Raw genomic sequence first — 56,692 nt, forward strand, 5'->3', positions numbered from 1 at the left:
GAAGCCGTAGGCCAGAAGGGCGACGTGCTGCTGGGCATTTCCACTTCCGGTAATTCCGGTAACGTGATCAAAGCCATCGAAGCCGCACGTGCTAAAGGCATGAAAGTTATCACCCTGACCGGTAAAGATGGCGGGAAAATGGACGGTTCAGCCGATGTGGAAATCCGCGTTCCGCACTTTGGTTTCGCTGACCGCGTGCAGGAAATCCACATCAAAGTCATTCATATTTTGATTCTTCTGATCGAAAAAGAGATGGCAAAGGCATAAGCCTTTTGCCGTAAAGGAGGCTGGTGATGTGCGAATTGCTCGGGATGAGCGCTAACGTTCCTACTGATATTTGTTTCAGTTTCAGTGGATTAGTGCAGCGTGGTGGCGGGACCGGCCCGCATAAAGACGGCTGGGGCATCACCTTTTATGAAGGGAATGGCTGTCGTACTTTTAAAGATCCGACGCCAAGCTTTAATTCGCCCATTGCCCGCCTTGTTCAGGAATATCCGATCAAATCCTGCGCGGTGATTTCTCATATCCGTCAGGCAAACCGTGGTGAAGTCGCGCTGGAAAATACTCATCCGTTTACCCGCGAACTGTGGGGACGCAACTGGACTTATGCGCACAACGGTCAGCTTCGTGGTTATCGTCAGCTCGATACCGGTACGCTGCGTCCGGTGGGCCAGACCGACAGCGAATACGCCTTCTGCTGGTTACTGCACAAACTCACCCAACGCTATCCGCGCCGCCCTGCAAGCTGGCCGCCGGTGTTTCGCTATATTGCGTCGCTGGCTGATGAATTACGGCAGAAAGGGGTGTTTAACATGTTGCTGTCGGATGGCAATTTCGTGATGGCCTATTGCTCGACGAATTTGCACTGGATCACGCGGCGTGCGCCTTTCGGCAAGGCAACGTTGTTGGATCAGGATGTGGAAATTGATTTTCAGCAGCAGACGACACCGGATGATGTCGTCACCGTGATTGCCACGCAACCGCTGACGGCGAACGAAACCTGGAACAAAATTGCTCCAGGTGAATTCGCATTATTTCATCGGGGCGAACGCCAGCTGTGAAGGCAGCGGGGTGTTGGACAACGGTTGTAGCACTTCATATCTACCGTCAGTGACCACGACATTTGGTGGCTGATGGTGTTTCTCAAAGTACGCATATCCCGGCTGTAACTGGTTCCAGAAACTGTAATAGCTGGAGTTTTTATGCGCCTTCATGTTGGCATCGGTCATCCTGAACGGGTAAATGCTAATTTTTAAATTGCGTTGCCCGAACTGGAATGCCGCCTGTACGTAGGTGAATATTTCGTCCATATAGCCGTCGGTCATGGCGTAGCAACCAATAGACTTACAGTTACCGTGGATCATCAGATACTTACCTGAATAACCCTGCGAGATATCATAAGCATTGGGGAAACCGATGTTGATGGCGCGATAAAAGCGGCTGTCGGGTTTCAGGTGGTGAATATCCACGTTGTAGAAACCTTCCGGGCTTTTGAAATCGCCTTCGCGACGTTTATTTCCCAAACCGCCGGAAAAATCGCAGATGCCATAACTGCCGATCAGACGAAATTCGCCGTCGAGCTGAGCATACAATTCGAGTTTACGTTCCTGTTTGAAGATCTGGATATAAACAGGTGCACCCAATAATTGTTTTTTTAGTGCCGCGTTGACCGGGACAGCATCGCTGGCCACGGCGTAATTTGCTGTAAATAAAGGCAAACTGAGGAGCATCGCAAGAAACAGCGCGATTCTGATCATTCTAAGTCCTGCTCGGTAATAATTTTGATTATTTTGTCTACAGCTCAACTGCCTGTAAGACCGCCACTGATTTTCTTCTTATGTACTGTCTGTCGGAAACGCTGTCATATTAATACTGATTAAATTTTTAGCAATCACCAAATAATGAATAATGACTTTAGGAATAGGAAAATTATTACGTTGCCATTAATGGTGATTAATTAAGTCAAACTAACCCTCATTTTCTATGTTGGACATCCCTGCATTCAACTGTATACTTATACAGTTATTGAGGGGGAGGGTTATGCGTAAAATCATTCATGTGGATATGGACTGCTTTTTCGCTGCGGTCGAAATGCGCGATGATCCTTCCCTGCGCGACATTCCTATTGCCATTGGCGGCAGTCGTGACCGCCGTGGTGTTATCAGCACCGCTAATTATCCTGCCCGCAAATTCGGCGTGCACAGCGCGATGCCCACCGGCATGGCACTGAAACTTTGCCCGCACCTGAAAGTGATCCCCGGCCGAATGGAGGCCTATAAAGAAGCGTCAAACCATATCCGTGAAATCTTTGCGCGTTATACGCCATTGATCGAACCGCTGTCACTCGATGAAGCTTATCTGGATGTTTCCCACGCGACGCAATGCAACGGCTCTGCAACGCTTATCGCTGCTGAAATCCGTCAGGCCATTTTCGATGAGATCAATCTGACGGCATCTGCGGGTATCGCGCCGATCAAATTTCTGGCAAAAATCGCCTCGGATCTGAACAAGCCCAACGGTCAGTTTGTGATCACGCCGGAAAAAGTCGGGGCGTTTTTACAGGATCTTCCGCTGAGTAAAATCCCCGGCGTCGGTAAAGTCACCGCTCAGCGTTTGCAGGAGCAGGGGCTGATCACCTGCGGCGATGTGCAGCGTTATGATCTGGCAAAACTGCTTAAACGCTTTGGCAAATTTGGCCGTGTGCTGTGGGAACGCTGTCAGGGTATCGATGAACGTGAAATTTCCCCCGAGCGGTTACGTAAATCGGTCGGCGTTGAACGCACACTGGCAGAAGATATCCACAGTTGGGAAGAATGCGTGTCGCTGATCGAACGTTTGTATCCTGAACTGCAAACACGTTTAAGCCGTGTCAGCCCGGATCTGCGCATCGCGAGGCAGGGCGTAAAACTCAAATTCCATGATTTCCAGCAGACCACGCAGGAACACGTCTGGCCGGTGCTGAATAAAGAAGATCTGCTGAAGGTCGCGCATGAAGCCTGGGAACAGAGGCGTGGCGGAAGGGGAGTCAGGCTGGTGGGATTGCATGTGACGTTGCAGGATCCGCAGATCGAGCGGCAGCTTCTGCTTCCCTGGGAATAATCCCCGTCATCCTTCAAACTGTCTCTGCGTTGGCTGCCTTCGCAAACCCCGGTCACATACTTGTGTATGCTACCGGGGATTTACTCAGTTGCCGCCTTGATACAGCCCGAATGATTTAGGGGACCGATCGAGTATTAACCGCGTTCAGGAATCGCTTTCAGCAGGGCCGTCAGCAGTTTCCAGTACAGCTCGACGCTGGCGATTTCCACCTGCTCATCCGGCGAGTGTGGCCCGGTGATGGTTGGCCCGATGGAAACCATGTCCATGTCCGGGTACGGTTTTTTGAACAGACCGCATTCCAGACCGGCGTGGATCACCATGATGTTCGGAGTTTTATTGAACAGCGTCTGGTAAGTTTCACGCACCAGCGTCATCACTGGTGACTTCGGCTCAGGTTTCCAGCCAGGATAGCTGCCTTTTGCCAGACTTTTCGCGCCAGCCAGTTCACTCAGTGAATTGAGCATGCTGACCACATATTCTTTACCGCTGTCGATAAGCGAGCGGATCAGGCTGTTGATCGCCACTTCGTCATCTTTCATGGTGACAACACCGACGTTCAGCGAGGTTTCTACCACGCCTTTCACGTCATCACTCATGCGGATCACGCCGTTTGGCGTCGCGTTCAGCAGGGCAAGGAATTTACCCTGAGTTTCTGCGGTCAGCGCCTTCGCGTTGCTTTCAGCCGCTTCCACCACAAAGGCAATTTTCTTCTCTACCGCTGACAGTTCGAACTGAATCGTTGCCAGGAATTCTTGTGCTGCCGCTTTCAGCGCGTCTGCTTTATCAGCAGCAACAGCAAGAGTCACAATTGCTTCACGCGGGATAGCGTTACGCAGTGTGCCGCCTGTGAAGTCGAGCAGGCGCAGACCAAGAGTATCAGCGTTGTCTGCCAGGAAACGTGCCAGCAGTTTGCTGGCGTTGCCCAGACCTAAGTGGATTTCCGCGCCGGAGTGGCCACCTTTCAGGCCTTTCAGGGTCAGTTTCAGCGTGCTGAAACCGGCCGGAACCGCTTCACGGCTCAGCGGCAGTGTGGCGGTAAAATCAATCCCGCCAGCGCAACCCATGTAGATTTCGCCTTCGGTTTCAGAATCGGTGTTGATCAGAATTTCAGACTGTAACCAGTTCGGTTGCAGGCCGAATGCGCCTGCCATGCCGGTTTCTTCGGTCATGGTCAGCAACACTTCCAGCGGGCCGTGTTCTACGCTGTCATCAGCCAGAACCGCCAGCGCGGACGCCATACCGATACCGTTATCAGAACCCAGCGTGGTGCCGCGGGCTTTTACCCAACCGTCTTCGATGAAGGGCTGGATCGGATCTTTAGTGAAATCATGAACAGTATCGTTGTTTTTCTGCGGCACCATATCGAGGTGAGCCTGCAGTGCAACGGCTTTGCGGTTTTCCATGCCTTTGGTGGCGGGTTTGCGCAGCAAAATGTTGCCAACTTCATCACGCTCAGCGTGGATACCTTTTTCCTGTGCCCATTCAACGATGTGTTTTGCCAGCGCTTCTTCATGATAGGAAGGGTGCGGAATTGAACAAATTTTGGCAAAAATATCCCACAACGGTTGTGGCGAAAGCTGAGACAGTTCAGACACTATAAGTCTCCTGTGACAGTCAGCTCATTCAGGCTCCGTTTGCAGGGGAACTGACTGAGATGCTGTAGGTTTAAGGTTAAGTAATCCCCGCCAGACTGTGTGGCGAGTGGCCTGACAGAATATCACTTAATCTTAACCTGTGCGCGGGGACGGGGAGAAATTCCGGGATTTTTGGGCGGCTGAAGCCAGATAATCGCTGGTTTTTGTGAACCGGACTCACTATAATCTCGCGCAACCTTTTTTCCCCCCATTATTTTTTTAGAAGCCGTTAATTCACTGGCTGGGACACCTTTATGAGCGAAAAATACGTTGTAACCTGGGACATGCTGCAAATCCACGCGCGCACTATGGCTAAACGCCTGCTGCCGGCAGAACAATGGAAAGGCATTATTGCAGTCAGCCGTGGTGGCCTGGTTCCGGCAGCGTTGCTGGCTCGCGAGCTGTGCATCCGTCATGTGGATACCGTATGTATCTCCAGCTACGACCATGATAATCAGCGCGAAATGCAGGTGCTGAAACGCGCAGAAGGCGACGGTGAAGGCTTTATCGTGATCGACGATCTGGTGGATACCGGCGGCACCGCGAAAGCCATCCGCGAAATGTACCCGAAAGCGCATTTCATCACGATCTTCGCGAAACCGGCTGGCGCACCGCTGGTTGATGACTATGTGATCGACATCCCGCAGAACACCTGGATCGAACAGCCGTGGGATATGGGTGTGGTATTCGTGCCACCTCTGGTAGGAAAATAATCCTCCACTGTTAATATTCCTCTAATTTAACGCCTGGCTTATTGCCGGGCGTTTTGCTTTTGTTGCCTTGAAATCCTTTCCGCTTGACCTCACCCCTCACTTGTCGCAACGTGGGCGGGTTATAATCCCGTCCAGAAATGATCGCCTGCGGGCGACCTGCTGCTTGCTAACGGAGGATCTTGCATCATGGCTCCAGCCAATCTTACGGAAAAACTGTTTAAACCTTCCTTCAAATACCCGGAAACATCGACGCTGGTTCATCGCGTTCATCACCATAATACGCACCCGCCGATGCATTCTGCGCTGGAAGGCGACACGGTTCATTGCTGGTACCGCACGATTAACCGTCTGATGTGGATGTGGCGCGGGGTTGATCCGCTGGAAGTGGAAGAAGTGCTGTCGCGCATTGCTGTCTCCCAGGCGGAGCACAGCGATCCGTTGCTGCTCGATACCGTGATTGGTTACCGCAATGGCAACTGGATCTACGAATGGTCAAATCAGGCGATGTACTGGCAGCAAAAAGCCGCCGAAGAGAAAGATGCGGATGTGGCGAGCGAATACTGGCTGAAAGCCGCCAACCTTTACAGCATCGCCGGTTATCCGCATCTGAAAGGCGATACGCTGGCGGAACAGGCGCAAGCGCTGGCCAATAAAGCCTTTGAAAAATCCTCGGAACATTCGCCTTACGAACTGAAAGAGCTGGAATTTAAGATCCCCGGCGGTGCCCCTATCACCGGTTTCCTGCACCTGCCAGCCGAAGGGAAAGCACCGTTCCCGACGGTGCTGGTGTGTGGCGGTCTCGACACCTTACAGAGTGACCATCAGCGCCTGTTCCGTTCATATCTCGCGCCGATGGGCATCGCGATGCTGACCATCGACATGCCGTCGATCGGTTTTTCATCGAAGTGGAAACTGACGCAGGACACCAGCTTCCTGCATCAGCAGGTGCTGATGCAGCTTTCGGATGTGCCCTGGGTCGATGCCAGCCGCGTCAGTTTGCTCGGTTACCGTTTTGGTGCGAACGTCGCGGTGCGTCTGGCGTATCTCGAACCGCGCCGCGTGCGGGCAGTGGCCACGCTGGGGGCGCTGGTGCATACGCTGCTGAGCGACCCGAAATGTCAGGAGCAGGTACCGAACATGTATATAGATGTGCTGGCGAGCCGCATCGGCATGTCGAGCGCGTCCGACTCGGCGCTGAAAACCGAACTTAATCGTTATTCTCTGAAAACGCAGGGGTTGCTTGGACGCAGAACGCCGACGCCCATCCTGGCCGCATACTGGGAGAACGATATATTCAGTCCGAAGAGCGAAGCTAAGCTGATTGCGGATTCTTCCGCTGACGGCAAGCTTTTGACCATCCGCAGCGAGCCGCTTTACGCGCATTTTGACAGCGCTTTACATGAGATTTGTGGGTGGTTGCAAAAGCATATGCGTTAACTTAATAGTTGCTAATTCCTAACGTTTTGCTAAAAAGGATCGTCTTTCAATGGAGGTTGTACTATGACGTTACCAAGCGGTCATCCTAAAAGCAGGCTAATGAAACGTTTCGGTACACTGGGACCGTACATCAGAGAAGGGAAATGCGAGAACGACCGCTTTTTCTTTGACTGTTTAGCTGTCTGTGTGAACGTGAAGCCTGCGCCGGAAAAGCGTGAATTCTGGGGCTGGTGGATTGAATTGCAGGCTGAAGCCGAACGTTTTACCTATGTTTATCATTTCGGATTGTTTGATAAAGACGGCATCTGGAAAGTGCAAAACATTAAAGATGCTGAAGTGCGAGAGAAGCTTGAGACGACATTGAAAGGGTTCCACAAAAACCTGAATGCCATGATCGAAGAGATGTCCCTCAAACTGGAACCTGCTGATGATTTCAGCGAAGAACCTGTGAAGCTCTCCGCCTGACTTTCTGTACTACCCATTCCCATCATGAATGCTGCTATTATAGCGTTATGCCGTTTGGCATAACGCTTCTCTGCTGTTACAAAGACAAAGAAGCCCTTCTTTTTCACACTAATGGAACGATTATGAGTGGTAGTCAGACACTGGTTGTAAAACTGGGCACCAGCGTGCTCACTGGCGGCTCGCGCCGCCTCAACCGTGCTCACATTGTTGAGCTTGTCCGCCAGTGCGCGCAGCAACATGCGGCAGGGCACCGGATTGTGATTGTCACGTCGGGCGCGATTGCTGCCGGGCGTGAACATCTTGGCTACCCCGAACTCCCCGCCACCATTGCTTCCAAACAACTGCTGGCTGCCGTCGGGCAAAGTCGTTTGATCCAGCTGTGGGAGCAATTGTTCTCGATTTATGGCATCCACATTGGTCAGATGCTGCTGACGCGTGCCGACATGGAAGACCGCGAGCGGTTCCTGAATGCCCGCGACACCATGCACGCGCTGCTCGATAACCATATCGTCCCGGTCATTAATGAAAACGATGCGGTCGCCACCGCTGAAATTAAAGTCGGCGATAACGACAATCTTTCCGCACTGGCCGCTATTCTGGCGGGTGCCGATAAATTGCTGTTGCTGACCGATCAGCGTGGTCTGTTTACCGCAGATCCGCGGACCAATCCTGAAGCTGAATTGATCCGCGAAGTCATGACCATTGATGATGAACTGCGCGGTGTGGCGGGCGACAGCGTCTCTGGTCTCGGTACCGGTGGCATGGCCACCAAACTGCAGGCGGCAGATGTCGCGTGCCGGGCGGGCGTCGATACCATTATTGCTGCGGGCAACCTGCCGGGCGTGATTGGCGATGTGATTAACGGCGTTTCCGTCGGCACACGTTTTCACGCGATGGAGACGCCGCTGGAAAACCGTAAGCGCTGGATCTTTGGTGCACCGCCAGCCGGTGAAATCACCATCGACGACGGCGCGGTTTCTGCCATGATGGAGCGCGGCAGTTCGCTGCTGCCAAAAGGGATCCGCGAAGTGAAAGGCGATTTCTCGCGTGGCGAAGTGATCCGCATCCGCAACCTGAACGGACGCGACCTCGCGCACGGTGTCAGCCGCTATAACAGCGATGCGATGCGCATGATTGCCGGTCATCACTCTCAGCAGATCAGTGAAATTCTCGGTTACGAATACGGCCCGGTTGCCGTTCACCGTGACGACATGATTGTCAGTTAAGGAGCCACAGATGCTTAACGAGATGGGCAAGGCCGCGAAAGCCGCGTCCTGGCAGCTTTCCACCCTCAGCACCGCGCAGAAAAATCGTGCGCTGATGCTGATGGCCGACATGCTTGAGGCCAACAGCCAGAGCATTATTCTTGCTAACGAACTCGACATGGCTGCTGCCCGCGAAAGCGGCATGAGCGAGGCATTACTGGACCGCCTGCTGCTGACCCCCGCGCGTCTTTCGGCGATTGCCAGCGACGTGCGTGATGTCTGCCGTCTGAGCGATCCGGTCGGGCAGGTGATTGATGGTTCACAGCAGGACAGCGGTTTGCGTCTCGAACGCCGCCGTGTACCGCTCGGCGTGATCGGCGTGATTTATGAAGCGCGCCCGAACGTCACTATCGATGTCGCCAGCCTGTGCCTGAAAACCGGCAATGCCGTTATCCTGCGCGGCGGTAAAGAAACGCACCACACCAATCAGGCGACGGTTAACGTCATTCAGATGGCGCTGGAGGAATGCGGACTGCCTAAAGCCGCCGTTCAGGCCATCGACAGCCCCGATCGTGCACTGGTGGCGGAACTGCTGCGTCTGGATAAATACGTCGATATGCTGATCCCACGCGGTGGCGCGGCGCTGCATAAACTTTGCCGCGAACAATCCACCATTCCGGTGATCACCGGCGGTATCGGCGTTTGCCATACGTTTGTGGATGAAAGCGTCGATTTCGACAAAGCGCTGACCGTGCTGGAAAGCGCGAAAGTACAGCGCCCGAGCGCCTGTAACAGCCTGGAAACCGTGCTGGTGCATCAGGCGATTGCCGCCCGCTTCCTGCCGGAACTGAGCGACAAAATGCACCGCGCAGGCGTTACGTTACACGCCAGCGAATCTGCGATGCCGTATCTGCAAAACGGCCCGGCGAAAGTGCTGGCGGTGACCGAAGAAGATTATTCGGATGAATGGCTGTCGCTGGATCTGAACGTGACGGTAGTGGCCGATCTGGACGCCGCCGTGGCGCATATCCGCACCTACGGCACCGAGCATTCCGATGCGATCCTTACCCGTTCCATCAGCAGCGCGGACAGGTTCGTGCGTGAAGTGGATTCCTCTGCGGTTTACGTCAACGCCAGCACCCGTTTCACCGACGGCGGACAATTCGGTTTAGGCGCAGAAGTGGCAGTCAGCACACAAAAACTGCACGCCCGCGGCCCGATGGGATTAGAAGCCCTGACGACCTACAAATGGATTGGTTACGGCGACGATTTAGTCCGTCCGTAACTGACCGGCACCGGTGGATTCAGCATGATGAAACCGGTGCGATCGCTTATCCCTGCTGAACACCATCATTCCTGAAACAACGCCCTGACCCATTCGATAAAATACCGCACCTTTGACGGCAAATGCCGGTTCTCCGGCCAGGCAATATGCACCGGCACCTGTTCATCCGCCCATTCAGGAAACAGCGGCACCAGCGCGCCGTTATCCAGCGCTTCCTGTGCCAGAAAGCGATACGTCGTCAGCACGCCAAGCCCCGCAATGGCACCGGTCAGCGCTGCGGTGGAATCGTTAACCGAGAACTGCCAGCGCCCGCGAACAGTGACACACTGCTGATCCTTAAACACCTGATGTTCAAATACCCGTCCGGTTTGTGGCGAGGCGATCTGCACCAGCGTATGGTCGAGGATAAGATCCTGCGGATGTTCAGGCATGCCGTGTTTTTGCAGATACGCCGGTGCGGCACAGGTGATCATCGGTAAAACCCCAAGCGACCGGGCGATCAGCGCATCGTTGTGCAGCTCACCGATACGGATCACACAATCGATGTTTTGCGCAATCAGATCGGCGGTGCGGTTACCGACGCTCACCTCAACCTGAACGTCGGGATAATGCATCAGGAAGCCGGGCAGGGCGGGGATCACCCGCCGATAAGCAATCGCATTCGGCATCTCGACGCGGATTTTGCCACGCGGAGCCTGCGTTGCCGCCTGCACATTGCTGTCGAGAATCTCCATCTGATCAAGCAGCCGTATTGCTCCGTGATAATAGGCTTCGCCCTGTTCCGTCATGCTTAAACGGCGCGACGTCCTGTGTAGCAGCTTCACGCCCAGTTCGCTTTCCAGCGCCTGCACCTGCCGCGTTACCGTGGATTTCGGTAAATCCATCAGTTCTGCCGCACGGCTGAATGACCCCGAATCCACCACCTGCACGAACGTGCGCATATTCTCCAGCTTATCCATTCCGGCCCTTTCATTTTTTATCGTTGCAATATCAGCAATCTTGCATTCGGGATTGCCACCTTGTTCGCCCGTGCTGAAACAGGGAGGATGACCCCACACCAGAAGGTTGTCACCAGATAAGGTCATAAAATGAGTGTGCCAGAAACTTACCCGATCGGCAGCGCCAGAATCACTAAGATCCCCGAGATGACATTGCAAGATCCCGGATCGTCGCTTTTTCCGCAATGGAATGCTGATGCTATTCAGGATGCCGCGAAAACATTACCGGCAGATTTTTTTGGCGCAGATGCCTCAGAACTGATGCTCAGCACCCACAGCTGGCTGGTGCAGACCGGCACGCAGACGGTGCTGATTGATACCGCATCCGGCAACGATAAATTGCGTCCACTGAACCTGTTGTTCAATCAGCTGAAGACGGGCTGGCTGGATAACCTGCGGGCGACGGGCGTCGAACCGGAAGATGTTGATGTGGTACTGCTGTCACATCTGCACGTTGATCATGTCGGCTGGAATACGCGGCTGGAGAATGGCCGCTGGGTGCCGACTTTCCCGAACGCGCGTTATCTGTTTTCTGAAGCCGAATACCAGTTTTACGCCGATCCGAACAACGTCCGGGATCCGAGCGACGGCATCTTTGCCGACAGCGTTGAGCCGGTCGTGGCGGCCGGTCTCGATCAGCGGATACATGCTGATGACGCCACGGCCATTCCGGGGTTCGCTATCATCCGCACGCCAGGCCACAGCCATGATCATTTCTCTTTCGCCTTTACCTCTGAAGGTGAAACGGCCTTTTTCTGGGGCGATGTGATGCACCATCCGCTTCAGCTCGCGCGTCCTGACTGGGATTCGGTGTTCTGCGAAGAACCGGCACAGGCGACAGCCTCACGCCATAAGGCAATTGAGTTTGCCCTGAGCCATCAGGCCACCGTTTTCACCACCCATTTCGCCGGTTCCTCTGCGGGCAAAATCCGTCAGGATGCCCGTGGCCTGAGCTGGCAGCCACTCTGAGAAGGAAAACCCGATGAGCAATTCCGATATTTTCAGCGAAAGCTTTTTGATCCCGTCTGATACCGACGGCATCCGGTTGCATCTTTTGCACAAGCACCGCAAAGGGGAGCAAAAATTCAGCGAAGCCAGCACCATCGTCATGATGCACGGCGCGACTTATTCCTCCGGCAGCCTGTTTGACACGCCGCTGGAAAGCGCCTCTTTTGCCGATGCACTCGCCCGCGCCGGTTTTGATGTGTACGCCGTCGATGTACGCGGTTATGGCGGCTCGACCCGTCCGGTGGAAATGCTTCAGGCCGCCACCCTCAACGCACCTGCGGTGAGAACAGATGTCGCCGTGCGCGATTTCAGCAGCGCCGTCAATTTTGTGCTCAGAACGAACGGGCTTTCACAGGTTAACGTGATCGGGATGTCGTGGGGCGGCAGCGTCACCGGTACGTACACCACGCAGAACGGCCACAAAGTCAGGCGCTTAGGGCTGATTGCCCCGCAATGGGTGAGCGACAAACCGCTGCCGCTCGACCCCGGTGGCGAACTGAACGCGTGGCGCATCGTCAATGCCGGTGCGGCGCGTGAACGCTGGATTAGCGGAGCGCCACAGTGCAAGCGGGGAGGACTGATCCCGGAAGGGGGATTTGAGGCATGGCTGGAGAAAACTGTCAGCGACGAGCCGGATGACGCACTTCGGGCACAGCAATCAATCCGTGCCAGCAACGGTCCGATTCAGGATATCCGCGATTACTGGGCGGCGGGAAAACCGTTTTACGATCCGGCCGATATCGGCGTGCCGCTGATGTTAATCCATGGCGAATGGGATATTGATGTGCCCGTCGAACTGGCACAGGCATGGTTCCTGCGCGCCACCGGCTCACCGGATAAACGCTGGCTGGAAATCGGTGAAGCCACGCACATGATGGTGCTGGAGAAAAACCGCTATCAGGTTTACAACGCCCTGATCAGTTTCTTCCGCGAACCGCTGGCGAAAGCTTAAGCAGTCAGTTCATCAAAGTGCGTGTGCTGATGAGAAAAGCAGCATACGCACCGCCGGGGGCTTGACGGACGTCGGAGATTTGAATAGTTTATGCCCCGTAGTTCCCCGGTAACACTTCAAAATGCCGACTTAGCTCAGTAGGTAGAGCAACTGACTTGTAATCAGTAGGTCACCAGTTCGATTCCGGTAGTCGGCACCATTTATCTTCTCGCACTCCCTGATTTTCAATCTTTTAACTTCTCCCTTTAGTTCCGTTTCTGCGCCTGCTCCCCGTTCGCCCAAACGTTTTTGCTGCATCAGAACCGGCGTTATATCCATATTGTGCGCAGGGTGATTAAGAACTCACCAAACATCCCGATCGGCGCTTGACGGACGTCAGCGGTTTGCATAATTTGTTACCCCTAGCCCCGGCACCTTTCAAAAAAGCCGATATAGCTCAGTTGGTAGAGCAGCGCATTCGTAATGCGAAGGTCGTAGGTTCGACTCCTATTATCGGCACCATTTGGCGTTTCAACTTATCCATTTAAAAGACTCAGGGAAGCACGCTTGTGTGCAGCGCTTTCTCAATACGTGTCAGGCATTCTTGCTGGGTTGGATGTGCCGGTGGCATATTTTTATGCAGAGGAAGATGAGCTGGCTGCGCTGATTATTGAATTTCATGAAAGTAAAAAACAATCGTAGTCTGTTCAATTGCAGGATACCCAAAAATGAGCCAGAAACTTTTAACCTTCGCCAGATCATTTATTAATGGCGAGATCTCAACCGAAGATTTTGCTGACCCTTATCAGATGTTATGGAAAGCTGACGGGTATCTGCGTCATCCGCATCCAGCGTCGCATCAATATGCCTCATAATATATTTTTCAAATCCTGAATCGCGATTTATCAGAGATTGCAGCTTAGCGATTTCCTGTCATTTATCGGTAAGTCTCCGCGCCATCGCTTCTGAATTTACTTTTGCGATACTGCCATCGTCACATTGTGCGTAAGCGATGTAGTTTTTATGTAGGGCATCCCATGAATCGAGATTGTCCACTGCAATATCTGCTGCTTCTGCATCACGTTCGGTACAGTTTTTTTGCATCAGGAGTACCAGAAAAGAGGGCAAATGATAAAATAATGACGACAATTTTCATTCTATATCCATTAATTATTATGTGTTATTTTCTGCGATGGCTGAATTTTGACTTTGAATTTATCTTGTTTGAAATAATTTATGAGACTGTTTGTGCTATAAATATTTTATATGAATCATTTTTAAATAATAATTAATATGAGTATTCGTATTATCTGTTTGTATAAATAACTCGAATAACTTAAATTACTTATATCTTATGATTTAGCTCAAGGTTTATGGTTTTATATTTATTGTTCGTTGTGGGTGTTTATTTTAGCTGATTATCATACCGGCGAAACTCACCTCAATGGACGGAAAATAAATATGGAAATGCAATTCACTAATGAACTGAATCAGGAATTACTGGATGTCATCAATACCCCACCTTTCACGGCTGAACAACTGGCTGAAATGGATGAAAGCGCGAGGGCAGTTGTTGAGGAACAGGCAGCGTTTGCCCGTCAGCATCCTGTTATTGCGATTTACCGGCTGGCAGTTCCAGGCAGCCTGACTGCCCGCGGTGGCAAAGTCACCAAAGCCAGTAGTACGGGTAAAGTCACCCTTGAGAATGGCACTGAAGCGGCGTTTGCCCTTGAGCAGGATGAAGTCACTTATGCCGATGGCAGCACGGCAAAGATTACCACCAGCGCAGGCCAGCAGTTTTGTGAGGGGAATCGTGGATTTGCCTTAGTCGGCAGCATGCTGGATAACGGCGATAAAATTATCAGTACGCCGCAGGGCAGTTGCTACCTGGTTGCCCGAAAAGATGTCCCGATGGCAGTAGATTTTCTTGCCGTTACCGGCGCGTAACGGATGGGGTATCGCTCAAATTGTTATGGTCGCGGGCAGGCGCTGCACGGCGACAAAACCACGACAGGCGCGGTGTGCCTGACCTCTCTGCCCAATGCGACGGAACACGGGCTTGGCGTGATCCGCATCGGTGATGCTACGACCGACTGCCCGAAATGCGGTCGTCGCGGAAAAATCACCAGCGGAGAACCGCATTCCACCTATGACGGCCTCGCTTCTGCCGTGGACGGTTCGGATGTTTTATGTGGTTGCCCGCCGGGGACGAACCGGGTTATCGCGCCAGCCGGACAGTGGATGGGGAGAGGTAAATCACCTGCCGAACTGGCGCGTGAAAAGTGGGAAGCAGAGCGTGCCGCGGTATTGCTGGTTCAGGCTGAGAAAGAAGCGGCAGAACAGGCCAGACGTTCGATGCCGGTGTTTGCGAAATCCGCGGAATGTGGCGCAGGGAATACCGAAGCACGAACCTGCGAGGAGCAGCATCATAACTTCGGGCGATTGTCTTACGGGGTGCCGACGCCGGGCGCAGGCATAAAGCCCGAAGTTGAGCAGCACGCGCAGGCGACGAAGCGCAAGAAGCCAGCCGGTGATAAAAAGCCCTGGTACAAAAAGATATTTGGCGCGAAGGCTGATGCACCCGCTCAGTCTGGTATGCCGCTGGCAATACCCGTAGCAACGGGCGGTGGCGCTAAGCTCATTGCGTCGGGCATGAGTGCACTGCGCGGGGTGACGTCGATCCGCCTCGGCAGCCTGTTCGTGAATCCGGTCACCGTCGGTGTTATCGGGACGTTTTACTCGAACAAGCTGAACGCCGGTGAAGAGGATATTTTAAGCGACAGCCAGCTTGCGGCGCTGGCCGGAAAGTCCGCCCCGACGCGGATCCGTTTTCAGTGGGTGAAGGATAAATATGGCCGGTTAATTCCCGTGGCTTATCACACCGGCGCTGACAGCGGTCTGGATCAGGTTCGTGTACGCGCCATGCGGCGGAATATATTCACGGGTAACTATGAGTTCTGGGCGGATGGCGCGGAAAAGCCCGCCATCATCTGGACGCCCGACGAGCTTGAGTTTAAAGCGCCAGGCAATACCGGTAATCGTGATGAGCCGTATTTACCTTCGACCATCACCGTATTACCGTTACCCGGCGTGGAAGAAATGGGCAGCACCTCAACCTCGCTACCGATCCCGGATGAACAATCATTTGATGATTACATCCTGGTCAATCTGCCGCACGGCATGCCGCCGATTTATATTTATCTGAGTAATGACCACAAATACCATGTGGCACCAAAAGGAAATCCTCCATTGCCAGCATTTCCTGATGCTAAGAAAGCAGTAAGTAAGACCCTAATCAAGGGCGGAGGAAAGTTCCGGTATCGTTGGAAAGACTCAAAAAAGACGATCTACGAATGGGATTCTCAACATGGAACTGTCGAAGTTTATGATAAAAGCGGGCGTAATCATTTAGGTGAATTTGATCCCGTAACCGGCAAACAAACGAAACCTGCAGATCCAGCAAGAAAGGTAGAAAAATAATGATTATTTACACGATTGATTTGTTTGATAAGCAAACAGAAGACTTGATTTTAGAGGTAAACATCCCGAAAAAAAAACTGGACCCTATTTCAAAAATAATGGGTTGGGATGAAGAGGATAAAATGGATTTCATCAATGGTGTTGCGGTGTTTAACGTGAATAAGGTGCAAGCTGCATCCCTCGGTATACTATTTGAAACAATATTTGATACTGATAATTACGTTATTCAGATGTCTGCAGGTGAAGACAATGACTGATGACTATCCTTGCCCATGCTGTGGTGAAAAGGTATTCGAAGCTTTGGGTGAGCATGACATCTGTCCCACCTGTAATTGGGAAGATGACCCTTTTCAGTCTAAAAATCCTGACAGGCGTGGTGGAGCGAACAAAATGAGTTTGAATGAAGCTAAGGAGGCTTTTAAACAAGGTAAAATAATACAGTAGCCACAAAAAGCTAACGGTATAAAGCCCTACTCTTAGCACAGTATTACCGTTACCCGGCGCGGAAGAAATGGGCAGCACCTCAACCTCACTGCCGATCCCGGATGAACAATCATTCGATGATTACATCCTGGTTAATCTGCCGCACGGCATGCCGCCGATTTATATTTATCTGAGTAAACCGCTGGTGAGGTTTTTGGATGTTGAGTTATACAGTGACTTTAAGCGGCGTTCGAAAAAAGGAAAGTTTGAGGCGGATCATATGCCGTCTAAAAAATAATGAATATTCAGGCGGCAGATCATATCTCTGTCGCCTGTGATTTATTACTACTACGCTATATTCCGATAACCTGCACTTACCCTCGTAGCCCTTCCACGCTTTCCGGCGTCAGTTTCATCACTGTTTTAATGCTGGTTTCGATACTACGAATGATGTTTTCGCGTGGACCGTTGCGCCAGTCAGCGCTTGCATAAAAGGCATCAAGAGCCGTAGCCATGCTTTCAGGGCTATCAAAGGCACGGATCAGATAGTAGCAATCCGGGTCATGCAGCGAGTTGCCGAACGAAACAACGTCGATCCCGTGGCATTGGTGCAGGGGAACACTGATTTCCTGCATGATGGCGTGAAACGTGGCCCCGGTGCCTTTGTGTAATGTGTATTGCAGTATTTCGACGGTTCTCAACGTGTTGTCTCCGTTTATTTGTCAGCGGCATAGAATTCATGGCGTTTTTGAGATCGCGACACATTATTACTGGATAAACTCAGTGAAGTGGCTCACATCTCGCCATTTCATTTCCATCGTCAGTTTTGTAGTTATTGTGGGATGCCACCTGGCCGTTAACGAGTCCTTTCCTGATAAACCTGCTGATAATTCAGACTTATTTCCGATGCCGATACAACATCAATTATCATTATTGTCAGTAACGGGGCTAAAATGATTGTGTTTATGAATACCCTTCATGAGTGAACTATGGGGGGAATGCTTCAATAAGGAAACCGCTAATGCTTAAAGAAAACTTCAACGAACTCCAAATCTTTCTGATGGTAGCAAGAGAGCGAAGTTTTACCAAAGCCGCGGGCAAACTCGGTGTTTCTCAGTCAGCACTCAGCCACGCGATGAAAGCGCTGGAAGAAAGGCTGAACATCCGCCTTCTGACGCGAACTACCCGAAGTGTTGCCCCCACAGAAGCGGGGGAGAGAATTATTGCCTGCCTTGAGCCCCGTATTGCTGATCTCGAGCAGGAGCTGGAATCGCTTGTTCAACTGAACGGCACCGCCTCCGGTAATATCCGTTTATCTGCCGGGGAGCATGCCGCGCGAAATCTGGTGTGGCCGAAGCTAAAACCCTTCCTCAGGGAATACCCGGAAATTAATCTCGAGCTGGTGGTCGATAACGGTTTTGTCAATATTGTTGAGGGGCGTTTTGACGCCGGGATCCGTCTGGGCGAAAGCGTGGATAAGGACATGATCGCGGTGAAAATTGGGCCGGATATGCGAATGGCAGTCGTTGGCGCACCGTCATATTTTGCTGCTAACCCCGCGCCTGAAACGCCTCACGAGCTACAAAATCATCGGTGCATCAATATGCGTCTGCCCACTGCCGGTGGACTTTACCACTGGGAGTTTGAGAGGGAAGGGAAACCGTTACGGGTCAGGGTTGAAGGGCAGGTAACGTTTAATCTGCAGGCGGAAAGGATTGATGCGGCTTTATCTGGCTTTGGCATCGCCTGTATACCTGAGGACAGGGTGCTGGATTATATAAAGTCAGGAGAGCTGATCCAGATTCTGCAGGACTGGTGTCCGTCTTTCCCCGGATATTATCTTTACTACCCCAGCCGTAAGCAGCATCCGCCCGCTTTTGCGCTGATGATCGATGCACTTCGCTACTCGGAATAACGGGTCCGCAATTCGCTGCGGACCCGCCCGGGTATTAACGGCCTGTGCGAGCCTGATGCTCAGGAGAGTAACGTTCGCCGACGATTTTAATCGTTTCAAGCGCCTGGGTTATCTGCTGCTTGTTGTCATCGCCGAAGGTAAAACCAAATTTGGTGGCGATAACGACGCGATCGCGAAAAGGTTTTAAGGCTTCGCCGACAACCTCTTCATTCAGAAATGGGCCATACACTTCGGCGGTATCGAAGAACGTGACGCCACGTTCAACCGCAGCACGAATGAGTTCGATAGCCTGACGGGTATCTGTCGCCGGGCCGTAGCCGTGACTGAGCCCCATGCAACCGAGTCCAAGAGCGGAGACTTCGAGTCCGGATTTACCCAGATAACGTTTTTGCATTGAATGAATACCTCTTTTATCGCGGTTTAAACGTCAAGTTTGCGACCAGCCAGCCATTCCACCCTCGCCGGGTCGCGGTGAGAGAAGAAGGCGCTGGTTGCGGTATCAAGGGCGGCAATCTGCAACATATCCTCAGGACTAAGTTCAAAATCGAGGATGTTGATATTCTCTTCCATACGTTCTTTTCGCACCGATTTTGCCAGCGAAACGATGCCTCGCTGGAAGATCCACCGCAGGACAACCTGACCCACACTTTTGCCGTACTTCTGCCCAATTGCCGTTAATACGGGATGCTGGAACAGGCCATTTTTACCCTCAGCAAACGGTGCCCAGGCTTCTGGCTGAATACCACGGCTTTGATTCCATGGAACTGCATGCAGCTGCTGGTTGAAGGGGTTAACTTCAATTTGGTTTACCGCAGGGGCAACCTTGTTGAAGGCGATAAGGTCGGCCAGTCGGTCTGGATGGAAGTTGCTGACGCCAATGGCGCGAATTTTGCCTGCCTCATGCAATTCTTCCATGGCACGCCAGGCACCATGAACATCACCGTAAGGCTGGTGAATCAGGTACAGGTCAACGTAATCAAGTTGCAGCCGATTCAGAGAGCGTTCGAACTGTGCTTTAGCACCTTCGTAATGGGTATCCTGCAGCCACAGTTTGGTCGTTACAAAGAGTTCGCGACGTGCGATACCGGTCTGTTTCAGAGCGTTCCCGACCTGGGTTTCATTCTGGTAAGAAGCAGCGGTATCGATCAGGCGGTATCCCGTATCAATGGCATCAATAACGGCTCTTTCGCATTCAGCGGCATCAGTCATCTGAAACACACCAAAGCCCAGCAGGGGCATTTCAATACCGTTGTTCAGATTTACAGTTTGCATGACGTAATCCTTCAGCTGTTGTGTAGAAAAAGGATAACGCAAAGTGATTTATTCAATTAGAGGGGGTAATTAGCTAGGGTTTATTAGATTTATTCATTAATTTGAGGGGATCTGATGCTCGGCTTTGTGCCAGCAGCGGACATAATCACCCGCCATATTGCGGGTGTGTTTTTTCGACGGTTCACTCTCAGCCGTCCGTAGCTGAGCTACTTTTTGCTAACAAGATAGGTAGCAATGGCCGTTAATCCATCTATAAGGGGCATAGACCCGGCGCCTGCCATGAAGTCATCGTGATCTATCTGGTTATTTCGGCGAATGTCAGCAAAGCGTGCAAGCGCATTTTTTTCATTTGTGGCACTGATCTCTTCAAACTGTTTTTCGTAGCCATGTTCAATCAGCTGAGAAGCTTTGCCCACGTCCGAGCTTTCCAGTACAACAATTTGCTTACCCTTTTGAAAAAAAAAGTAATTCAGCATTTCGTGCTCCACATAGAAAAGGTGATATTTAAAAGAATATATCCAGTCTGAGAGGATCCTGAAAATAATTTCAAGTTTATTTTTTAATCCGGTAAGAACTTCCTTTTTTACTGGCGATCCTTTGGCCTCGTGAGCGTTATTCACTCATAACCGCCCCTGCTCGTAGCCTCGGCAGCTTTTTTGCCGGGAGCGGATATTGCTGACACATGGGTGGACTAATTAACGGAGGCGGTTAATTTAACTGATTAATTTCCCAATAATTAATCCTTTTACCTGTCTCTTTAGGGATCGAACGGCCCTGTATTCGGGGTCATCTGGCGGAAATAACAATCCTCGCCTATAGCAAATAACCCCAAACCGATGAACAGCGGCAGACGTCGCCCGAAGCGATCGCACAATTAGTTAATGATCGTTAAATAAATTTCTTGCACAACCTCCCGGCGACGCTTAGTATTTACTTATCGAACGTTAATTAATAAGTAACGTTGACCTTAAACCGGGGCACCTGCAAAAGGTTTCCCAATCAAAATTCGAAGAACAGGAATTAACCTCATGAAAACTATCGCAATGACTATCGCCGCTCTGACACTGGCAACAGCTTCTTTCTCAACCCTGGCAGCGACTGAAGTGCAGTCAGCGCCGGCAGGTCAGCAATCCATTGGTGTAGTCGGTGCATCAACCACCGGTTCACTGTCAGGCCTGCAATCAGAATTGAATGCAAAAGCCACCCAGGCGGGTGCAAGTTCATACCGTATTATCGGTGCATCCGGTAATAACCAGCTTTACGGTACAGCAGAAATGTACAAATAAGCTGAGCAGTAACAAGCAGTAAGCAGAAGAGGCGGCGGTTGCCGCCTTTTTCGTGTCTGCGATTAGCGGTATTTATGGAAGTGATTATTGCGGATCTTTCGGTTGATATAACCATGCAATCCGCTGCCAGCTTTCGCCATGGCGATCATATGGTCAACGTCTGTCACCCCTGGCCGGATGGAATTATAGATGTAATGCCAGCCATCTTTGAACTTCACGGTAATTGAATCTTCCGTAGTCGTGAAAGCGACGATACCCGAATTGCCCCCCCGGTTTTGGTACTTTTCCATATTCCCCTTCCTGATTGATGAAGCCATTCACGACCTGAATAATAGTAGCCATAAATTTTTGCCGGTTGTGTGAGTAGAAAAGCTTTTTTTAAGCTGTTCTGGCAAAACGTCCCGGCGGAGCTGATGCCGTGGCCCTTTCCTGAAAGTTTAACGCCTGATAAACGAAGTAAAAAGAAGAAGCTTTTTAAGAATATGGGAGTAGGTCACGGAAAACGACGGGGAATAGAATTCCCCGTCGTTTTTACTCTCATCACGAAGGTGCAGAATGAAAAAGTTCTTCCTCATTATCATGGTCTCAGCGCTGGCAGGTTGCGCGGGTTATCACCATAAACCAGAAAGACACCAGAGCGGGATGGCAAATCCGGCTGCGGTATATTGCCATGAAAGAGGCGGAAGATCGGTGAGTGTGCAAACACCACACGGCGTTCGTGCAGACTGCGTATTCCCTGATGGACGCGGTATCGACGAATGGGAGTTATACCGTCGGGATCATAACTAAATCCGCTTCACGCAGGCTGAAAATCAGGCTTTCCCCGTCAGAGGAAAGCCTTTTTTAATCACACTTTATCCATGAGCCGTTGTGCGGGTTTCCCTTTTCGTCATCTGCCCGCCGTACACATCAATCGCGTTTCTCAGGCGGGTAGCCTGATAATTGAGCCTCTCTGAGGATTCCGACGACTGGGCAACCATCCCGGCGTTGTTTTGTGTCATGGTTTCAATCTGCGCCAGCGAGGTGTTGATCAGCGTCAGCGCCGACGTTTGTTCATGAGTGGCATGGCTGATCTCTTTAATCAGTCCGGACATCTGCACGACTTCAGCAATAATTTCACTGATCTGCTTCCCGGCATTTTCAACCATATGCCCGCCGGTTTCGACGCTGTGCATATTCGTTTCGATCAGGGTTTTGATCTCTTTAGCGGCGGTGGCGGAACGCTGTGCCAGCACGCGAACCTCGGCGGCAACCACGGCAAATCCGCGGCCTTCAGTACCGGCTCTTGCCGCTTCCACGGCCGCATTCAGCGCCAGAATATTGGTCTGGAAGGCAATGCTGTCGATAACCGAAATGATGTCCACAACTTTGCTGCTGGCGTGGGAAATCGACTGCATCATACCGATGGTTTCCTGCATGATTTCTCCGCCTTTCTGCGCCACGGCCGTCGCGCTGTCAGCCAGTTTGCTGGCCTGCACTACCGTGTCTGAACTTTGCTCCACGGCGCCGGTAATTTCTTCAATCGCGGCGGCGGTCTGCTGAAGGTGAGTTGCCGTTTCTTCCGTACGGGCGCTCAGGGCAGTGCTGTTTTTTGCCATGAGCTCACTGATATGGGCGATCCCGCCAACCTGCGTGCCCACATCTTCGACCAGAGAATGCAGATTCAGGCCAAACTGGTTAACAGAACGCATCAGCAAACCAATTTCATCAACACGGTTAAAATGAACGTAAGCGGCTTTTTTACCGGAAACCACCTGTTGCGCCTGCGCCAGAATGGTTTTTATCGGATTGCGGATTTGCGATTGCAGGAAAAGATCGGCAGCCAGCAAAAGAATAACGGTAACGATCGCGCTTTCGGTCAGGTTTATTCCTGCCAGAGAAAATAAGAGCGGGAAAAAGGCAGAAATAAATAGCGGCAAACGTAATCGCCAGCTAACGGGAAGTTTTTGCAACAGGGATAAAAATGAAAATAACCCCGTGTGTATCACCAGGCCTTTATAAAATTTACGACGACCTGCGCTTTTCTCTTTTACCTGTTTGTATAATTCTTCAGCGGCTTTCACTTCCTGTTCAGCGGGGGTATTTCGTACGGAGATATAGCCGGTGAGTTTATCCAGGTGATAGACCGGCGTGACGTTCGCGCGTACCCAATAGTGATCGCCATTTTTACGCCGGTTCTTCACCAGCCCTGTCCAGCTGTCGCCTTGCTGCAAGGTAAACCACATGTCGGCAAAGGCTTCGACCGGCATATCAGGATGGCGTACCAGATTGTGTGGCCTGAAGGTCAGCTCATCCTCAGAGAATCCGCTGACGTTTATAAACGCTGAGTTGGCATAAATAATATGGCTGTTGACATCAGTTGTGGACATTAACGTGGTGCCGGGATCTAACTTATATTCCCGCTGTGATATAGGCATGTTTACGCGCATGTAAATCCTCTGGAAACACTCTGAGTAGCAATAATAACTATGCAGATGATTTAATATTCTTTCCAGAGAAATTTATTTCCTGGTTATTATTCCCGTGCGAAGATAAATAACAAAGGTTAATTTTATTGTTGAATTACTATCAATGTAATATTTATGTAGAAAGAAGGTTTTTTAATTGCGATATAGAATAGTCCGGCCTAAGTTAAATTTTGATGCGTAAGCGGGGAAAATCGGACTTAGTGTTTTCCAAAGGATGTAATGGCGGGAAAAACACCGATCCGGCGCGGGTTTTTCATTCAGGCAATAGTGAAGGGTTCAGCCAATATTGGGTAAATTCCGAAAGTGTGCTCACCGCCGAAATCTCACTCACGATAAAGGGCAAAGGAAGCCGATTTCCCGTTTATCGGTTCACTGCGGGATGTGATACTTTGGAGCAGTAACGTGCCGGTGAGAGCATTTCACCGTGTTGAATTCAGAACAGCACAGAGGGTTTATGGCGGTCATTTCCGGACAGATTATCGAGCAAGCGAAGCAGTGGCGTCGCGACTTTCACAGGCGACCTGAACTGGGTCTGAATGAGCATGGCACCGCAAAAATAATCAGTGAACTGCTACTGTCTTTTGGTCTTGAAGTGTACACGGGCATTGCCGAAACCGGCGTTATTGCCACACTGCGAAACGGCGAAGGCCCTTCAATCGGACTGCGTGCAGATATCGACGCATTACCCATTCAAGAACTGAATGAATTCGAGCACCAGTCACAAAACCCGGGCCTGATGCATGCCTGCGGGCACGATGGCCATACATCCATTTTGCTGGGCGCGGCAAAACATCTGAGTGAGAACCGTCATTTTCGCGGCACTGTCCATTTCATCTTTCAGCCTGCTGAAGAAAACTTAGGCGGTGGCGAAATGATGGTGAAAGAAGGGTTGTTTGACCGTTTTCCGATGCAGGCGGTTTACGCGCTGCATAACTGGCCGGGACTGCCGGTTGGCGAAGTAGCGGTCAGCGAGGGGCCGATGATGGCGTCGCAGGATAATTTCTATATCACCCTGACCGGCAAAGGTTGTCACGCGGCGATGCCGGAACGGGGTGCGGATCCCGTGGTGGCTGGCGCGCAGCTGATTTTGTCATTGCAAAGCCTGATTTCGCGCCGCCTGTCGCCGCTGGAACAAACGGTGATCAGCCTGACGCAACTTCATGCGGGCGAAGCCATTAACGTCATTCCTGAAACGCTGCATATGTCGGGCACGCTGCGTTGCCTGAGCAACAAAACCCGTCAGACCTGCTGGCGGCTGATTGAAGAATACGTCCATGCGGTGCCGTTACCGTACGGTGTGAAAGGGGAAGTGCGCTGGGAATTGGGTTATCCGGTCACGCAGAACCATGCAGCGCAGGCAGAGATTGTGCGCGACGCGGCGAAAAACACGCCGGGTATTCAGAAAGTGCATTTCAATAATGCGCCGTCGATGGCTGCAGAAGATTTTGCTTATCTGCTGCAAGCGTGTCCGGGAGCCTATTTCTGGCTGGGTGCCGATGGCGCCACACCTTCTGACTCACTGCATAGCCCGCGCTACGACTTTAATGACGACATTATTCCGCTCGGCATCGGTGTGCTGACCACGCTGGTGGAGCGCGAGCTGAAAGCCTGATCGCATTTTTCATGGCATTCCGGACCGGACAACAGAGGCGTTACGCATTGTCCGGTCTGGTTTTTTATATTTCTGCCAGCTCTTGCGCAATATTCACCACTTTATAGTGATGTTCGCTGATGACCTTCCGGCGTATTTTATCTTCCATCTCATCGGCGAATTTTACAATATCATCAGCCGCTGCGAAGTCGGGTAAATCAGTAATTTTATAATTCCACCATTGAATAGATTGTAAACGATTAATAATACTTTTCTCAAACCGGTATTTAATCACTCTGGCCGGAATACCCGCGACAATCGCGTACGGAGGAACATCAGACGTGACGACGGCATTGGCGGCAATAATTGCGCCATTGCCGATAGTGATGCCGCCTTTTAATACGGCGTGTTCGCCCACCCAAACATCATGACCTAATACCGTCGCCTCCGGCATATAGTCGAACCCGGCAATATTCAGCGTTTCTCCGAATTGTTCCTGCGCCACTTTGGGGAAGAAATCATGATACGTCAGCGGACTGGTCGTAAACCGGTGTATGGGATGTTGCGGCCCCATAACCCGCACTCCTGCTGCCAGGCTGCAAAATCTGCCAGTTTTGAGGTTATTGGGTAATTTACTGCACGCGTAAGAATACGCGCCCATTGAACAGAAACTTTTTCGTGGCATTGAGGCGTACTCTTCAACCCAAACATCCTCGGTAAATTTTATTCTCTCCCCTTTTTTAAAAAGGAATATATTTCTCTTTTTATATATTCCTTTCACTATTTCCGGGAATTTAAGATGGATCTTATGGCGTAAACAATAATCCTCATGTTTTTGAGCCCATCGAAAGTTAACGGGATACTTCATTCATTGCTCCTCAAAGGTGACATGCTGTTTTTATATATTCTTGTCTAAATCCTAGCATAAAACAGACATTACAAAATCTGAGGTCGGCGGAAAATACGTGAGGAGGCGATGAAGTAAAGCAAAAAACGCCCGGAGGATAAAGTCCGGGCGCTGTGATGAACATCTTACTCAGGCGGCGCGATCAGACCCGGAAATGCCCGACGGCAACCGCCAGACCGGTGGCTTGTTCCTGCAACGCCGACGCCGCACCCGTGGATTCCTGAACCATCGCTGCGTTCTGCTGCACCATGCCGTCGAGCTGGGTAATGGCACGGTTGATTTCGTTAATACTCAGCATCTGCTCTTCAGATGCATGGGTGATTTCCAGCATGACACTGCTGACGTTCGACACGTTGCTGACGATTTCGCTCATGCTGTCGCTGGCGAGGCGCACCTGCGCTGAGCCGGACGCCACGCTGCTCACCGTTGATTCGATAAGGACTTTGATCTCTTTCGCCGCCTGCGCGCTGCGTTGTGCGAGGCTGCGCACTTCGCTGGCGACGACCGCAAAACCGCGCCCCTGTTCACCTGCGCGCGCGGCTTCGACTGCGGCGTTCAGCGCCAGGATATTGGTCTGGAAGGCAATACCGTCGATCACACTGGTAATGTCTCCGATTTTCGATGACGCGGTTTCGATGCTTTCCATCGTTTTAATGACTTTAGTCACCACTTCGTCACCGCGTATGGCCGCCGCAGAAGCGGATTTAGCGGTTTCGGATGCTTGTTTCGCCGAACTGGCCGACTGGGAAACCGTCGCCGTGATCTGCTCAAGGGATGCGGCGGTTTGTTGCAGGCTGGCTGCGGCAGAGTCTGTACGACCGGACAAATCGTTATTCCCTGCGGCGATTTCATCGGCCGCGATTTTAACGGATTCACTGGTGGTGCGGATTTCAGACATCACTTTGCTGAGCTTATCAACGAAGGTGTTGAAGGCGTGCGCGATTTGCGTCACTTCATCATGTCCGTCAGCTGGCAGGCGCTGCGTCAGATCATCCTCACCGGAACTGATCGCATTGAGCGTATCGCGCACCACCGACAGGCGGTGGAACGATTTGCTGATAATCAGCCCGATGACGACGGCTGAAATCAGCACGATCACAATCAGCGTAATCACCGACGAGGTCAGCAGGGATCGCATACCCGCAGTGGACTCTTTCTTATCCTGCGCCACCAGCGTGAACCATTCCGTGCCTGCTACCGGCATCGCACGGACGCGCTTGACCGCACCGTTCAGACGGATATCCACCGGTGCATTGGCGGCAAACACATCCTGCAAATTCACCCCTTCCGCCAGTGCGGTAATCGGCTTCAGTGCCAGGCTGGTATCCGGATGCGCGATGATCACACCGGATTTATCCACCAGCATGCCGAAACTGCCCGGCGTCGGATGAATGGTATTAACGTTGCTCACGACGCTGTCCATCGAGACATCGCCCGCCACAACCGCTTTCAGCGTGCCTGCTTCCATCACCGGTACGGCGAAAGTGACCACCAGTTTCCCGCTACCGGCATCAATATAAGGCGGTGTGGCCACCGGATGTCCGGCGGCTTCAGCCTGCTTGTACCACGGGCGGCCGGTCGGATCGTAATCCGCAGGCACACCGGTCGGATCGGAGAACTTCGCGGTGCGGTTTGCATAACCGACATACACGTTGGTAAATCCACCTGCACTGGCGATCTGCTTGAGAACCGGGATCGGATCTTCTGACATCGCGATCTGTTGCAGTGAAACGATCATCCCTGTTTTCGAGCTTACCCAATCGCTGATCCCTCGCGTGTGGCTGGCCGTCAGCGCGTTAAGTGTGCTGTCTGTCGCCTGACTGTTGTACTTGTTGGCAACGGTATAACTCAGGAAGGTATTGATAATCAGCGAACAGGCCACGATGACGATACAGGCCGTGATAATGCGCGAACGGATGGTTTTAAGCATGAGCGTTTCCCTGGAAGGAATCTTAAGTTTTAGTTATCGGCAGGGAAGGGAAAAACTTGAGACCCGTCACAAAAAACAGAGGCTTGTCGGGGCGAAAGGACGTCCCTGTTTATTTCAGCGCGAAATTAAAGGCCTTCCTAAACCAACCCGCTGCTCATTGTAACGTCCGCCGCGCTTTCTCTAAATTTCGTGAAACGCCTCCCAAATCTGATCACAATTCCACCAGGGGATCTTGCGGCTTTTATCCGTGGGTGATAGTAATGCACTACTTCACAAAATAAAGTGAAGAAGGAAAGTACATCACGAATCAGTTTACAAAGGACATCCCATGTCAGAACTTAAATTTGCCACACGTCTGAACTCGTTTGCGTCGGGGGCACATCTTTACTGGCCTGAACAGAAAGGCAAACCTTCAGTGCTGCAAATGATCGAACGTGCAGCTACGGTTAAAGGATTGACGCATCTGGACCTGAATTATCCGCAGCACATGACCGGCGATATCACTTTGATGCGCCAGAAAATCGAAGAAGTCGGGCTGGCGGTGAACGGGATGCAAATGCGCTGGGATGCTCCGGAATTTAAAATCGGCGCATTTACTCACCCGGATCCAAAAATTCGTCGTCAGGCGATTGAATTGACCAAACGCGGGATCGACGCCGGTCGTGAGTTTGGTGCCAGCATTATGACGTTGTGGATGGGACAGGATGGCTTTGATTACTGTTTCCAGGCTGACTACAAAAAAATCTGGGAAGACGCAGTCAGCGCTGTGCGTGAAGTGGCGGAATACGCCCCGGATATCGACGTCAGCATTGAATACAAACCCAACGAACCACGCGCTTACAGCATTTTCCCAAATGCCACTACCTGTCTGCTGGCGGTTGAAGAAGCCGGTTGCAAGAACTTAGGTATCACACTGGATTTCGCGCATGTGTTGTTTGCCAACGAAGTACCGGCGTTTGCGGCGGCGATGGTAGCCCGCCGTTCGCGTTTGCTGGGGCTCGATCTCAATGACGGCTGGGGCAAACGCGACGACGGCCTGATGGTCGGCTCCGTCAACCCGCGTGCCACGCTGGAATTCCTGTTGCAGATGAAACGCGACGGCTATAAAGGCGCGTATTACTTCGATACCTTCCCGGACGCCAGCGGATTGGATCCGGTGCGTGAAGCAGAAACCAATATCGCGACCGTGATCCGTTTACTCAAACTTTGCGAAAAACTCGAGAATAACCCGGCGCTGAATGAAGCCATCAGCAGGCAGGACGCCGTAGCCACACAGCAAATCGTCAACGACGTGATGTTGGCGCAGTAAAGCGACCCGCCACAGCGCGTGTCGCTGTGACACCATAAAAATAACAATCGAAGGCCAGATGATGAAAAAACTCTTACTGTCTGTACTCACCTCTACACTGCTTTGCACCAGCGTTTATGCCGCCGATCTGCCACCGTTGCAATCCGATACCGAACCGGATCGCACTGACTGGACGCAACTCACGGCCAAATATGGCCCGCTGCCGGCAATCGACAAATCCCTCAAAATCGGCGGTGTGTCTAAAACGCTGACCAATGAATACTGGCGCTCACTCGGCCAGGGATATAAGGAATTCGGTGATAAGCACGGCATCACCGTCGAATATCAGGCTGCGGCTAACGAAGACGACCAGCTCGGTCAGCTTTCTATCGCCGAAACCCTCATTTCACAGGGCTTCAACGGTTTGCTGGTGTCGCCGCAAACTGACGCCAACCTGCAACCGGCGTACGAATCGGCTAAAAGCAAAGGCATTGCTGTCGTTAACGTGAATGATGCGGTGATGCCGAATGCGGCGCATTACGTCGGTAACGTACAGAAAGACAACGGCGTACGCGTCGCCAACTGGTTTATCAAAAAACATCCTGAAGGCGGCAAAGTGGCCGTCATCGAAGGCCAGCCGGGGGTGTATGCCGCGGCGCAGCGTACCAGAGGCTTCAAAGAAACGATTCAGACCAGCGGGAAATTCACCGTAGTCGCCAGCGTTCCGGCCAACTGGAGCCGTGAAAATGCCTATAACGCAGCGGCGACAATTTTACAGCAACATCCTGATCTGATTGGGTTCTACGCCAACAACGATGGCATGGCACTCGGTGTGGTTGAAGCCGTGGCGGCTGCCGGAAAATCCAAACAGGTGGCGGTATTTGGCACTGACGGTATCTCCGATGCTTATGCCTCTATCAAGCGTGGCGAGCTGACCGGCACGGTGGACAGCTTCCCGGTGCTCACAGGGGAAGTGGCGATGGAAGTGGTCGTACGCCTGATTAACGGACAGAAAATCTCCCGCGTGGTCTCCACTCCGCAGGCGCTGATTACCCAGGACAATGCTGATGCGTTCTCCACCAAAGATAACGCGAAACTTCGCCAGCTGCTGGCTCAGCAACAATAAGTCAGACGTGTGAAAACGGGTCAGGAGAGTGTATGGAACAGTACAGTTTGACGATGCGCGGCATCAGCAAAAGCTACAGCGGCGTGGCAGCAGTTCAGGGCGTTGATTTCTCTGTGAGGCCGGGCGAAGTCCATGCGCTGATTGGAGAAAATGGCGCGGGAAAATCGACACTGCTGAATATTTTGTCCGGTGTGCGGGCGGCAGATTCCGGTGAAATTCTGGTGGAAGGGCAGGTTATTCAGATGAAGAATCCGCTGTCTGCCCGTCATGCCGGTATCGCGATGATCCACCAGGAATTGCAGCACGTTCCTGAACTCTCCGTGGCACAGAATATGTTTCTTGGCCGCCCGTTAACGAAACTCAAAGGGTTGTTTGTCGACAGAAAGGCTCAGTACAAAAGGGCAGTGGCGATCCTGCGTCGTCTTGATCCCAGTATTGATCCCGATGAGCCGATCAAGAACCTGAAAGTATCTCAGCAACAGATCGTTGAAATCGCCCGCGCTTTGCTGGATGAAGCGAAGATCATTGCAATGGATGAACCGACTTCCAGCCTGACGCCGACGGAGTTTGAGCGCCTGGCAGAGCTGATTTCAGATCTCAAATCGATGAATGTGTCGCTGATTTATGTCTCACACAAAATGAACGAGATTTTCAAAGTTTGCGATCGGGCGACGATCTTACGTGATGGTAAACAGGTCGGCGTGGTCAATATCTGCGATGAAACCGAAGAAACTATTGTCACCAAAATGGTCGGACGCAAAATCGAAAAAATGCACCATCACTCTTATGCGACCGGCAGGGAAGTGCTGCGCGTCGAAGGATTGAGTCGTGATAATGCCGTGCGGTCGGCGACTTTTTCCGTCGGAGCAGGTGAAGTGCTGGGAATTGCCGGACTGGTCGGTTCCGGGCGTACAGAGTTGCTGAAACTCATCGCCGGCATTGATGCCAAAACCGGCGGCAGCATTGAGGTGGAAGGCGTCGCGGTGAAAAATCACAATGTCAGTTCTGCTATCCGCGCCGGGATCGGACTGGTGCCGGAAGATCGTAAAAAAGAGGGCATCATTAAAGAGCGCGCAGTCAAAATGAATATGGCGTTGCCGTCAATGGGGCGATTTACCCGATACGGTTTACTGAAAAGAAATCAGCTGGATAAAACGGCGCTGGACGTGATGACCGATCTGCGGTTGCGTCCGCTTAACATAGAAAAACCCATTGGAACACTCAGCGGCGGAAACCAGCAAAAAGTCATTATTGGTCGCTGGGTCGCAGCGGACAATAAAGTCTTTCTTTTTGACGAGCCAACCCGGGGAATTGATATCGGAGCAAAGTCTGAGATTTATAATCTGATAGAAAAACTGGCGCAGCAGGGAAAAGCCATTGTGGTGGTTTCTTCCGAGATGCCGGAAATAATTCGTATCTCAGACAGAGTCCTGGTGATGCGTGAAGGGAAAATCACAAAAGAACTTAACGGTGATGAGATTACTGAAGAAAACATTGCCCGTTATGCGATTAACGATGTGAATTAAGCGGTCTGAAAACTATTTCTCCGACACCTACAAAGATTAAAGGCCATTATTATGACGACTCAAGGTAATGTTCAGCCCAAGGTTATGCCTTCGGCATTATTTAAATTCAACGTACGCGATGCCGGTACGCTGATTGGCTTAGTGATTATTGTGATCACCTTCTCTTTTTTGTCGCCGGTATTTTTTACCGTCCCTAATTTACTCAATATATTACAGCAGTCCTCCATTAACGGAATTATTGCGCTGGGTATGACGCTGGTCATTATTTCCGGCGGTATCGATCTCTCCGTCGGGCCGACGGCGGCACTTTCGGCGGTGCTGGGTGCCACGCTGATGGTGTCCGGCGTCCCGGTTCCACTGGCAATAATGGCGACGCTGGGTGTCGGCGCACTGTGCGGCGTGTTCAGCGGCATGCTGGTGGCGTATGCCGGTTTACAGCCGTTTATCGTCACCCTCGGCGGACTCTCGCTGTTCCGCGCGCTGGCGCTGATTTTTACCAACGGCAACCCGATTTTTGGTATCCCGATGGAGTTTCGCACCGTCATTAACAGCACGATTTTCGGGGTTCCGGCACCAATCGTGATTGTTATTGCTATCGCGGCGATACTCTGGACGGTGATGAACAAAACGCCGCTGGGGGAATATATTCTGGCCGTGGGCGGTAACGAAGAAGCCGCACGAGTCGCGGGGGTTCCGGTCAAAAGAACCAAGGTCACGGTCTTTGTGATCTCCGGTGTGCTGGCCTCTTTAGCCTCACTGATTTTGATTGGTCGCCTGGGTGCCGCTGAACCGACCATGGGGAATTTATGGGAGCTGGATGCTATTGCTGCGGCGGCAATTGGCGGGGCTTCGCTGATGGGCGGGAAAGGCAGTGTGATCGGCACACTGATTGGCGCGGTTATTTTAGGTTCATTGCGTAATGGTCTGACACTTCTCAATATTCAGGCGTTTTATCAATTGCTTGCTACTGGCCTTATTATTATCATAGCGATGTTGATTGACAGAGCGACACGAGGCAAGTAATGAATCAGGATCCGCGAGCCATTGGTGCTCAAATTCGTATGAAATTGCCACATCTGACGCCGCTGGAAAGAAAAGTCGTCGAAGCGATTACGTCTAAAAATGATTTTTCTGAGCAAACTTCATTAAAAGAAATTGCGCTGGAAAATAATGTTTCTGAGGCGATGATTGTTAAACTGACCAAAAAATTAAACTTTTCAGGATTCAGAGATTTCAGAAGCAGTTTGATTTATTACAACTATTCTGAAGTGGCAAATTTACATGCGGAAATTGAGCCGGGAGACTCGTCGGAACAATTACTTGAAAAAGTATTCCGTACCTCTATTCAGGCAATAGAAGAAACATTATCTATTGTCGATGTTTCGGAATTTAACCGGGCTGCTGACATTTTATTTAAAGCCAGGCACATCGATTTATATGCTGTCGGCGGCTCTGCTGCCGTCGCCAGAGATTTGTCGCATAAATTGCTGAAAATTGGCATTAAAACGACGGTCTACGATGATGCGCATATCATGCTGATGTCGGCAGCGGTCTTATCGGACGATGATGCGGTGGTGGCGATCAGCCATTCCGGTGCCACCCGCGCGGTGAATGATCCGATCAAACTGGCGGCGCGCAATGGCGCCAAAGTGATCGCCATCACCAATTACGCCGAGTCGCCCATTGCGCGCAATGCGCATGTGGTTCTCAATTCAACCTCTCAGGGATCGCACTTGCTCGGGGAAAATGCTGCGTCGCGGATCGCTCAGCTGAATATTCTGGACGCCTTATTTGTGGCGATTGCCCAGAAGGATCTGAAGACAGCAGAAAAGAACCTGATGAAAACCCAGCAGGCGGTTCAGGACCTTCGGGAATACTAAAATGGGTAAAATTTTAGTCACGGGCAGCCTTCATTATGACATCGTGATCCACGCGCATCATCGTCCGGAAAAAGGCGAAACGGTGATCGGCAGCGGATGTTCATATAAATTCGGCGGCAAGGGCGGGAATCAGGCCGTTGCCGCTGCTAGAGCGGGCGCCGGTGTTCGTTTTGCCGGTGCCGTGGGCGCCGATACGCAGGGGGAATTCCTGCGTGGTGTGCTAAATGAAAACGCGGTCGACAGCAGCTTTATCGCCGTTAATGAAAGCGTACCTTCCGGCATGAGCGTGGCGCTGATGGATGCAGAAGGGGATTACGGCGCAGTGGTCGTTTCCAATGCAAACAACCACATTGATGCCGCGCAGTTTGATGATGATGCCTTGTGGCAGCAGGTTGACATGCTGTTGTTACAAAATGAGGTGCCGGAGGCGGTGAATCTGGCGGCAGCGAAACAGGCGAAACAGCGCGGGATCCGCGTTTGTCTGAATGCCGCACCGGCGCGGACACTTTGTGCTGAGATGCAGTCTGCTGTCGATTTGCTGGTGGTGAATGGCGTCGAAGCCCGTGATCTGAGCGGTATTCCGGTCAATGATTTGTCCGATGCTTGCGTGGCAGCCGAATTACTGAGCCAGCATTCTCCGGCTGTTATCGTGACGGCGGGTGAACACGGTGTGGCCTGGTGTGCAGCTGGCAGACGCAGCCAGTCGATGCCCGCCGAAAAAATAGAGCTGGTCAGTACCCACGGTGCCGGTGACTGCTTTATGGGCACGTTGTGCACATCGCTCTTGCAAGGGAAAACGCTGGCAGATTCCGTCGCAAAAGCCAACCGTGCAGCCGCCGAACACGTCTCCCGCAAAGCCTGACTTTTAATGCCAGTCTTTGCTAAAACGCCAAAAGGCAGGATGAATGTCCTGCCTTTTTTGCGTTTAGCGCACCCTCAGACCTCACCGTTCTCATCAATCTTCTTCTTATCCACATGCCCCAGTGAACGTTCCGGGAAACAAATATCGCGCACACGCTGTTTAAGCAGTGCGGCGTCCGGGAAACCGCCATCGCGTTTGCGTTCCCAGATAACCTCGTCATCGACTTTAATTTCGTAAATGCCACCGGTGCCGGGGACAAGCGTCACGGACGCCAGATCGGTACTGAACGAATTCAGCAATTCCTGCGCCATCCAGGTGGCGCGCAGCATCCAGTTGCATTGAGAACAATAGGTGATGGTGATGGCAGGTAATTTTTCCATGGTACGACCCTTTTAAGAGGATGTTATCGACGTTTCAGAAATCGGATATTACTGCCCGCTACAGACCTGCGCCAGTTGTTGTCTCAGCCACTGACGGGCGGCGGGGCACCGATTGAGTTATAACGAAAGTTGATACGCACTATAATATTTCTACACTTCTGCTTATAGCTCTTTGGCAGCACTCTGTTTGCTTAATGTGCCAATCCACCGAGGAAATTTTATGTCTGCACTATTTACGCCGTTTACGTTGAAAGACGTCACCTTAAAAAACCGCATTGCCGTTCCGCCTATGTGCCAGTATTCCGCCACTGATGGCGTGCCGAATGACTGGCATCAGGTGCATTACGCCACGCTGGCACGCGGCGGCGCGAGCCTGGTGATTGTCGAAGCGACGGCGGTTTCGCCGGAAGGGCGTATCACCCCGGGATGTCTCGGGATCTGGAACGATGAACAGGCTGCTGAACTGGCGAAGATTGCCAAAGCCATCAAAGCCGCAGGCGCAGTACCGGGGATCCAGATCGGTCACGCAGGCCGTAAAGCCAGCGCCAATCTGCCCTGGGAAGGGGACGATCATATTGCTGAAGGCGATCCGCGTGGCTGGGCAACCATTGCGCCATCCGCAGTCGCATTCGGCAAACACCTGCCGAAAGTGCCGAAAGAAATGACCAAAGCCGATATCCAGCGCGTGATGGCCGATTTTGTCGCTGCCGCGAAACGCGCGCGCGATGCCGGTTTTGAATGGCTGGAGCTGCACTTTGCCCACGGCTATCTGGCGCAAAGCTTCTTCTCCGTGCATTCCAACACCCGCACCGACGAATACGGCGGTGATTTTGCCGGTCGCAGCCGTTTCCTGATTGAAACTTTCGACGCCGTTAACGCCGTCTGGCCAAAAAACCTGCCGATTACCGCGCGTTTTGGCGTGATCGAATACGATGGCCGCGATGAAGAAACGCTGGCGGAATCTATCGAACTGACCCGTATTCTGCGTGAGAAAGGGCTGGATATGCTCAACGTCAGCGTCGGTTTCTCGACCTGGGAAGCACAGATCCCATGGGGAGCCGGTTTCCTGGCACCAGTGTCGCGCCGCGTGCGTGCTGAAGCCGGCTTGCCGGTGGCGAGTTCATGGGGTGTTGCGTCGGCAGACGTGGCCGAACGTTGTATCAGCGAACAAGATATGGATCTGGTGATGATTGGCCGCGCCATGCTCGCCAACCCGCATTATCCGTATGCGCTGGCGAAAGAACTGGGCGAGGACAATCCTTCATGGGTTCTGCCTGCGCCTTACGCGCACTGGCTTGAGCGCTACAGCATTCAGTGATCCTAAAATATCTCTGGAAAGAAGCTCGTAAAACGCGCGGGTAATTTTCAGCGCGTTACATTTTGCTACGAGGCAGGCCGCAAGCCCTGCCTCTTTTCTTTTCTGTCCTTTCAATCCTTTCCAAATCAACGCAAAATCTCAACCCTGACAGGCGATAATAAGGGATGCGGGCGTGAATTCAGGTTTGATGGTATTACACGGAAATCACTCAGAAACGCTGAGGGACGTGCTGGTCTCGTGGATGGCAGCGCATCCGCTGTCGCCGCTGGAAAATGAAGTGATTCTGGTGCAGAGCAACGGCATCAACCAGTGGCTGAAACTGGCGCTGGCGCGTGATGTGACCGACGGTGGCTGCGGAATTGCGGCGGCGCTGGATATCAAACTTCCGGCACGTTTTTTCTGGCAGGTGTACCGCGCGGTGCTCGGCAAAGAACAGGTGCCGGAATCGTCGCCTTTTGACCGTCCGCTGCTGACCTGGCGCCTGATCCGCCTGTTACCCGAACTGCTTGCCGAACCCGTTTTTGCGCCGCTGGCCCGTTTCTTAAAAGATGACGGCGATATGCGTAAATTGCATCAGCTGGCGCAGCGTCTGGCGGATTTATTCGATCAGTATCAGGTTTACCGTGCTGACTGGCTGGAAGACTGGGGCAACGGTCTGGACGTTCTGCGCACCAGCCGTAAAGGCAGCGAGTCCTTGCCGGAAAACCTGCTGTGGCAGCCGCAACTGTGGCGCGCGCTGCTGGCGGATGTACCTGAAAACGAGCGCAACACCAGCCGTGCGGCGCTGCATCAGCGTTTCCTGCACTATGCGCAAACTATTCCTGAAGACCAGCGCCCGGCCGGTTTACCGGCGCGGCTGGTGGTTTTTGGCATCTCCTCGTTACCGCAACAATCCCTTGAAGTGCTGGCCGTGCTGGGACGCTGGACACACATCTTTATGTGTGTGCATAACCCGTGCGAGCACGACTGGAGCGATATCATTGCTGATAAAGATTTGCTGCGCGCAGAGCGGATACGTCAGTTGCGTAAGCCGGGCATGCCGCAGGTCATTGCCGAAGATGAGCTCCATCAGCATGCGCATCCGTTGCTGGCGGCATGGGGCAAGCAGGGGCGTGACTATATCGGTCTGCTGAATGAATACGACAACCACGAATCCTATGCGGCGCAACTGGCGCCGGTGATCCCGCGCATCGACCTCTTTACCTCAAACGGCACCGATACCCTGTTGCATCAGTTGCAGGAAGACATTTTGCAGCTGCGCCCGCTGGCTGAAACCATCGATGAATGGCCTGCCGCTGACGTTCAGCATGACGATTCCCTGCGTTTCTTTATTACCCACAGCGCCCAGCGCGAAGTGGAAGTGCTGCATGACCGCCTGCTGGCGGCGCTGGCCGCAGATCCGACGCTGAAAGCGCGCGACATTATCGTGATGGTGCCGGATATCAACGGTTATGCGCCGCACATTCAGGCGGTGTTTGGCCTGATGGAGCGCAGTGATCCGCGTTATATCCCGTTCACCGTTGCCGATCAGGGACCGCGCCAGAATAATCCGTTACTCGGTGCGCTGGAAAGTTTGCTGGAACTGCCACAGTCGCGTTTTGCGGTCAGTGATTTGCTGGATTTACTCGATGTGCCGTCGGTGCGTCAGCGTTTCGGGATTGAAGAAGAACAACTGCCGCTGCTGCACCGCTGGATCAGAGCCGCCAACGTGCGCTGGGGGCTGCATGCCGAGCAGCGCCAGAGCCTCGAACTGCCGTTATCACCGGAGCAAAACAGCTGGTTCTTTGGTCTGCAACGCATGTTGCTGGGCTATGCGGTGGGCAGCGGCGAAGCCTGGAAAAACATCGAGCCGCTGGATGAAATCGGCGGGCTGGATGCGGCACTGATTGGCCCGCTGTCACATCTGCTGAACTGCCTGGATGACACCTGGCGTCAGCTACGTGAACCTGCGCCTCCGCAGGAGTGGGGCAGGCGTCTGCGTCATATCCTTTCTCAATACTTTAGCGAGGATGACGGTGAAGATGGCTTTATTTTAGTGCGTCTGCACGGTGAGCTGGAAATCTGGCTCGAAGCCTGTGAAAGCGTAGATTTACAGGCCGAACTGCCGCTGTCGGTGGTTCGCGATCACTGGCTGGCGCAGTTCGACCAGTCGGGTCTGACCCAGCCGTTTTTCGGCGGCGCGGTGACGTTCGCCACGCTGATGCCGATGCGTGCCATTCCTTTCCGCCACGTGCATCTGCTGGGGATGAACGACGGTGATTATCCGCGTAACCGTGTACCGATGGATTTCGACCTCATGGGGCGCGATTACCGCCCGGGCGACCGTTCACGCCGTGAAGATGACCGTTATCTGTTCCTCGAAGCCCTGCTTTCTGCGCGTGAACGCTTACACATTAGCTGGGTGGGGCGCAGCATTCATGACAACACCGAGCGCCCGCCTTCGGTGCTGGTGGCGCAGTTGCGCGACCATCTGGCGGCAGGCTGGAAAGCACAAAGTGGCGAAGATTTACTGCACGCCCTGACCACCGAACATCGTCTGCAACCGTTCAACCGCGACTATTTCAGTCAGGGCAGCCCGCTGTTCAGTTATGCGCACGAATGGCGCGCCGGGCTGGAAGCGGAAGCCGCTGCCGTGGCAGCGCAACCGCTGCAACCGGTGGAACAGGAAAGCGCACTGACGCTGCGTCAGTTGTCGGATTTCCTGTCGGATCCGGTGCGCAGTTTCTTCCGCCAGCGGCTGAATATCTACTTTGAGCTGGAAGATCCGGGCAGCGAAGATCAGGAGCCGTTCGACATCAATGCGCTGGAAAACTGGCGGTTGCAGGATGAGCTGATCCGCGCGCAAAAATGGGCGCTGGAAGCGGGCGTTTCGCGTCAGGACGTTTTACGTCAGCAACTCGAACGTATTGAACGACGCGGCGAGCTGGCACCGGGCGAATTTGCTGCGGTGCTGAGTGACGATCTGGCCGAACCGATGGATACCTTGTTTGCCAGCTATCAGCAGGTTCTCGATGCATGGCCTCAGCCGCTGGCGAATGAGGCGCTGGAAGATAAAACCGGTGGTGTGATGTTCTCCGACTGGCTGAGCGAACTGCGGGCAAATGCTGCGGGCGGCCGTGCCCGCGTGGTGCTGGAAAGTACCGGCATCATAAAAGATCGCGCTTACCGCTTTGACCGGCTGCTGCCTTACTGGGTTGCGCATCTTGCGGGGCATCTTGACGGACAGCCAATGCACACCTTTATCGTCAGCAAAAACGGCACCGCCGAATTACCGCCGCTGGAGATCGCTTATGCGCGCGAACTGTGGGACACGCTGATTGAAACGTGGAAAATCGGGCAGTTGCGGCCGTTGTCGCTGGCGGTAAAAACCGCCTTTGTCTGGCTGAAAAAAGAGGGCACGGCGCACAGCGCAACGGACAGCGATGCCTGGCTTGCCGCCCGCGACAGCTACGAAAATCACGATCCGGCCAACATGAAATTTGGTGAGCGTGACAGCAATGCGTACCTGGCCCGCGCGTGGCCGGACTTTGCCGCACTCTGGTCTGACGGTGAATTTGCCCGGCTGGCCGATGTGCTACTGGCACCGCTGATCAATTATCTTTCCCGCAGTAAGAAAGGAGACAAGGAATGACGGAACAACGTCTGCCATCAGCATTGAATGTGCTGAACTTTCCGCTGACGGGAAGCCGCCTGATTGAAGCCAGCGCGGGTACCGGCAAAACTTTCACCATCGCCGCGCTGTATGTGCGGCTGGTGCTCGGGCACGGCGGCGATAACGCCTTCAGCCGCCCGCTGACGCCGCCGGAAATTCTGGTGGTGACCTTTACCGATGCGGCAACCAAAGAACTGCGCGATCGCATACGTGCGCGTTTATCGCAAGCGGCGGGGTATTTTTTAGGAAATCCTGACGCGGAAAATGACAGCGACGAATTTTTGCAAAATTTGCGTGCGGAATATACGCCTGAGCAATGGCCGGGCTGTGCCCGCAAGCTGCAACTGGCGGCGGAATGGATGGATGAATCTGCCGTTTCCACTATTCACGGCTGGTGTAACCGCATGCTTGGCGAGCACGCATTCGACAGCGACAGCCTGTTTACCCAGACGCTGGAAACCGACCAGACCGAACTGCTGATGAACGTGGTGCGCGATTACTGGCGCAGTTTCTATTTCCCGCTCGGTGAGCAGGAAATCCGTATGTTGCGCGGCTGGTGGCGCTCACCGGAAGACTTACACCGCAGCGTGATGCCGCTGCTGGAATATGCCGGAGAGTTAGGCTCAGATCAGACGCCTGCCGAAGTATGTGAAACGGTGAATAACCTGAAAGCGGCGGAACTGGCTGCGCTGAAACAAGACTGGCCGCAATGGACGCAGGAACTGCGCACAATGCTCGAAGGCGCGGTAGCAGCGAAAGCGGTGAATGGGAAAATTCAGGCGCGATATTTCAATCCGTGGCTGGATAAACTTCACGCCTGGGCAACCAGCGACGAAATAATCCCGGATCTCAAAACCGGCTGGACCCGCCTGACACCGGCAGGCCTAGACGAAGGCTGGAAGCAGGGCGTTGCGCCCGTCCATCCGGCCATTTCGGCAATGGAAACCCTGAAAACCCGGCTGGAAAGTTTGCCGGATGCCCGCAGCGGTTTACTGCAACATGCCTGCCGCTGGATAAAAAATCGTTTTGACCTCGAGCAGCAAAAGCGCGCGCAAATGGGTTTCAACGATTTGCTGACCCGTCTGGACGCTGCGCTCAGCAGTGACAACGGCGCGCGGCTGGCGGAGATCATCCGTACGCAATTCCCGGTGGCGATGATCGACGAATTTCAGGATACCGATCCGCTGCAATACCGTATTTTCGACGCCGTTTACCGTGTGGCGGAAAATGCGCCGGAGCAGGGTCTGATCCTGATCGGCGACCCGAAACAGGCGATTTACGCCTTCCGTGGTGCCGATATTTATACTTATCTGCGCGCCCGTCGTGATACCGGCGGCCGCCACTACACGCTGGCGACCAACTTCCGTTCTACCCGCGCGATGGTGGCGTCAGTGAATCAGGTGTTTGAACTGGCCGAAAATCGCAAGTCCGGCGAGGGCGCGTTCCTGTTCCGGCGCGGCGCTGAAAATCAGGTGCCGTTCCTGCCGGTAGAAGCCAAAGGACGCGCCGATACACTGGTAATTGATGATGCCGAAGCCGCTGCGCTGACGCTGTGGTATCCGGAGAATCAGGCGGAAGTATTGCCGAAAAACCAGTATGTCCAGATGATGGCCGACGGCTGCGCCACGGAAATTGTTCGCCTGCTGCGCCTCGGCCAGCAAGGTTCTGCCGGTTTTGGCCTGCCCGGCGAAACGCTGAAGCCAGTAATGCCCGGCGATATCGCGGTGCTGGTGAACACCGGGCGGGAAGCGACCGCAGTGCGCGTTGCGCTGTCGAAACGCGGCGTGCGCAGTGTGTATCTTTCCGATAAAGAATCGATTTTTGAAAGTGCGCAGGCGGGCGAATTGCAATACTGGCTGGCGGCTTGTGCTGCGCCGGAAAACGACCGGTTACTGCGCGCGGCCCTCGCGACACCTTCGCTGAACCTGAGCTGGGAAGCGCTGGACCGGCTCAATCAGGATGAAAGCGAGTGGGAGCGCTACGTTCAGCAGTTTCAGGCGCTGCGTACCTGCTGGCGCAAACAGGGCATTCTGCCGATGCTGCGCCGCCTGATGTGGGAATTCGACGTGCCGCGCCGTCTGCTCGGCCGTGGTGACGAACGTGCGCTGACCGACCTGCTGCATCTTTCTGAACTGCTGCAACAGGCCAGCGTTCAGCTCGACGGCGAGCATGCGCTGATCCGCTATCTGGCGGAACAGTGTCAGGATGAACATCAGGGGGGTGATGCGCGCAAACTGCGTCTCGAAAGCGATGCTGAACTGGTGAAAGTGGTCACGGTGCATAAGTCCAAAGGGCTGGAATATCCGCTGGTATTCCTGCCTTTCGCCTGTGCTTTCCGCGCGGTGAAAAAACAGGACTCACCGCTGAAATGGCACACGGCGGAAGGTGAACTGGAAGTGGCGCTGAGCGCGACGGATGAACAACTGGTGCAGGCCGATCGCGAGCGTCTGGGGGAAGACCTGCGTAAGTTCTACGTCGCGATGACCCGCTCGCGTTACGCGCTGTGGCTGGGCATGGCACCGCTGAAAGAGTTCGAAAAGAGCGCCTCCGGCTATCTGTTCCACGGCGGCGACGCGATCGATGCGGATGCGCTGCCCGCCAGTTTGCAGGCACTGGAGACAGACACTATTCGCGCCTGGCCGCTGCCTGTTACGGATGGCGCAATCTATCGCAGTGAGCAGTTGTTACCGGAACTCGGGCCGCGTCCTCCGCTGCGAACGCATAAAGGGCCGCGCTGGTGGGTGTCGAGTTTCTCCGGCCTGCAAATCGCACCGGCAGGCACCTACATGGTGCCGGAGACCCTGAACCGGGAACCTCGGGGTGAGATCGAAAGCGCAGCTCAGGACAGCTATTTAGAAGATCAGAAAGTATTTGTGGAAGACAAAGAGCCGGTGCCCGGGCTTTTGCAACCGATGACCGGTGAGAATTTGTATGCGTTTCCGCGCGGTCCTGCGCCGGGTAATTTCCTGCACGGTTTGCTGGAATGGGCGGGCGACGAAGGGTTTGCGGCACTGGCGAAGGATCCGGCGAAAATCGCCGATCAGGTTGCGCGGCGTTGTAATACGCGCGGCTGGGAAAAGTGGATCGTACCGCTTTCCGGCTGGCTGACCGCGTTACTGACGCAGCCGTTAGCCCTGCCGGACGGTGAAACCTTCACGCTGGCGGAACTGCCGCCTTATCAGGTTGAAATGGAGTTCTGGTTCTCGCTGACAAAGGTCTCAACTGTTCGCCTCGACAAGCTGGTTCAGCAATACACGCTTGAGGGCGCGGAGCGTGCGCCGCTGCTGGCGGAAGATCTCAACGGCATGCTGAAAGGCTTCATCGATCTGGTGTTTGAACATGACGGGCGTTATTACGTGCTGGATTATAAATCCAACTGGCTCGGAGACGATGCCAGCGGTTATGACCAGGAAAATATGACGCAGTCAATGCGCGAGCACCGCTACGATTTGCAGTTCTCGCTGTATCTGTTTGCGCTGCATCGTCTGCTGAAATCCCGCATACCGGATTATGACTACGACCGGCATATCGGCGGCGCGGTGTATTTATTCCTGCGCGGCAGCCACGCGCCGGGTAACGGCGTCTGCGTTCAGCGGCCGGACAAAGCATTAATGGAACAACTCGACGCTCTGTTCAGCGGCACGGAGGAACACGCATGAAAATCAACAGCCGTGAAGATATCGCACAACTGCTGGCGAGCTGGGTGGAATGTGGCTGGCTGCGCGAACTCGATCGCGCACTGGTGACGTTTCTGGCAAAAGAAGCGCCGGACGCGCATCCGTTATTGTTGCTGGCGACCGCACTGACCAGCTATCAGTTAGGGCGCGGTCATGTGTGTCTGGATTTGCAGGCCACGCTTGATGACAGTGCATTCTCACTCTCGCTGCCACCGGAAGGCGATCACGCTGACGGCGCGGTGATCCGTCCGGCGGCCGTGCTCGACGACCTGAGTTTGCAGGAATGGCTGGCGGCGCTGGTGCACCCGACACTGGTCGGACACCACGAAGGTAATTCGCCGCTGGTGCTGACCGGCCAGCGCCTGTATCTGCGCCGTTACTGGCAGTACGAACAGAATGTGCGGGCGGCAATTGAACAACGTCTGGCGCGCAGTGCGCTGCACACTTTGCCGGTGGAATCTTTGCGTGCGCCGCTGACGGCGTTATTCCCGGCGGATGCGAAATCTGATATCGCCAACTGGCAGAAACTGGCCTGCGCGCTGGCGGCGGGCAGTGCGTTCAGCATTATTACCGGCGGGCCGGGCACCGGTAAAACCACCACGGTGGTGCGTCTGCTGGCGTTGTTACAGACGCTGGCGCTGGAGGAAAATGGTCAGCCACTGCGCATCAGACTGGCCGCGCCGACCGGCAAGGCGGCAGCAAGACTCAATGAATCAATTGCCGGTGCTGTATCGAAGCTGGATCTCAGTGCGATCGGCAACGGTAATGCGGTGCGAGAAAGTATCAACACCGATGTGGTGACACTGCACCGTCTGCTCGGCAGCCGCCCGGATACGCGGCATTTTCGCCATCATCCGGGCAACCCGCTGATGCTGGATGTGCTGGTGGTTGATGAAGCGTCAATGGTCGATCTGGAAATGATGGCCGCATTGCTGGCGGCATTGCCGGAACAGGCGCGTCTGATCCTGCTCGGCGATAAAGATCAACTGGCGTCGGTGGAGGCGGGGGCATTACTGAGCGAGTTATGTCAGCGCGCCAACGGCGGCCATTATCTGCCGCATACCCGCGACTGGTTGCAAAGCGTGACCGGCGAACAGGTCCCGGATTCGCTGGTTGATCCCCAGGGTACGGCGATGGATCAGGCTGTAGTGATGCTGCGCCACAGTTACCGTTTTGATGCACAAAGCGGCATTGGTCAGTTAGCGGAAGCAGTAAATGACGGGGATGTGAAAGCGCTGAAACAGGTCTGGAAACATGGATACGCTGACCTGGCGCAACTGACATTGAGCACTGACGATGATGCTGAACTGCGCGACTGGGTGGTGAAGGGCGGCACGAAGCAGTTCCCGGCGGCGGCCAGACGCGAAGGCGTAGAACCTCCGGTCGGCTATCAACATTATCTCAACGTGATGATCCAGGCGCGACCGGCAGACAATGAACCGCCGGAAGCCTTCAACCGCTGGGCGGCCAGAGTGCTTCTGGCCTACAGCCAGTTCCAGCTGCTGTGCGCCTTACGTGGCGGGCGCTGGGGGGTGGAAGAACTGAATCAGCGCATCGCCGACATCTTGCGAAAGGAAGGGTTGCTTAAGGCGTCGATCGGCTGGTATCCGGGGCGTCCGGTGCTGGTGACCCGCAATGATTACAGCCAGCGTCTGATGAACGGCGATATCGGCATCACGCTGGAGATCCCGCATCGTCTTGCCGATGGTACTGTGGTGCCGACCCTGCGAGTGGCGTTTCTGGCCGGAGACGGTACGCAGGATATCCGCTGGGTGATGCCGGGGCGTTTGCAGGCGGTGGAAACCGTATTTGCCATGACGGTGCACAAATCACAGGGATCCGAATTTACCCATACCGCGCTGCTGCTGCCGGAGAATCTCAGTCCGATCCTCACGCGCGAGCTGATTTACACCGGCATTACCCGTGCGCGTCACTGGTTCAGTCTGGGATGTGTCGGGGGAATGAATGCCGTTTTACCGGATGCGGTGAAGCGTCGGGTGTTACGTGCCAGCGGATTAATCGAAAGCGCGTAACGCATACCTGAAGACGAAAATCAGCATTCGTGCTCATGAATTCTGACGAGTTTATGTAGCGTGCGGGCCTTGTTGCCTGCCACTTTGGTGGCTTTGTCCGGATCGCCAGCCACAAATTCCAGCGTCGGTGAGTAATAAAAAGGCAGCCAGCCACCGTAGCCATTCTCCCACTCCCAGCGAACCGGGCAGGGCCACAGAATGTCTTCATGCATGATGTAATAAGTCCATCGCCCATGCGGACGACGAGGTTTTAGTATTTTCATAAACGGGAGAACGGGCTCTTAAAAATCACTCAGGATATTCTGGCTCGCGTAGCGGAAGGTTTCAACCCTCTGACCGGAATGATGCTTATTTAAGCAGTTTTAAGCGGGATAATTTGCAATACTTTACCCCCAGAACATCGCCGCCCAGCGTAACAGCATCAGTGCGCCACAGATACACAGCAGTACTACGACCATTTTCCAGTGCTTGGTCATCATCCGTTTGGTTACCATTTCTCCTCCTGCAATCCGGACATTGAGTGCGCCATGTGCTGATCAACATAGTGGACAACATGTTCTTTCAGTTCAGGAACGGTCTGATCGGTGAGCCATTCAAACGCCATCAACAGTAAGGCTGCGATGGCAATAACTGACAAAAGTATAACGGCTTTATTGCGTACTTCCATGATTCCCATTGATTCTGAATTGCCTGATTTTTACTTTGCGAGAATAAGCCGCATCGGGAGCGGCTTCAGCATTCTGGTTCCGGAAAGGTTTAGAGATTATACCTTTTCGCCTGATTCGAAACTTTGATCCCGTTTCTGCTCCTCCGGCATTAGTGCTATTTCTTCATGACGGGCTCCCGGGCGGAAACCGTTCTTGCGGGCGCAAACGGCAATAATCAGCCCGGCGACGATAAGCAACTGCATGGCCCACGGAAAGACTGCAATGCCCGCGGTTTCCAGCAGGATCCCACCGGTTACCCCGCCACTGGCAATCGCCAGATTCCACGCCACGACCACCATCGATTGCGCCATATCGGCATGTTCACCGGTAGCGTCAGCAATCGCCGTTTGCAGCAAGGTTGCTGCACCACCAAACGTCAACCCCCACAGCGCGACACACAATGTCACGGTCAGCGGCGAAAAGCGGCTCAGCGCCAGCACGAGTGATAGCAGGGCAAAGGCTATCAGGCTGACCAGCAGGGTGCGCCGCAAATATTTATCCACCAGCATGCCGGTGATACCAATGCCTGCCAGCGCGCCGAGGCCGAAAACCAGCAATATCTGATCGGCCCGTGCATCAAGCCCGGACAGGCGCAGGAACGGCACGATGTAGGTATAAAGCAGGTTGTGCGCCAGCATCCACAGCAGGATCACCATCAGAATACTGCGCACGCCGGGCATCATCATTACCTGTCTTAAAGGCTGGCGTTCCCCTGCGGCCTGCCCCGGATAGTCCGGTACTTTTCTCACCACCCAGACAATCAGCAGCAATGTGATGGCGGACATCACGCCGAATGCCATGCGCCATCCGAGCGCGGAACCCATCCAGGTGCCCAGCGGAACGCCGACAGATAGCGCCAGAGGTGTGCCGACCATCGCCACCGACAACGCACGCCCTTGCTGATGCACCGGGACCATCCGCCGTGCATAACCGGCCAGTAACCCCCACGCCAGCCCTGCCGCCGCGCCGGCCACCCAGCGGGCGAAGAGCGTCAGGACATAATTCGTCGAGAAGGTGGTGAGGGTATTAAAAATCAGAAAGCCAAAGATTGCCGTCAGCAATGCAGTGCGGCGGTTCCAGCCCCGTGTCAGTGCCGCCAGCGGGATGACGGCCATCAGCGAACCGGCGGCATACAGCGTCACCAGTTGCCCGGCCATCGCCGGTGACACATTAAGATCCGCTGCAATTTGAGGTAGTAATCCGGCGGGCAAGGTTTCGGTCATGATGGCGATAAAGCCGGTCAGTGCCATCGCCAGTAAAGCTGAAAGTGGCAGGGGAGATTTCAAGGCAGGGGAATTCATGACTGCGCTCCATACACCGCATCGCGCAGTTCAGTGACGAACGCGCCTGACATGCCTTCATACAGGGTATTGGTCAAGGCAACGACGCTCAGTCCGGCGGTACGGTCAACGAACCAGGAATGACCGTAAGCCCCGCCCCAGCGCCACGTGCCGGTTGATTCCGGTGAAGCGGCAGCCTGCGGGTCACGTAATACCGAAAAACCTAAACCAAAGCCCAGACCCGGGGATTCCGGTAGTTCGGCTCCGCGAGTTTGATCCCGTCCCATTTCATCGACCAGCGCGGACGAGATCAACGGAGCGCCGCCAAGACGCAACATTTCCAGCATCTTCAGTACGTCAGCCGCGCTGCTGACCATACCCGCGCCGCCGGAAGGATAAGCCTGGGCATCGAGTGCGCGCGAAGGCGAGTATTCAATTCCCACGGTATTGTCGAAAGCGGCGACTTTTTCGCCTTCACGCAGACGATGGGGCTGTGGCACATCACTGACATACGGCGTAGCCAGCCGCGCCGGGTCATGTGCGAAGAAACCGGTGTCATGCATGCTCAGCGGGTCGGTCAGTTGCGTTTTTACCACTTCAGCGAGCGGTTGTTTGCAGACCTGTTCCAGTACTGCGCCCAGCACATCCACGGCCAGCGAATACCCCCACGACGTGCCCGGTGTATACAGCAAAGGCACATCCGATAAACGTCGCAGATTTTCCGCCAGCGAAATGCTGCTGCTGTCCATTCCGTCAGAAACCCCTGCGCGGGCATAGGGGCCGTTTTCGTCCGGCTCAAAAAAGCGGTAACTCAGCCCGGCGGTATGACTTAATAACTGCCGTACCGTGATGCGTGCCGGTTGTCCGTCTGGCAGGGTAGGGCGAAACTGCGGCAACCCTGTCTGAATATCGTCATCCAGCGCCAGCTTCCCCTGGGTGATCAGTGCCATTGCCACGGTGGACACAATCGGCTTGCTGACCGATGCCAGACGGAAAAGCGTATTTTCAGTCATCGGTTGGTGGCTTTCCCGGTCGGCAAAACCGGCAGCCTGGTGGTAAACCACCTCGCCGTGAAGGGCGACCATGACAACGGCACCGATCAGTCTTTGTGACTGAATAGCCTGAGCGATAACGCAATCAAGTCGGGATTTCAACGCAGTGGAATTCATGGGATATCTCAGCTTCAGAAAGTGTTAAATCACGATAGAGATCTCCTCAGTGAGGAAAAAGTAGGGTAGGTTTCCATAATATACGGACGATGATGTCCGTAATCGGGGGCAGTAATGGAAAATCTCAGTAGCCTGAATACCTTTGTACAGGTGGCAGAAACCCGCAGTTTTGTGGCAGCCGGGCGAATTTTAGGCGTATCGGCGTCGGCGGTGGGTAAAAGCATTGCGCGCATGGAGACCAGGCTGAATGTGCGGCTGTTTCACCGCAGCACCCGCAGCGTGACGCTGACCGTCGAAGGGACGCTGTTCCTCGAACGCTGCCGGCGCATCGTGGCGGAACTCGAGGCGGCAGAAAGCGAGCTGTCGCAACTGGCGGAAAGTCCGCGCGGCAGGTTGCGGCTGAGCTTGCCTCAGGTCAGCACGCTACTCTTGCCGGTGCTGGGCGAGTTTATGCGTCGTTATCCTGATATCGGGCTGGATCTGGATTTCACCGATCGCATCGTTGATGTGGTGGAAGAGGGGTTTGATGCCGTGGTGCGCACCGGCCAACTGGCTGATTCGCGATTGTCGATGCGCAAGCTGGGTACTTTTCATCATTTACTGGTCGGCGCGCCGGATTATTTTGAACAGTATGGTACACCTGCGAAGCCGCAGGAACTGGTTGAACACCGTTGTCTGCATTTTCGCTTTCCTAATAGCGGAAAGCTCGAACCATGGCCGCTGCCGGAATATCAGGATTTATCGCTGCCGGTATCGATGGTTTGCAATAATATTGAAACGCGCCAATGTTTTGCCCTGCAGGGGCTGGGCATCGCCTGTCTGCCTGATTTCAGTATCCGCAAGGAGCTGGCGGGCGGGCAACTGGTGACCGTGCTGGATGATTACGTGAAGCGCAGCGGTGATTTTTACATTTTATGGCCCTCCGGCGGTTATATGACGCCGAAGTTGCGGGTGTTTATTGATTTTCTCAGTGAACGGGTTTTCCCTGAAAATCCCGAGCTGGCGCTGCTATGTCCTCATTAAATCTGTTGTTAACTAAGGGAGTGTGTGATGAGTCATTCTGTCTTAATTGAACGCTTTTCTGCCGCCGATCAGCGCGGTGTGGTGGATGTGATTTTACCGATCCAGAATCAGGAATTTGGCATTGTCATCACCGAAGAACAGCAGCCTGATCTGCATGACATTCCGCAATTTTATCAGCGCGGCGCCGGGGATTTCTGGGTTGCCCGCTATGAAGGGAAAGTCGTGGGCACGCTGGGACTGAAAGATATCGGTAATGCGCAGACAGCACTGCGCAAAATGTTTGTCAGCGCGCCTTTTCGTGGCAGGGAGTACGGCGTGGCCACATTGTTACTCAACACGTTGCTGCATCATGCCCGGGAGAAAAATGTGAAAGATATTTTTCTCGGCACGACAGACAAGTTTCTGGCGGCGCATCGCTTTTATGAAAAGAACGGTTTTAAGGAAGTCACGGTGCCAGATCTGCCGCCAGCCTTCCCGCTGATGGCGGTAGACAGTAAATTTTACCGGCTAACCTTCTGATTTTTAATACTGTCAGTTTGCTGTCGTGTCCGTGTCAGGTTGCTGTCGTGTTGATTTCCGATCCTGCGTTGCATGCTGATTGGGTGTTCAACATTCACTCTACAGGTAAAAATTATGAATCAGAGCAAAATCAGGCAACTTCGCATTTCCCGTGCATGGTCTCAGGAACAACTGGCAGAACTTTCCTCACTGAGCGTGCGCACGGTGCAGCGTATCGAAAATGGTGAGCAGGCCAGCCTAGAAACCCTCGGCGCTATCGCAGCAGCCTTTGATATCAAGGTTTCTGAACTGACAGAAAACGATGCGAAAACGGGCAGTGCTTCAGGGCAGGCGCTTGACGACCAGATAGAAAAAGCCAGATATCAGGTAGCGGAAGAAAGCAGTTTTTATCGTTCCGTTCTGTTGTGGGCGGTGATCAACGCCGGTCTGTTCGCGATAAACCATTACACCTCGCCGGATTCAGTCTGGTTCGTCTGGCCCCTGTGTATCTGGGGCTGCATTGTGTTGTTGCGGGGGTTACGCATTTTTGTTTTTCGCGGATCGGTGGAGCGCTGGCAGAAGGCGCGTTTACAGAAGTTAATACGCAAGCTCTGATCCGGAAAAAATGCTACTAAAGCGCCCGTGTTAATCGTAAGCAAAACTGCCCTGACTGAGACATATCAAAACCCTTGCCGGACATACTGCTATCCTCTGTAATATTCAGGGTCATTAGCTCAACGGACAGAGAATGGATCAGCAGCGGCGGTTTGCATTTAATCTTAAGAGACTGATATTGCTTCTTGCACTGGTGAGTACGCTTGTCACCTTGCTCAGCAGTTATCTGGCAATTTTTCAGGTAGAGAAGAAGCTCCTTACCGAATCCTCCCTCAGGGCGAGTCAGTCGTTCGCCACACGACTGTCGCTGACGGCTGATTTGTTTTTCAATGCCGTAAACAAGCAGGTGGCCTATAGCGCCGATTTACTCGGCGAGCGGTTTAACAATGTTGATGCACTGACTGAAGAAGCCGATCGTTTGCAGTTGCAAAGTAAGCGCTTCAGCTCGGTGCTGGTGGTGGATACCACCGGCGTCGTGCGTGCGGCTTCACGAAACTCTGCGGCGATGGTCGGTTTAAAACTGGTGTCTGATGCCAATACCGCTGCGTTGAAAACGCAAAATCCGGTGCTCAGTTCCCCCTTTCTCACTCCACAGAATAATCACATCATTGTGCTTTCCTCACCCATCCGTAATGCGCGTGGCGGCTATCTCGGGTATCTGGCCACCGAAATTGACCTGAGCAAAGGCAGCATTGTGGATACGCTGATTAATGCCCGCAATTACCGTAAAGACGCCTATATCTATGTCATCGACCGTGAAGGCGACGTGTTGTATCGCGACGCGTCAGGCTGGAGTGAAAGCGCGCCACAGGGGCATGTGAACAAGGCACTTTTGGGCGGACGGGAGCAGGGTTTTTTGCGTATGGAAAACCTGCAAGGCGAAGAATCTCTGGCGGGTTTCTCTACGGTGGAGGTGGCGGGCTGGACGGTGCTGGTGCTGCATCCGGCGAAAGCCGATGTGATGCTGCTGTATCACGTAATGATGCAGGTTTTGCTCTACACGTTGCCGATTGTCATTCTGGTGTTCATCTGCATCTGGCTGCTGACGCGCTATATTTCGCGGCCGCTGCGACAGCTTGCCTCGAAGGCTGACACCATGGACTCACATGATGTCTCCGAGGAAATTCAGCAGATCAATGCCTGGTATTACGAAGCATCGAAGCTGAAAACGGTGATGTTGCAGGGGATCCGGTTGTTGCATCAGCGTATCGAACAACTGAGTACCGAAGCCCATACCGACCCGATGACCGGGCTGCTGAACCGGCGCGGTTTTTATGAGGCGGTGGATAAACAGCTAAAGGAATCGTCGCGCGTTGCAGTCATCACCCTCGATATCGATCACTTCAAAAAAGTAAACGACACTTTCGGACATGACGTGGGCGATAGGGTGATCACTCAACTGGCGCGCCATATTCTGAGTAATTCGCGGGAAGGCGATCTGCTGTGTCGCATGGGTGGCGAGGAATTTTTACTGCTGCTGCCCGGCGCGTCACTGACGCAGGCCACCGGGCTGGCCGAGCGTTTGCGCAAGCAGGTTGAAATGCAGCAGTTTGAGGGGGCCGGTCAGGTCACGATTTCAATCGGCGTTACCCTGTTCTATCCCGGAAAAGCCAATATTGACGGGGCATTGAAAACTGCGGATAAAGCGCTGTATCAGGCCAAAAATAAAGGGCGTAACTGCGTGGTGAATTTGTAGATTGGATGAGGCTAAACGGTCAGCCAGAAGGATGAGAAAAGGCTCAGGCATCGCGCCTGAGCTTTGACTTAGCGTGAACCCGGCAGCAGGGATTCAGTGCATTTGAAGACGTCTTCGCGGAATTTGCGTGAGGCATCATCCAGATCGGCCTGATTGGCGACATCTGCACGGTTGGCTTCCAGCGCCTGATTGACCGCGAGGGTGAACGCATTTTCCTGGCTGGCATTCAGCACATTCCCCACGCTGCCAAACAGCAGACGCATGGCGGAAATCTGCACCAGCAGCTCACGGTTTACGCGCTCAAGCTGGTCAACACGTTTGTTCAGGGTCTCGTCATTCATAGGTGTCTCCTTATTTAATTGCCGCACACCATAACAAAAGCACCGCAATGAAAAAACCGTCTTACGGCGGGCGGGTCTTTGTCTGGTGGATTAACGCACCATTTGCTGCATCTGACGGCTGAGTTGCATCAGTTGCGCATTCAGCGGAACCAGTTGTTGCTGGATGGCGTTGTATTTATCCAGTTGTTTCTGGTTGGCGAATTGCAGACGGTTGCCGGTGATGGTGACGTTTTTGCCCTGACTTTTGATGAAGTCGGCCTTCGCTACAATCAGGTTCAGCACCTGCGGCAATAAATCAAACACCTGCTCAGTGATGGCTGACGGTTTAACGATGGTTTTCTCATACACCTGATCGTAAACCTTCTTCAGGTCTTCCGGCTGTTTCAGCGCTGCATGCTGCGTATCGGCCTGGGTTTTCAGCAGCACGATTTTCTCTTTCCATCGTTCACTGCTGTCAGCCATTTTCTTCAGATCATCGCGCTGCTCAAGCAGGTTACTGACGCTGTTTACGCCGTTCATACCGGCAAAAACCGGCACCAGCGAAGAATCCAGTTCGATATTCATCTGATGATGAAAACCGGTGATAATCGCGTAATCTTTAGTGTAATCGCCAAACTCTTTTTTCTGCGCTTCGGTCAGTTGCGGGACGGCCAGCACGGGTTTATCGAGGATCCGCGACTGAAGAAAGTCTATAAAGGCTTTGCGTTGTGCGGGTTCTTTATCACCGCAGCCGCTGAGGACAATAATCATCAGCAACATCATAAAAGGGAGCAAAAATACGCGGTGTGAGGTCTGTAAGCGGGGCGCTGAGTGCATCATTTCCTTGTTCCTTTATCTCCATCATCAGAGCCTTAACCTTAACGCATAAAGATAATTTTTTGCTAGATCAGCATAGCTATCTTCGCTAACGTCACTCTCAGAGTCATTTATTCAGGGAATGTATCACTTTGAAGCATAAGTCATTTTCGATAAAAAAGTTTGCGCCGGTGCTGGCCATGATGATCCTCGCGGGGTGTACCTCGACGAAAAAAAGCGCAACGCCGGTGCAAAATCCGCATGACGTGAAAGCGGATATCGTGCGGCTGATGCCGACATCAGCCCCCGACAGAAAAGGTTGGGCGACCGATATTACCGCCGCTTTCACCACGCAGAACATTCCGGCAACCACCGAAAATATCTGTTCTGTGCTGGCGGTGGCGCAGCAGGAATCCAATTTCAACGCCGACGCACCGGTGCCGGGATTAAGCAAAATTGCGTGGAAAGAGATTGACCGGCGCGCCGATGCGGTTCATGTGCCCAATTTCCTGGTGCACACCGCGTTGTTGCTGAAATCCCCGAACGGCAAATCCTACAGCGAGCGGCTGGATAACGTAAAAACCGAGAAACAGCTGAGTGCGATTTTTGATGATTTCATTGATATGGTGCCGATGGGGCAGAAGCTGTTCGGCAATCTGAATCCGGTGCATACCGGCGGGCCGATGCAGGTCAGCATTGCGTTTGCCGAGCAAAACGCCAAAGGCTATCCGTATAAAGTTGAGGATTCAATCCGCAATGAAGTGTTTAGCCGCCGCGGCGGCGTGTATTTTGGCGTCAAACATCTGCTGGGGTATCCGGCGAATTACACTCAGCCGTTATACCGCTTTGCCGACTTTAATGCTGGCTGGTATGCCAGCCGCAACGCCGCATTCCAGAGTGCGGTAAGTAAAGTGTCAGGCATTCCGCTGGCACTGGACGGTGACCTGATTAACTACGGCACTGATAAACCGGGCGGCACAGAGCTGGCAGTACGCACACTGAGCAAACGTCTGGACATCAGCAATTCGGCCATCCGTAAGGCGCTGGAGAAGGGCGAACAACTGGAGTTTGAAGAGACCCGGCTCTACAAGCAGGTCTTCGCGCTGGCGGATAAAACCACCGGTAAAAGACAGCCACGGGAAATGCTACCGGGCATCACGCTGGAAAGTCCGAAGATTACCCGCAAGCTGACTACCGCGTGGTTTGCTAAGCGGGTAGACGGTCGTCGTGCGGATTGCATGAAAAGAGCGGGAGGATGATTCTTAAAGCCTGCCGGAACCGGGCAGGCTTTCTTATTATTTAATCGGGCTACAGCCGTTGTCACGGGCGGCCTGAGCGATATTTCCGGTTGGAATAAATCCGCCGGTAATATAATCCCGTTGAAATAAAAGCTTGCTTAATAAATCCGCCTGTGTGTAAATAGCGTCAACGGTTTGTGGTTAAGACCTATTTATGTAAGACATTTTAGTAAAGCAGTTCCTGGTTCAAGTGATATAGCAAATCCTTTCTCCGACGAATTTCCTTCTCTGATGCATCCATAAGTATTTCAAATAAAAACAGACCTATATTGCCCTATGGCATCATAAAATAAAAACGAAGAAGGTATTTTCTATGTCTAATAAAATGACTGGTTTAGTAAAATGGTTTGACGCTGGTAAAGGTTTCGGTTTCATCTCCCCTGCAGACGGCAGCAAAGACGTGTTCGTTCACTTCTCTGCAATCCAGAGCAATGATTTCAAAACCCTGGACGAAGGTCAGAACGTTGAGTTCACCATCGAAAATGGTCAGAAAGGCCCATCAGCGGGTAACGTTGTCGTTCTGTAATGTCGCCTGATATTGAAGGCAAACACTCTGCAATAGCGAAGATGGGTTAAACCCGGAGCAGCCAGAATAATTGTTTCAATATCGACATTATCAATGACAAAAATAAACCCTGGCCAACGCCGGGGTTTATTATATATAAGCTTCTGAATTTATTTCCGGGAGCCATAACAGAAAAGCCAGTTGGATTATTTCACCCGTTGTTTTTTCTGTTATGAAATGGCCGTGCTCAGGCCGCGCAATGTCGGAGTGTTCGATGGACGCTTGCGCCATAATATGACGGCCGGGAAAGCACCGGCAAATTCCCTTTATCCTTTGGACTGGCTCTGCGTTGGCTTCCTTCGCTCACCCGAATCACTTACATAAGTAAGCTCATCGGGATTCCTTCACTTGCCGCCTTCCTGCAACTCGAATTATTCGTGAATAAGCTTTGTGTTCAATCCCGATCCCAATCCAACCTCAATTGCTGCCTTTGCCGAAAAACAGGTAAAAAAAAGCCCGCACGCGGCGGGCAAAATAACAGGGTTCTACAGGGGTATTACACAGGGACATCACACAACATTTGATGGATTTAAGATATCAAACCTTGTGTATGGTTTTGTCATCGCCCGGTAAGGTTAATCCAGCAGATGTAAGCCTTATTTGTCCGCATAATGCGTAATCACCTGATCAATTTTGCTGTCCGCCAGCGCAATGCCCTTCTGTATCAGAGACTCAGAACCGATGCTTGCCAGCACGATAACCACGGCAACAATCATTAATCCTTTGTATGTCATGATGAATCCTTCCGCATAGCTTAATGAATGGCAGCATTATGCGACGATACGGCAAGTATCGCCACAGGAAGAGAAAGCAGAGGGAAAGGCGTTATGCGCCTAAATGGCCGACAGTGAAATACGTGACCAAACCAACGATCACCAGCAGCGCAATCGCAGAGGCAGTATAAAGAATGATGCGT

General features: G+C 53.1%; 55 protein-coding genes, 2 tRNA genes and 2 pseudogenes (1 of these 59 only partly in view). 38 read left to right on the forward strand and 21 right to left on the reverse strand.

The window, feature by feature from the left end; genetic code table 11:
• Both lpcA and LC431_RS08385 read left to right on the forward strand, forming a co-directional pair.
• On the forward strand, window positions 1-267 hold the end of the coding sequence (gene lpcA / locus LC431_RS08380; protein WP_013574283.1) for a D-sedoheptulose 7-phosphate isomerase. Its footprint begins 315 nt before the window's first position; only the last 267 of its 582 coding nucleotides appear in the window; its start codon lies beyond the left edge, outside the window; its stop codon occupies window positions 265-267.
• Window positions 268-293: 26 nt separating this feature from the next.
• Window positions 294-1,061: a class II glutamine amidotransferase gene (locus LC431_RS08385; RefSeq protein WP_015696178.1), complete on the forward strand. Its 768-nt coding sequence runs from the start codon at window positions 294-296 to the stop codon at window positions 1,059-1,061.
• Here the strand turns inward: LC431_RS08385 and dpaA are convergent.
• The gene (dpaA, locus tag LC431_RS08390) at window positions 1,032-1,757 is read right to left on the reverse strand and encodes a peptidoglycan meso-diaminopimelic acid protein amidase (RefSeq protein ID WP_013574285.1); all 726 of its coding nucleotides are present in this window, start codon (window positions 1,755-1,757) and stop codon (window positions 1,032-1,034) included. The two genes, LC431_RS08385 and dpaA, sit on opposite strands and share 30 nt — an antisense overlap.
• A 283-nt stretch (window positions 1,758-2,040) precedes the next feature.
• Here dpaA and dinB point away from each other — a divergent pair, with 283 nt between their 5' ends.
• A complete protein-coding gene (gene dinB / locus LC431_RS08395) occupies window positions 2,041-3,099 on the forward strand; it encodes a DNA polymerase IV (RefSeq protein ID WP_112151318.1) in 1,059 nt (352 codons plus the stop codon).
• Between the two features lie 134 nt (window positions 3,100-3,233).
• On the opposite strand, the gene pepD is transcribed toward dinB, so the two are convergent.
• Window positions 3,234-4,694: a beta-Ala-His dipeptidase gene (gene pepD, locus LC431_RS08400; protein WP_223509685.1), complete on the reverse strand. Its 1,461-nt coding sequence runs from the start codon at window positions 4,692-4,694 to the stop codon at window positions 3,234-3,236.
• Between the two features lie 293 nt (window positions 4,695-4,987).
• Here pepD and gpt point away from each other — a divergent pair, with 293 nt between their 5' ends.
• The 5 genes from gpt (at window position 4,988) to proA (ending at window position 9,838) form a co-directional block, all read left to right on the forward strand.
• Window positions 4,988-5,446, forward strand: a complete 459-nt coding sequence (gene gpt, locus LC431_RS08405) for a xanthine phosphoribosyltransferase (protein WP_013574288.1) — start codon at window positions 4,988-4,990, stop codon at window positions 5,444-5,446.
• A 186-nt stretch (window positions 5,447-5,632) separates the two neighbouring features.
• Window positions 5,633-6,883, forward strand: coding sequence for an esterase FrsA (gene frsA, locus LC431_RS08410; protein WP_153374804.1), 1,251 nt, complete (start codon window positions 5,633-5,635; stop codon window positions 6,881-6,883).
• A gap of 63 nt (window positions 6,884-6,946) precedes the next feature.
• Window positions 6,947-7,348: a sigma factor-binding protein Crl gene (gene crl / locus LC431_RS08415; RefSeq protein ID WP_013574290.1), complete on the forward strand. Its 402-nt coding sequence runs from the start codon at window positions 6,947-6,949 to the stop codon at window positions 7,346-7,348.
• A 122-nt stretch (window positions 7,349-7,470) separates the two neighbouring features.
• On the forward strand, window positions 7,471-8,574 hold the full coding sequence (gene proB, locus LC431_RS08420; RefSeq protein ID WP_013574291.1) for a glutamate 5-kinase: 1,104 nt from the start codon (window positions 7,471-7,473) through the stop codon (window positions 8,572-8,574).
• A 10-nt stretch (window positions 8,575-8,584) separates the two neighbouring features.
• Window positions 8,585-9,838 (forward strand): glutamate-5-semialdehyde dehydrogenase, encoded by a 1,254-nt coding sequence (gene proA / locus LC431_RS08425; RefSeq protein ID WP_013574292.1) that lies wholly within the window; start codon window positions 8,585-8,587, stop codon window positions 9,836-9,838.
• 65 nt (window positions 9,839-9,903) lie between these two features.
• Here proA and LC431_RS08430 read toward each other — a convergent pair whose 3' ends face one another.
• Window positions 9,904-10,797: a LysR family transcriptional regulator gene (locus LC431_RS08430; RefSeq protein WP_013574293.1), complete on the reverse strand. Its 894-nt coding sequence runs from the start codon at window positions 10,795-10,797 to the stop codon at window positions 9,904-9,906.
• Between the two features lie 129 nt (window positions 10,798-10,926).
• Here LC431_RS08430 and LC431_RS08435 point away from each other — a divergent pair, with 129 nt between their 5' ends.
• The 5 genes from LC431_RS08435 to LC431_RS08455 all read left to right on the forward strand — a co-directional run bounded on the left by LC431_RS08435 (window position 10,927) and on the right by LC431_RS08455 (window position 13,650).
• Window positions 10,927-11,805, forward strand: a complete 879-nt coding sequence (locus LC431_RS08435; RefSeq protein ID WP_013574294.1) for an MBL fold metallo-hydrolase — start codon at window positions 10,927-10,929, stop codon at window positions 11,803-11,805.
• A 13-nt stretch (window positions 11,806-11,818) separates the two neighbouring features.
• On the forward strand, window positions 11,819-12,796 hold the full coding sequence (locus tag LC431_RS08440) for an alpha/beta hydrolase (RefSeq protein ID WP_223509686.1): 978 nt from the start codon (window positions 11,819-11,821) through the stop codon (window positions 12,794-12,796).
• Between the two features lie 123 nt (window positions 12,797-12,919).
• A tRNA-Thr gene (locus LC431_RS08445) sits at window positions 12,920-12,995 on the forward strand.
• A gap of 226 nt (window positions 12,996-13,221) precedes the next feature.
• A tRNA-Thr gene (locus LC431_RS08450) sits at window positions 13,222-13,297 on the forward strand.
• Window positions 13,298-13,503: 206 nt separating this feature from the next.
• Complete coding sequence (locus tag LC431_RS08455; protein ID WP_223509687.1) at window positions 13,504-13,650, forward strand: colicin immunity domain-containing protein; 147 nt, start codon at window positions 13,504-13,506, stop codon at window positions 13,648-13,650.
• Between the two features lie 58 nt (window positions 13,651-13,708).
• Here the strand turns inward: LC431_RS08455 and LC431_RS08460 are convergent, their stop codons facing one another.
• Entirely contained in the window at window positions 13,709-13,879 is a 171-nt protein-coding gene (locus tag LC431_RS08460; RefSeq protein ID WP_223509688.1) for a hypothetical protein, read from the reverse strand.
• A gap of 357 nt (window positions 13,880-14,236) precedes the next feature.
• Between LC431_RS08460 and LC431_RS08465 the strand changes: the two genes are divergently transcribed.
• From LC431_RS08465 to LC431_RS08485, 5 genes and pseudogenes are all read left to right on the forward strand, one after another.
• Window positions 14,237-14,722, forward strand: a complete 486-nt coding sequence (locus tag LC431_RS08465; RefSeq protein WP_013574299.1) for a hypothetical protein — start codon at window positions 14,237-14,239, stop codon at window positions 14,720-14,722.
• Between the two features lie 3 nt (window positions 14,723-14,725).
• Window positions 14,726-16,255 (forward strand): colicin E3/pyocin S6 family cytotoxin, encoded by a 1,530-nt coding sequence (locus LC431_RS08470; protein WP_223509689.1) that lies wholly within the window; start codon window positions 14,726-14,728, stop codon window positions 16,253-16,255.
• Window positions 16,255-16,512 (forward strand): hypothetical protein, encoded by a 258-nt coding sequence (locus LC431_RS08475; RefSeq protein WP_013574301.1) that lies wholly within the window; start codon window positions 16,255-16,257, stop codon window positions 16,510-16,512. The genes LC431_RS08470 and LC431_RS08475 overlap by 1 nt, the downstream gene beginning before the upstream one ends.
• Complete coding sequence (locus tag LC431_RS08480; protein ID WP_013574302.1) at window positions 16,505-16,699, forward strand: CPCC family cysteine-rich protein; 195 nt, start codon at window positions 16,505-16,507, stop codon at window positions 16,697-16,699. Before LC431_RS08475 ends, LC431_RS08480 begins: the two co-directional genes overlap by 8 nt.
• Before the next feature lie 40 nt (window positions 16,700-16,739).
• Window positions 16,740-16,976: pseudogene (locus LC431_RS08485) on the forward strand (pyocin); the annotation flags it as partial.
• 76 nt (window positions 16,977-17,052) lie between these two features.
• On the opposite strand, the gene LC431_RS08490 reads toward LC431_RS08485, so the two are convergent.
• Window positions 17,053-17,379 (reverse strand): NIPSNAP family protein, encoded by a 327-nt coding sequence (locus LC431_RS08490; RefSeq protein ID WP_013574303.1) that lies wholly within the window; start codon window positions 17,377-17,379, stop codon window positions 17,053-17,055.
• Between the two features lie 320 nt (window positions 17,380-17,699).
• Between LC431_RS08490 and LC431_RS08495 the strand changes: the two genes are divergently transcribed.
• On the forward strand, window positions 17,700-18,593 hold the full coding sequence (locus LC431_RS08495; RefSeq protein ID WP_223509691.1) for a LysR family transcriptional regulator: 894 nt from the start codon (window positions 17,700-17,702) through the stop codon (window positions 18,591-18,593).
• Between the two features lie 109 nt (window positions 18,594-18,702).
• On the opposite strand, the pseudogene LC431_RS08500 reads toward LC431_RS08495, so the two are convergent.
• The 3 genes and pseudogenes from LC431_RS08500 to LC431_RS08510 form a co-directional block, all read right to left on the reverse strand.
• Window positions 18,703-18,987: pseudogene (locus tag LC431_RS08500) on the reverse strand (aldo/keto reductase); the annotation flags it as partial.
• Window positions 18,988-19,013: 26 nt separating this feature from the next.
• Entirely contained in the window at window positions 19,014-19,865 is an 852-nt protein-coding gene (locus LC431_RS08505) for an aldo/keto reductase (protein WP_223509693.1), read from the reverse strand.
• A 206-nt stretch (window positions 19,866-20,071) separates the two neighbouring features.
• Entirely contained in the window at window positions 20,072-20,341 is a 270-nt protein-coding gene (locus LC431_RS08510) for a hypothetical protein (RefSeq protein WP_013574307.1), read from the reverse strand.
• A gap of 552 nt (window positions 20,342-20,893) precedes the next feature.
• On the opposite strand from LC431_RS08510, the gene LC431_RS08515 reads away from it, so the two are divergent.
• Window positions 20,894-21,151, forward strand: a complete 258-nt coding sequence (locus LC431_RS08515) for a YdgH/BhsA/McbA-like domain containing protein (RefSeq protein ID WP_112151311.1) — start codon at window positions 20,894-20,896, stop codon at window positions 21,149-21,151.
• Between the two features lie 62 nt (window positions 21,152-21,213).
• Here LC431_RS08515 and LC431_RS08520 read toward each other — a convergent pair whose 3' ends face one another.
• A complete protein-coding gene (locus LC431_RS08520; RefSeq protein WP_013574309.1) occupies window positions 21,214-21,441 on the reverse strand; it encodes a hypothetical protein in 228 nt (75 codons plus the stop codon).
• A gap of 352 nt (window positions 21,442-21,793) precedes the next feature.
• On the opposite strand from LC431_RS08520, the gene LC431_RS26395 reads away from it, so the two are divergent.
• Complete coding sequence (locus LC431_RS26395; protein WP_370633785.1) at window positions 21,794-21,940, forward strand: DUF333 domain-containing protein; 147 nt, start codon at window positions 21,794-21,796, stop codon at window positions 21,938-21,940.
• A 65-nt stretch (window positions 21,941-22,005) separates the two neighbouring features.
• Here the strand turns inward: LC431_RS26395 and LC431_RS08530 are convergent, their stop codons facing one another.
• Window positions 22,006-23,580, reverse strand: a complete 1,575-nt coding sequence (locus LC431_RS08530) for a PAS domain-containing methyl-accepting chemotaxis protein (protein ID WP_119261323.1) — start codon at window positions 23,578-23,580, stop codon at window positions 22,006-22,008.
• Between the two features lie 493 nt (window positions 23,581-24,073).
• Here LC431_RS08530 and LC431_RS08535 point away from each other — a divergent pair, with 493 nt between their 5' ends.
• The gene (locus LC431_RS08535) at window positions 24,074-25,231 is read left to right on the forward strand and encodes a M20 aminoacylase family protein (protein ID WP_013574311.1); all 1,158 of its coding nucleotides are present in this window, start codon (window positions 24,074-24,076) and stop codon (window positions 25,229-25,231) included.
• Window positions 25,232-25,295: 64 nt separating this feature from the next.
• Here LC431_RS08535 and LC431_RS08540 read toward each other — a convergent pair whose 3' ends face one another.
• Window positions 25,296-26,078, reverse strand: coding sequence for a CatB-related O-acetyltransferase (locus LC431_RS08540; RefSeq protein ID WP_041673024.1), 783 nt, complete (start codon window positions 26,076-26,078; stop codon window positions 25,296-25,298).
• A 181-nt stretch (window positions 26,079-26,259) separates the two neighbouring features.
• Window positions 26,260-28,047, reverse strand: a complete 1,788-nt coding sequence (locus tag LC431_RS08545) for a methyl-accepting chemotaxis protein (RefSeq protein ID WP_015689458.1) — start codon at window positions 28,045-28,047, stop codon at window positions 26,260-26,262.
• Window positions 28,048-28,375: 328 nt separating this feature from the next.
• On the opposite strand from LC431_RS08545, the gene LC431_RS08550 reads away from it, so the two are divergent.
• The 6 genes from LC431_RS08550 (at window position 28,376) to LC431_RS08575 (ending at window position 34,729) form a co-directional block, all read left to right on the forward strand.
• Window positions 28,376-29,356, forward strand: a complete 981-nt coding sequence (locus LC431_RS08550; protein ID WP_013574314.1) for a TIM barrel protein — start codon at window positions 28,376-28,378, stop codon at window positions 29,354-29,356.
• Between the two features lie 61 nt (window positions 29,357-29,417).
• Window positions 29,418-30,461: a substrate-binding domain-containing protein gene (locus tag LC431_RS08555; RefSeq protein ID WP_013574315.1), complete on the forward strand. Its 1,044-nt coding sequence runs from the start codon at window positions 29,418-29,420 to the stop codon at window positions 30,459-30,461.
• A 32-nt stretch (window positions 30,462-30,493) separates the two neighbouring features.
• Window positions 30,494-31,987: a sugar ABC transporter ATP-binding protein gene (locus LC431_RS08560; protein WP_013574316.1), complete on the forward strand. Its 1,494-nt coding sequence runs from the start codon at window positions 30,494-30,496 to the stop codon at window positions 31,985-31,987.
• A 51-nt stretch (window positions 31,988-32,038) separates the two neighbouring features.
• Window positions 32,039-33,010, forward strand: coding sequence for an ABC transporter permease (locus LC431_RS08565; RefSeq protein ID WP_013574317.1), 972 nt, complete (start codon window positions 32,039-32,041; stop codon window positions 33,008-33,010).
• On the forward strand, window positions 33,010-33,867 hold the full coding sequence (locus tag LC431_RS08570; RefSeq protein WP_013574318.1) for a MurR/RpiR family transcriptional regulator: 858 nt from the start codon (window positions 33,010-33,012) through the stop codon (window positions 33,865-33,867). The genes LC431_RS08565 and LC431_RS08570 overlap by 1 nt, the downstream gene beginning before the upstream one ends.
• A 1-nt stretch (window position 33,868) precedes the next feature.
• Window positions 33,869-34,729 carry a ribokinase gene (locus LC431_RS08575; RefSeq protein ID WP_119261329.1) on the forward strand — a complete coding sequence of 287 codons (861 nt, stop codon included), beginning with the start codon at window positions 33,869-33,871 and terminating at the stop codon, window positions 34,727-34,729.
• Between the two features lie 74 nt (window positions 34,730-34,803).
• Here LC431_RS08575 and LC431_RS08580 read toward each other — a convergent pair whose 3' ends face one another.
• Window positions 34,804-35,109, reverse strand: a complete 306-nt coding sequence (locus tag LC431_RS08580; protein ID WP_223509695.1) for a SelT/SelW/SelH family protein — start codon at window positions 35,107-35,109, stop codon at window positions 34,804-34,806.
• Window positions 35,110-35,329: 220 nt separating this feature from the next.
• Between LC431_RS08580 and LC431_RS08585 the strand changes: the two genes are divergently transcribed.
• From LC431_RS08585 to recD, 4 genes are all read left to right on the forward strand, one after another.
• Complete coding sequence (locus LC431_RS08585; RefSeq protein ID WP_121019592.1) at window positions 35,330-36,427, forward strand: NADH:flavin oxidoreductase/NADH oxidase; 1,098 nt, start codon at window positions 35,330-35,332, stop codon at window positions 36,425-36,427.
• A gap of 172 nt (window positions 36,428-36,599) precedes the next feature.
• On the forward strand, window positions 36,600-40,058 hold the full coding sequence (recC, locus tag LC431_RS08590; RefSeq protein WP_223509697.1) for an exodeoxyribonuclease V subunit gamma: 3,459 nt from the start codon (window positions 36,600-36,602) through the stop codon (window positions 40,056-40,058).
• Window positions 40,055-43,738, forward strand: a complete 3,684-nt coding sequence (gene recB, locus LC431_RS08595; protein WP_223509699.1) for an exodeoxyribonuclease V subunit beta — start codon at window positions 40,055-40,057, stop codon at window positions 43,736-43,738. The genes recC and recB overlap by 4 nt, the downstream gene beginning before the upstream one ends.
• Complete coding sequence (gene recD, locus LC431_RS08600) at window positions 43,735-45,789, forward strand: exodeoxyribonuclease V subunit alpha (RefSeq protein ID WP_223509701.1); 2,055 nt, start codon at window positions 43,735-43,737, stop codon at window positions 45,787-45,789. Before recB ends, recD begins: the two co-directional genes overlap by 4 nt.
• Window positions 45,790-45,809: 20 nt before the next feature.
• Here the strand turns inward: recD and LC431_RS08605 are convergent, their stop codons facing one another.
• The 5 genes from LC431_RS08605 to LC431_RS08625 form a co-directional block, all read right to left on the reverse strand.
• On the reverse strand, window positions 45,810-46,001 hold the full coding sequence (locus tag LC431_RS08605) for a hypothetical protein (protein ID WP_013574325.1): 192 nt from the start codon (window positions 45,999-46,001) through the stop codon (window positions 45,810-45,812).
• Window positions 46,002-46,175: 174 nt separating this feature from the next.
• Window positions 46,176-46,283, reverse strand: a complete 108-nt coding sequence (gene yniD / locus LC431_RS08610; RefSeq protein ID WP_223509703.1) for a small membrane protein YniD — start codon at window positions 46,281-46,283, stop codon at window positions 46,176-46,178.
• Window positions 46,277-46,456 carry a hypothetical protein gene (locus LC431_RS08615; RefSeq protein ID WP_223509705.1) on the reverse strand — a complete coding sequence of 60 codons (180 nt, stop codon included), beginning with the start codon at window positions 46,454-46,456 and terminating at the stop codon, window positions 46,277-46,279. The genes yniD and LC431_RS08615 overlap by 7 nt, the downstream gene beginning before the upstream one ends.
• A 96-nt stretch (window positions 46,457-46,552) precedes the next feature.
• Window positions 46,553-47,797 (reverse strand): MFS transporter, encoded by a 1,245-nt coding sequence (locus LC431_RS08620; protein ID WP_223509707.1) that lies wholly within the window; start codon window positions 47,795-47,797, stop codon window positions 46,553-46,555.
• Window positions 47,794-48,945 (reverse strand): serine hydrolase, encoded by a 1,152-nt coding sequence (locus tag LC431_RS08625; RefSeq protein WP_037036440.1) that lies wholly within the window; start codon window positions 48,943-48,945, stop codon window positions 47,794-47,796. The genes LC431_RS08620 and LC431_RS08625 overlap by 4 nt, the downstream gene beginning before the upstream one ends.
• A gap of 114 nt (window positions 48,946-49,059) precedes the next feature.
• Between LC431_RS08625 and LC431_RS08630 the strand changes: the two genes are divergently transcribed.
• The 4 genes from LC431_RS08630 (at window position 49,060) to LC431_RS08645 (ending at window position 52,777) form a co-directional block, all read left to right on the forward strand.
• Window positions 49,060-49,968, forward strand: a complete 909-nt coding sequence (locus tag LC431_RS08630; RefSeq protein WP_013574330.1) for a LysR family transcriptional regulator — start codon at window positions 49,060-49,062, stop codon at window positions 49,966-49,968.
• Between the two features lie 27 nt (window positions 49,969-49,995).
• Window positions 49,996-50,487: a GNAT family N-acetyltransferase gene (locus tag LC431_RS08635; protein WP_013574331.1), complete on the forward strand. Its 492-nt coding sequence runs from the start codon at window positions 49,996-49,998 to the stop codon at window positions 50,485-50,487.
• Between the two features lie 114 nt (window positions 50,488-50,601).
• Window positions 50,602-51,081 (forward strand): 2TM domain-containing protein, encoded by a 480-nt coding sequence (locus tag LC431_RS08640; protein ID WP_131638686.1) that lies wholly within the window; start codon window positions 50,602-50,604, stop codon window positions 51,079-51,081.
• Window positions 51,082-51,214: 133 nt separating this feature from the next.
• Entirely contained in the window at window positions 51,215-52,777 is a 1,563-nt protein-coding gene (locus tag LC431_RS08645; RefSeq protein WP_223509709.1) for a sensor domain-containing diguanylate cyclase, read from the forward strand.
• A 68-nt stretch (window positions 52,778-52,845) separates the two neighbouring features.
• Here LC431_RS08645 and LC431_RS08650 read toward each other — a convergent pair whose 3' ends face one another.
• The gene (locus tag LC431_RS08650) at window positions 52,846-53,118 is read right to left on the reverse strand and encodes a hypothetical protein (RefSeq protein ID WP_015689466.1); all 273 of its coding nucleotides are present in this window, start codon (window positions 53,116-53,118) and stop codon (window positions 52,846-52,848) included.
• 90 nt (window positions 53,119-53,208) lie between these two features.
• Window positions 53,209-53,937, reverse strand: a complete 729-nt coding sequence (locus LC431_RS08655; protein ID WP_112151300.1) for a DUF3053 domain-containing protein — start codon at window positions 53,935-53,937, stop codon at window positions 53,209-53,211.
• A 176-nt stretch (window positions 53,938-54,113) separates the two neighbouring features.
• Between LC431_RS08655 and LC431_RS08660 the strand changes: the two genes are divergently transcribed.
• Together LC431_RS08660 and cspA are read left to right on the forward strand one after the other, a co-directional pair.
• Window positions 54,114-55,172, forward strand: a complete 1,059-nt coding sequence (locus tag LC431_RS08660) for a DUF1615 domain-containing protein (RefSeq protein WP_051931124.1) — start codon at window positions 54,114-54,116, stop codon at window positions 55,170-55,172.
• 352 nt (window positions 55,173-55,524) lie between these two features.
• Entirely contained in the window at window positions 55,525-55,737 is a 213-nt protein-coding gene (gene cspA / locus LC431_RS08665; RefSeq protein WP_013574336.1) for an RNA chaperone/antiterminator CspA, read from the forward strand.
• 635 nt (window positions 55,738-56,372) lie between these two features.
• Here cspA and LC431_RS08670 read toward each other — a convergent pair.
• Complete coding sequence (locus LC431_RS08670) at window positions 56,373-56,510, reverse strand: hypothetical protein (RefSeq protein WP_013574337.1); 138 nt, start codon at window positions 56,508-56,510, stop codon at window positions 56,373-56,375.
• Window positions 56,511-56,692: the final 182 nt, after the last annotated feature.

It is taken from the genome of Rahnella sp. GSA61A (assembly GCF_019969905.1).
GTDB classification, from domain to species: Bacteria; Pseudomonadota; Gammaproteobacteria; order Enterobacterales; family Enterobacteriaceae; genus Rahnella; species Rahnella aceris.

Coding starts and splice junctions, on each gene's coding strand:
- frsA (WP_153374804.1), top strand. CDS start 5,633: ATGGCTCCAGCCAATCTTACGGAAAAACTGTTTAAACCTTCCTTCAAA.
- LC431_RS08625 (WP_037036440.1), bottom strand. CDS start 48,945: ATGAATTCCACTGCGTTGAAATCCCGACTTGATTGCGTTATCGCTCAG.
- LC431_RS08670 (WP_013574337.1), bottom strand. CDS start 56,510: ATGACATACAAAGGATTAATGATTGTTGCCGTGGTTATCGTGCTGGCA.
- LC431_RS08540 (WP_041673024.1), bottom strand. CDS start 26,078: ATGAAGTATCCCGTTAACTTTCGATGGGCTCAAAAACATGAGGATTAT.
- LC431_RS26395 (WP_370633785.1), top strand. CDS start 21,794: ATGGCAAATCCGGCTGCGGTATATTGCCATGAAAGAGGCGGAAGATCG.
- LC431_RS08640 (WP_131638686.1), top strand. CDS start 50,602: ATGAATCAGAGCAAAATCAGGCAACTTCGCATTTCCCGTGCATGGTCT.
- proA (WP_013574292.1), top strand. CDS start 8,585: ATGCTTAACGAGATGGGCAAGGCCGCGAAAGCCGCGTCCTGGCAGCTT.
- LC431_RS08635 (WP_013574331.1), top strand. CDS start 49,996: ATGAGTCATTCTGTCTTAATTGAACGCTTTTCTGCCGCCGATCAGCGC.
- LC431_RS08520 (WP_013574309.1), bottom strand. CDS start 21,441: ATGGAAAAGTACCAAAACCGGGGGGGCAATTCGGGTATCGTCGCTTTC.
- LC431_RS08560 (WP_013574316.1), top strand. CDS start 30,494: ATGGAACAGTACAGTTTGACGATGCGCGGCATCAGCAAAAGCTACAGC.
- dpaA (WP_013574285.1), bottom strand. CDS start 1,757: ATGATCAGAATCGCGCTGTTTCTTGCGATGCTCCTCAGTTTGCCTTTA.
- cspA (WP_013574336.1), top strand. CDS start 55,525: ATGTCTAATAAAATGACTGGTTTAGTAAAATGGTTTGACGCTGGTAAA.
- gpt (WP_013574288.1), top strand. CDS start 4,988: ATGAGCGAAAAATACGTTGTAACCTGGGACATGCTGCAAATCCACGCG.
- recD (WP_223509701.1), top strand. CDS start 43,735: ATGAAAATCAACAGCCGTGAAGATATCGCACAACTGCTGGCGAGCTGG.
- LC431_RS08565 (WP_013574317.1), top strand. CDS start 32,039: ATGACGACTCAAGGTAATGTTCAGCCCAAGGTTATGCCTTCGGCATTA.
- LC431_RS08495 (WP_223509691.1), top strand. CDS start 17,700: ATGCTTAAAGAAAACTTCAACGAACTCCAAATCTTTCTGATGGTAGCA.
- LC431_RS08605 (WP_013574325.1), bottom strand. CDS start 46,001: ATGCATGAAGACATTCTGTGGCCCTGCCCGGTTCGCTGGGAGTGGGAG.
- yniD (WP_223509703.1), bottom strand. CDS start 46,283: ATGGTAACCAAACGGATGATGACCAAGCACTGGAAAATGGTCGTAGTA.
- LC431_RS08460 (WP_223509688.1), bottom strand. CDS start 13,879: ATGCAAAAAAACTGTACCGAACGTGATGCAGAAGCAGCAGATATTGCA.
- LC431_RS08475 (WP_013574301.1), top strand. CDS start 16,255: ATGATTATTTACACGATTGATTTGTTTGATAAGCAAACAGAAGACTTG.
- LC431_RS08630 (WP_013574330.1), top strand. CDS start 49,060: ATGGAAAATCTCAGTAGCCTGAATACCTTTGTACAGGTGGCAGAAACC.
- LC431_RS08550 (WP_013574314.1), top strand. CDS start 28,376: ATGTCAGAACTTAAATTTGCCACACGTCTGAACTCGTTTGCGTCGGGG.
- LC431_RS08510 (WP_013574307.1), bottom strand. CDS start 20,341: ATGCTGAATTACTTTTTTTTTCAAAAGGGTAAGCAAATTGTTGTACTG.
- LC431_RS08465 (WP_013574299.1), top strand. CDS start 14,237: ATGGAAATGCAATTCACTAATGAACTGAATCAGGAATTACTGGATGTC.
- LC431_RS08660 (WP_051931124.1), top strand. CDS start 54,114: ATGATGATCCTCGCGGGGTGTACCTCGACGAAAAAAAGCGCAACGCCG.
- LC431_RS08385 (WP_015696178.1), top strand. CDS start 294: ATGTGCGAATTGCTCGGGATGAGCGCTAACGTTCCTACTGATATTTGT.
- LC431_RS08555 (WP_013574315.1), top strand. CDS start 29,418: ATGAAAAAACTCTTACTGTCTGTACTCACCTCTACACTGCTTTGCACC.
- LC431_RS08575 (WP_119261329.1), top strand. CDS start 33,869: ATGGGTAAAATTTTAGTCACGGGCAGCCTTCATTATGACATCGTGATC.
- LC431_RS08620 (WP_223509707.1), bottom strand. CDS start 47,797: ATGAATTCCCCTGCCTTGAAATCTCCCCTGCCACTTTCAGCTTTACTG.
- LC431_RS08655 (WP_112151300.1), bottom strand. CDS start 53,937: ATGATGCACTCAGCGCCCCGCTTACAGACCTCACACCGCGTATTTTTG.
- LC431_RS08480 (WP_013574302.1), top strand. CDS start 16,505: ATGACTGATGACTATCCTTGCCCATGCTGTGGTGAAAAGGTATTCGAA.
- LC431_RS08615 (WP_223509705.1), bottom strand. CDS start 46,456: ATGGAAGTACGCAATAAAGCCGTTATACTTTTGTCAGTTATTGCCATC.
- LC431_RS08570 (WP_013574318.1), top strand. CDS start 33,010: ATGAATCAGGATCCGCGAGCCATTGGTGCTCAAATTCGTATGAAATTG.
- crl (WP_013574290.1), top strand. CDS start 6,947: ATGACGTTACCAAGCGGTCATCCTAAAAGCAGGCTAATGAAACGTTTC.
- LC431_RS08435 (WP_013574294.1), top strand. CDS start 10,927: ATGAGTGTGCCAGAAACTTACCCGATCGGCAGCGCCAGAATCACTAAG.
- LC431_RS08585 (WP_121019592.1), top strand. CDS start 35,330: ATGTCTGCACTATTTACGCCGTTTACGTTGAAAGACGTCACCTTAAAA.
- LC431_RS08530 (WP_119261323.1), bottom strand. CDS start 23,580: ATGCGCGTAAACATGCCTATATCACAGCGGGAATATAAGTTAGATCCC.
- LC431_RS08440 (WP_223509686.1), top strand. CDS start 11,819: ATGAGCAATTCCGATATTTTCAGCGAAAGCTTTTTGATCCCGTCTGAT.
- proB (WP_013574291.1), top strand. CDS start 7,471: ATGAGTGGTAGTCAGACACTGGTTGTAAAACTGGGCACCAGCGTGCTC.
- dinB (WP_112151318.1), top strand. CDS start 2,041: ATGCGTAAAATCATTCATGTGGATATGGACTGCTTTTTCGCTGCGGTC.
- LC431_RS08545 (WP_015689458.1), bottom strand. CDS start 28,047: ATGCTTAAAACCATCCGTTCGCGCATTATCACGGCCTGTATCGTCATC.
- LC431_RS08535 (WP_013574311.1), top strand. CDS start 24,074: ATGGCGGTCATTTCCGGACAGATTATCGAGCAAGCGAAGCAGTGGCGT.
- LC431_RS08470 (WP_223509689.1), top strand. CDS start 14,726: ATGGGGTATCGCTCAAATTGTTATGGTCGCGGGCAGGCGCTGCACGGC.
- LC431_RS08455 (WP_223509687.1), top strand. CDS start 13,504: ATGAGCCAGAAACTTTTAACCTTCGCCAGATCATTTATTAATGGCGAG.
- LC431_RS08515 (WP_112151311.1), top strand. CDS start 20,894: ATGAAAACTATCGCAATGACTATCGCCGCTCTGACACTGGCAACAGCT.
- LC431_RS08430 (WP_013574293.1), bottom strand. CDS start 10,797: ATGGATAAGCTGGAGAATATGCGCACGTTCGTGCAGGTGGTGGATTCG.
- LC431_RS08650 (WP_015689466.1), bottom strand. CDS start 53,118: ATGAATGACGAGACCCTGAACAAACGTGTTGACCAGCTTGAGCGCGTA.
- LC431_RS08505 (WP_223509693.1), bottom strand. CDS start 19,865: ATGCAAACTGTAAATCTGAACAACGGTATTGAAATGCCCCTGCTGGGC.
- LC431_RS08580 (WP_223509695.1), bottom strand. CDS start 35,109: ATGGAAAAATTACCTGCCATCACCATCACCTATTGTTCTCAATGCAAC.
- LC431_RS08645 (WP_223509709.1), top strand. CDS start 51,215: ATGGATCAGCAGCGGCGGTTTGCATTTAATCTTAAGAGACTGATATTG.
- recB (WP_223509699.1), top strand. CDS start 40,055: ATGACGGAACAACGTCTGCCATCAGCATTGAATGTGCTGAACTTTCCG.